Source organism: Desulfobulbus rhabdoformis, assembly GCF_016919065.1.
Classification (GTDB): Bacteria; Desulfobacterota; Desulfobulbia; order Desulfobulbales; family Desulfobulbaceae; genus Desulfobulbus; species Desulfobulbus rhabdoformis.
Genome location: NZ_JAFFQA010000001.1, coordinates 1 through 57,296, shown reverse-complemented (window position 1 = coordinate 57,296; position 57,296 = coordinate 1). Strand labels below are relative to the sequence as shown.

At 50.2% G+C, this 57,296-nt stretch carries 55 protein-coding genes, 2 rRNA genes and 2 pseudogenes; 35 read left to right on the top strand and 24 right to left on the bottom strand.

The annotated features are described in order from the left end of the window. The first annotated feature begins 31 nt into the window (after positions 1-31). From JWJ90_RS00285 to JWJ90_RS00270, 4 genes are all read left to right on the top strand, one after another. The gene (locus tag JWJ90_RS00285) at positions 32-475 is read left to right on the top strand and encodes an OadG family protein (protein WP_205225179.1); all 444 of its coding nucleotides are present in this window, start codon (positions 32-34) and stop codon (positions 473-475) included. A gap of 145 nt (positions 476-620) precedes the next feature. Continuing rightward, positions 621-968 (top strand): biotin/lipoyl-containing protein, encoded by a 348-nt coding sequence (locus JWJ90_RS00280; protein WP_205225178.1) that lies wholly within the window; start codon positions 621-623, stop codon positions 966-968. Between the two features lie 147 nt (positions 969-1,115). After that, complete coding sequence (locus tag JWJ90_RS00275) at positions 1,116-2,288, top strand: sodium ion-translocating decarboxylase subunit beta (RefSeq protein WP_205225345.1); 1,173 nt, start codon at positions 1,116-1,118, stop codon at positions 2,286-2,288. A gap of 198 nt (positions 2,289-2,486) precedes the next feature. Then, complete coding sequence (locus JWJ90_RS00270) at positions 2,487-2,795, top strand: antibiotic biosynthesis monooxygenase family protein (RefSeq protein ID WP_205225177.1); 309 nt, start codon at positions 2,487-2,489, stop codon at positions 2,793-2,795. Positions 2,796-2,971: 176 nt separating this feature from the next. Here JWJ90_RS00270 and JWJ90_RS00265 read toward each other — a convergent pair whose 3' ends face one another. Together JWJ90_RS00265 and JWJ90_RS00260 are read right to left on the bottom strand one after the other, a co-directional pair. Beyond that, positions 2,972-3,337, bottom strand: a complete 366-nt coding sequence (locus JWJ90_RS00265; RefSeq protein WP_205225176.1) for a nucleotidyltransferase domain-containing protein — start codon at positions 3,335-3,337, stop codon at positions 2,972-2,974. Continuing rightward, positions 3,334-3,744 carry a nucleotidyltransferase substrate binding protein gene (locus JWJ90_RS00260; RefSeq protein ID WP_205225175.1) on the bottom strand — a complete coding sequence of 137 codons (411 nt, stop codon included), beginning with the start codon at positions 3,742-3,744 and terminating at the stop codon, positions 3,334-3,336. The genes JWJ90_RS00265 and JWJ90_RS00260 overlap by 4 nt, the downstream gene beginning before the upstream one ends. A 401-nt stretch (positions 3,745-4,145) precedes the next feature. On the opposite strand from JWJ90_RS00260, the gene vapB reads away from it, so the two are divergent. From vapB to JWJ90_RS00145, 25 genes and pseudogenes are all read left to right on the top strand, one after another. Next, on the top strand, positions 4,146-4,385 hold the full coding sequence (vapB, locus tag JWJ90_RS00255; RefSeq protein WP_205225174.1) for a type II toxin-antitoxin system VapB family antitoxin: 240 nt from the start codon (positions 4,146-4,148) through the stop codon (positions 4,383-4,385). Then, positions 4,379-4,786, top strand: a complete 408-nt coding sequence (gene vapC, locus JWJ90_RS00250; RefSeq protein ID WP_205225173.1) for a type II toxin-antitoxin system tRNA(fMet)-specific endonuclease VapC — start codon at positions 4,379-4,381, stop codon at positions 4,784-4,786. The genes vapB and vapC overlap by 7 nt, the downstream gene beginning before the upstream one ends. Positions 4,787-5,095: 309 nt before the next feature. Next, positions 5,096-6,217: a S1C family serine protease gene (locus JWJ90_RS00245; protein WP_205225172.1), complete on the top strand. Its 1,122-nt coding sequence runs from the start codon at positions 5,096-5,098 to the stop codon at positions 6,215-6,217. Beyond that, positions 6,214-6,537 (top strand): DUF6922 domain-containing protein, encoded by a 324-nt coding sequence (locus JWJ90_RS23850; protein ID WP_420828892.1) that lies wholly within the window; start codon positions 6,214-6,216, stop codon positions 6,535-6,537. The genes JWJ90_RS00245 and JWJ90_RS23850 overlap by 4 nt, the downstream gene beginning before the upstream one ends. Continuing rightward, positions 6,525-7,148: a nucleotidyl transferase AbiEii/AbiGii toxin family protein gene (locus tag JWJ90_RS00240; RefSeq protein WP_205225171.1), complete on the top strand. Its 624-nt coding sequence runs from the start codon at positions 6,525-6,527 to the stop codon at positions 7,146-7,148. Before JWJ90_RS23850 ends, JWJ90_RS00240 begins: the two co-directional genes overlap by 13 nt. A 387-nt stretch (positions 7,149-7,535) precedes the next feature. After that, positions 7,536-7,861 (top strand): annotated as a pseudogene (locus JWJ90_RS23845) (MarR family EPS-associated transcriptional regulator). Positions 7,862-8,376: 515 nt separating this feature from the next. Then, a complete protein-coding gene (locus tag JWJ90_RS00235) occupies positions 8,377-9,180 on the top strand; it encodes an ATP-binding protein (protein ID WP_205225170.1) in 804 nt (267 codons plus the stop codon). A gap of 21 nt (positions 9,181-9,201) precedes the next feature. After that, on the top strand, positions 9,202-9,447 hold the full coding sequence (locus JWJ90_RS23840) for a DUF6922 domain-containing protein (protein WP_420828893.1): 246 nt from the start codon (positions 9,202-9,204) through the stop codon (positions 9,445-9,447). Beyond that, positions 9,366-9,680, top strand: a complete 315-nt coding sequence (locus JWJ90_RS00230; protein WP_205225169.1) for a helix-turn-helix domain-containing protein — start codon at positions 9,366-9,368, stop codon at positions 9,678-9,680. The genes JWJ90_RS23840 and JWJ90_RS00230 overlap by 82 nt, the downstream gene beginning before the upstream one ends. A 3-nt stretch (positions 9,681-9,683) precedes the next feature. Continuing rightward, positions 9,684-9,974: a nucleotidyltransferase family protein gene (locus JWJ90_RS00225; protein WP_205225168.1), complete on the top strand. Its 291-nt coding sequence runs from the start codon at positions 9,684-9,686 to the stop codon at positions 9,972-9,974. 13 nt (positions 9,975-9,987) lie between these two features. Next, positions 9,988-10,155, top strand: coding sequence for a HepT-like ribonuclease domain-containing protein (locus JWJ90_RS23835; protein ID WP_205225344.1), 168 nt, complete (start codon positions 9,988-9,990; stop codon positions 10,153-10,155). A 56-nt stretch (positions 10,156-10,211) separates the two neighbouring features. Next, positions 10,212-10,397 carry a helix-turn-helix domain-containing protein gene (locus JWJ90_RS00215; RefSeq protein ID WP_205225167.1) on the top strand — a complete coding sequence of 62 codons (186 nt, stop codon included), beginning with the start codon at positions 10,212-10,214 and terminating at the stop codon, positions 10,395-10,397. A gap of 421 nt (positions 10,398-10,818) precedes the next feature. Further along, complete coding sequence (locus JWJ90_RS00210; protein WP_205225166.1) at positions 10,819-12,309, top strand: lipopolysaccharide biosynthesis protein; 1,491 nt, start codon at positions 10,819-10,821, stop codon at positions 12,307-12,309. A 136-nt stretch (positions 12,310-12,445) separates the two neighbouring features. After that, positions 12,446-13,243, top strand: a complete 798-nt coding sequence (locus JWJ90_RS00205; RefSeq protein WP_205225165.1) for a class I SAM-dependent methyltransferase — start codon at positions 12,446-12,448, stop codon at positions 13,241-13,243. Between the two features lie 4 nt (positions 13,244-13,247). Then, complete coding sequence (locus tag JWJ90_RS00200; protein ID WP_205225164.1) at positions 13,248-14,186, top strand: hypothetical protein; 939 nt, start codon at positions 13,248-13,250, stop codon at positions 14,184-14,186. After that, positions 14,164-14,853: a class I SAM-dependent methyltransferase gene (locus JWJ90_RS00195; RefSeq protein ID WP_205225163.1), complete on the top strand. Its 690-nt coding sequence runs from the start codon at positions 14,164-14,166 to the stop codon at positions 14,851-14,853. The genes JWJ90_RS00200 and JWJ90_RS00195 overlap by 23 nt, the downstream gene beginning before the upstream one ends. A gap of 123 nt (positions 14,854-14,976) precedes the next feature. Beyond that, positions 14,977-16,194 carry a glycosyltransferase family 4 protein gene (locus JWJ90_RS00190; RefSeq protein WP_205225162.1) on the top strand — a complete coding sequence of 406 codons (1,218 nt, stop codon included), beginning with the start codon at positions 14,977-14,979 and terminating at the stop codon, positions 16,192-16,194. A gap of 491 nt (positions 16,195-16,685) precedes the next feature. Then, a complete protein-coding gene (locus JWJ90_RS00185; RefSeq protein WP_205225161.1) occupies positions 16,686-17,303 on the top strand; it encodes an acyltransferase family protein in 618 nt (205 codons plus the stop codon). Positions 17,304-17,356: 53 nt separating this feature from the next. Further along, positions 17,357-18,271, top strand: coding sequence for a glycosyltransferase family 2 protein (locus JWJ90_RS00180; protein ID WP_205225160.1), 915 nt, complete (start codon positions 17,357-17,359; stop codon positions 18,269-18,271). Positions 18,272-18,568: 297 nt separating this feature from the next. Further along, a complete protein-coding gene (locus tag JWJ90_RS00175) occupies positions 18,569-19,657 on the top strand; it encodes a glycosyltransferase (protein ID WP_205225159.1) in 1,089 nt (362 codons plus the stop codon). A gap of 125 nt (positions 19,658-19,782) precedes the next feature. Then, complete coding sequence (locus JWJ90_RS00170) at positions 19,783-20,925, top strand: O-antigen ligase family protein (protein WP_205225158.1); 1,143 nt, start codon at positions 19,783-19,785, stop codon at positions 20,923-20,925. 25 nt (positions 20,926-20,950) lie between these two features. Continuing rightward, a complete protein-coding gene (locus JWJ90_RS00165) occupies positions 20,951-21,754 on the top strand; it encodes a WecB/TagA/CpsF family glycosyltransferase (protein WP_205225157.1) in 804 nt (267 codons plus the stop codon). Between the two features lie 65 nt (positions 21,755-21,819). Beyond that, positions 21,820-22,788: an NAD-dependent epimerase/dehydratase family protein gene (locus tag JWJ90_RS00160; protein WP_205225156.1), complete on the top strand. Its 969-nt coding sequence runs from the start codon at positions 21,820-21,822 to the stop codon at positions 22,786-22,788. Positions 22,789-23,059: 271 nt separating this feature from the next. Then, positions 23,060-23,880, top strand: a pseudogene (locus tag JWJ90_RS23830) (AAA family ATPase). Continuing rightward, positions 23,877-24,527, top strand: coding sequence for a hypothetical protein (locus tag JWJ90_RS00145; protein ID WP_205225153.1), 651 nt, complete (start codon positions 23,877-23,879; stop codon positions 24,525-24,527). Before JWJ90_RS23830 ends, JWJ90_RS00145 begins: the two are co-directional and overlap by 4 nt. A 136-nt stretch (positions 24,528-24,663) precedes the next feature. On the opposite strand, the gene JWJ90_RS23825 is transcribed toward JWJ90_RS00145, so the two are convergent. From JWJ90_RS23825 to JWJ90_RS00090, 11 genes are all read right to left on the bottom strand, one after another. Further along, positions 24,664-24,768, bottom strand: coding sequence for a BrnA antitoxin family protein (locus JWJ90_RS23825; protein ID WP_205225152.1), 105 nt, complete (start codon positions 24,766-24,768; stop codon positions 24,664-24,666). A 102-nt stretch (positions 24,769-24,870) separates the two neighbouring features. Next, a complete protein-coding gene (locus tag JWJ90_RS00135) occupies positions 24,871-25,443 on the bottom strand; it encodes an ATP-binding protein (RefSeq protein ID WP_205225151.1) in 573 nt (190 codons plus the stop codon). Then, positions 25,355-25,888 carry an ATP-binding protein gene (locus JWJ90_RS00130; protein WP_205225150.1) on the bottom strand — a complete coding sequence of 178 codons (534 nt, stop codon included), beginning with the start codon at positions 25,886-25,888 and terminating at the stop codon, positions 25,355-25,357. The genes JWJ90_RS00135 and JWJ90_RS00130 overlap by 89 nt, the downstream gene beginning before the upstream one ends. A gap of 184 nt (positions 25,889-26,072) precedes the next feature. Then, the gene (locus JWJ90_RS00125; RefSeq protein WP_205225149.1) at positions 26,073-27,653 is read right to left on the bottom strand and encodes a glycosyltransferase family 4 protein; all 1,581 of its coding nucleotides are present in this window, start codon (positions 27,651-27,653) and stop codon (positions 26,073-26,075) included. A 26-nt stretch (positions 27,654-27,679) separates the two neighbouring features. Then, entirely contained in the window at positions 27,680-29,278 is a 1,599-nt protein-coding gene (locus JWJ90_RS00120; RefSeq protein WP_205225148.1) for a J domain-containing protein, read from the bottom strand. Then, positions 29,275-30,516, bottom strand: a complete 1,242-nt coding sequence (locus JWJ90_RS00115; protein WP_205225147.1) for a tetratricopeptide repeat protein — start codon at positions 30,514-30,516, stop codon at positions 29,275-29,277. Before JWJ90_RS00115 ends, JWJ90_RS00120 begins: the two co-directional genes overlap by 4 nt. 7 nt (positions 30,517-30,523) lie before the next feature. After that, entirely contained in the window at positions 30,524-32,767 is a 2,244-nt protein-coding gene (locus JWJ90_RS00110) for a GumC family protein (RefSeq protein WP_205225146.1), read from the bottom strand. Positions 32,768-33,407: 640 nt separating this feature from the next. Continuing rightward, positions 33,408-34,139: a tyrosine-protein phosphatase gene (locus tag JWJ90_RS00105; protein ID WP_205225145.1), complete on the bottom strand. Its 732-nt coding sequence runs from the start codon at positions 34,137-34,139 to the stop codon at positions 33,408-33,410. Next, a complete protein-coding gene (locus JWJ90_RS00100; protein ID WP_205225144.1) occupies positions 34,136-35,461 on the bottom strand; it encodes an O-antigen ligase family protein in 1,326 nt (441 codons plus the stop codon). The genes JWJ90_RS00105 and JWJ90_RS00100 overlap by 4 nt, the downstream gene beginning before the upstream one ends. A gap of 395 nt (positions 35,462-35,856) precedes the next feature. Continuing rightward, positions 35,857-36,708 carry a polysaccharide biosynthesis/export family protein gene (locus JWJ90_RS00095; protein WP_205225143.1) on the bottom strand — a complete coding sequence of 284 codons (852 nt, stop codon included), beginning with the start codon at positions 36,706-36,708 and terminating at the stop codon, positions 35,857-35,859. Positions 36,709-36,993: 285 nt separating this feature from the next. Further along, positions 36,994-37,659: a hypothetical protein gene (locus JWJ90_RS00090; RefSeq protein ID WP_205225142.1), complete on the bottom strand. Its 666-nt coding sequence runs from the start codon at positions 37,657-37,659 to the stop codon at positions 36,994-36,996. A gap of 526 nt (positions 37,660-38,185) precedes the next feature. On the opposite strand from JWJ90_RS00090, the gene JWJ90_RS00085 reads away from it, so the two are divergent. Further along, on the top strand, positions 38,186-38,683 hold the full coding sequence (locus JWJ90_RS00085; RefSeq protein ID WP_205225141.1) for a metal-dependent hydrolase: 498 nt from the start codon (positions 38,186-38,188) through the stop codon (positions 38,681-38,683). Positions 38,684-38,719: 36 nt separating this feature from the next. On the opposite strand, the gene JWJ90_RS00080 is transcribed toward JWJ90_RS00085, so the two are convergent. The 6 genes from JWJ90_RS00080 to JWJ90_RS00055 all read right to left on the bottom strand — a co-directional run bounded on the left by JWJ90_RS00080 (position 38,720) and on the right by JWJ90_RS00055 (position 44,942). Continuing rightward, a complete protein-coding gene (locus JWJ90_RS00080) occupies positions 38,720-39,382 on the bottom strand; it encodes an NAD(P)/FAD-dependent oxidoreductase (protein ID WP_205225140.1) in 663 nt (220 codons plus the stop codon). A 38-nt stretch (positions 39,383-39,420) separates the two neighbouring features. Further along, a complete protein-coding gene (locus tag JWJ90_RS00075) occupies positions 39,421-40,437 on the bottom strand; it encodes a transporter (protein ID WP_205225139.1) in 1,017 nt (338 codons plus the stop codon). 140 nt (positions 40,438-40,577) lie between these two features. After that, the gene (locus JWJ90_RS00070) at positions 40,578-41,144 is read right to left on the bottom strand and encodes a nitroreductase family protein (RefSeq protein WP_205225138.1); all 567 of its coding nucleotides are present in this window, start codon (positions 41,142-41,144) and stop codon (positions 40,578-40,580) included. Positions 41,145-41,418: 274 nt separating this feature from the next. Then, on the bottom strand, positions 41,419-42,183 hold the full coding sequence (locus JWJ90_RS00065; RefSeq protein ID WP_205225137.1) for a succinate dehydrogenase/fumarate reductase iron-sulfur subunit: 765 nt from the start codon (positions 42,181-42,183) through the stop codon (positions 41,419-41,421). A gap of 68 nt (positions 42,184-42,251) precedes the next feature. Then, on the bottom strand, positions 42,252-44,177 hold the full coding sequence (locus tag JWJ90_RS00060) for a fumarate reductase/succinate dehydrogenase flavoprotein subunit (protein WP_205225136.1): 1,926 nt from the start codon (positions 44,175-44,177) through the stop codon (positions 42,252-42,254). A 108-nt stretch (positions 44,178-44,285) separates the two neighbouring features. Continuing rightward, the gene (locus JWJ90_RS00055; protein WP_205225135.1) at positions 44,286-44,942 is read right to left on the bottom strand and encodes a succinate dehydrogenase cytochrome b subunit; all 657 of its coding nucleotides are present in this window, start codon (positions 44,940-44,942) and stop codon (positions 44,286-44,288) included. Between the two features lie 771 nt (positions 44,943-45,713). Here JWJ90_RS00055 and JWJ90_RS00050 point away from each other — a divergent pair. The 4 genes from JWJ90_RS00050 (at position 45,714) to JWJ90_RS00035 (ending at position 51,279) form a co-directional block, all read left to right on the top strand. Then, positions 45,714-47,309: a hypothetical protein gene (locus tag JWJ90_RS00050; protein WP_205225134.1), complete on the top strand. Its 1,596-nt coding sequence runs from the start codon at positions 45,714-45,716 to the stop codon at positions 47,307-47,309. A gap of 151 nt (positions 47,310-47,460) precedes the next feature. Beyond that, a complete protein-coding gene (gene trpB, locus JWJ90_RS00045) occupies positions 47,461-48,690 on the top strand; it encodes a tryptophan synthase subunit beta (RefSeq protein ID WP_240194681.1) in 1,230 nt (409 codons plus the stop codon). A gap of 40 nt (positions 48,691-48,730) precedes the next feature. Then, positions 48,731-49,501 carry a tryptophan synthase subunit alpha gene (gene trpA, locus JWJ90_RS00040; RefSeq protein ID WP_205225133.1) on the top strand — a complete coding sequence of 257 codons (771 nt, stop codon included), beginning with the start codon at positions 48,731-48,733 and terminating at the stop codon, positions 49,499-49,501. A gap of 2 nt (positions 49,502-49,503) precedes the next feature. Further along, entirely contained in the window at positions 49,504-51,279 is a 1,776-nt protein-coding gene (locus JWJ90_RS00035; RefSeq protein WP_205225132.1) for a M3 family oligoendopeptidase, read from the top strand. A 50-nt stretch (positions 51,280-51,329) separates the two neighbouring features. On the opposite strand, the gene JWJ90_RS00030 is transcribed toward JWJ90_RS00035, so the two are convergent. The 3 genes from JWJ90_RS00030 to rsmI form a co-directional block, all read right to left on the bottom strand. Then, positions 51,330-52,253, bottom strand: a complete 924-nt coding sequence (locus JWJ90_RS00030) for a DMT family transporter (protein WP_205225131.1) — start codon at positions 52,251-52,253, stop codon at positions 51,330-51,332. Next, entirely contained in the window at positions 52,250-53,068 is an 819-nt protein-coding gene (locus tag JWJ90_RS00025) for an inositol monophosphatase family protein (protein WP_205225130.1), read from the bottom strand. Before JWJ90_RS00025 ends, JWJ90_RS00030 begins: the two co-directional genes overlap by 4 nt. 67 nt (positions 53,069-53,135) lie before the next feature. Beyond that, complete coding sequence (gene rsmI, locus JWJ90_RS00020) at positions 53,136-54,005, bottom strand: 16S rRNA (cytidine(1402)-2'-O)-methyltransferase (protein ID WP_240194680.1); 870 nt, start codon at positions 54,003-54,005, stop codon at positions 53,136-53,138. A gap of 296 nt (positions 54,006-54,301) precedes the next feature. Here rsmI and JWJ90_RS00015 point away from each other — a divergent pair, with 296 nt between their 5' ends. Further along, positions 54,302-56,680 (top strand): hybrid sensor histidine kinase/response regulator, encoded by a 2,379-nt coding sequence (locus tag JWJ90_RS00015; protein ID WP_205225129.1) that lies wholly within the window; start codon positions 54,302-54,304, stop codon positions 56,678-56,680. 70 nt (positions 56,681-56,750) lie between these two features. Here the strand turns inward: JWJ90_RS00015 and rrf are convergent. Next, positions 56,751-56,867: ribosomal RNA gene (rrf, locus tag JWJ90_RS00010) — 5S ribosomal RNA — on the bottom strand. Between the two features lie 196 nt (positions 56,868-57,063). Continuing rightward, positions 57,064-57,296: ribosomal RNA gene (locus tag JWJ90_RS00005) — 23S ribosomal RNA — on the bottom strand; the annotation flags it as partial.

Here is a 57,296-nt window from a genome sequence, read left to right as displayed (position 1 = left end):
ACGTCGTTTTACCTAAGAGGCTGAGAAGAAAATGATTGTTGAAGGTATCAAGCTGACCCTGCTGGGGATTGGCTTTGTGTTTGTTTTTTTGAGTTTGCTGGTTGTTGTCATCAAATTGGCATCACGGGTATTGCATTCCTTTACTGTAAAAGAGGAAACTGCATACCTGGCCGTGCCCAAGAAAAAGCTCAATACGCTGCGTGCCGATGAAGAAATCAAACGGGTCATGGCGGTTATTAACGCAGCCATTGCCGCACATCGGGCTCGCAGGGAGGCTGAGACTGCAAGGCCCGTACTTCAGGTACAGCAACCGAGTATGCCCTTAACGCCCCCGACTCTGCGTCCGCATGTTGTTCCCAGGCAGTATGCGCAGATGGAACGGCCTACAGATGCAAATCCACGTTCTGGGTGGCGGGCCAGTAGCCTATTTTTTAGAAATCGTTCAGCCTTAGGCGGATTTTTTCGCAATAGGTAAGAGTCGTTTTCCTCGTTTTTCCCTGTGAAATGAATGGTGTCAGGTCACAGGGAAAAACGTGGGTGGATGTATGAGTTTCTCTTTGAGGGATTTGTGAACTCTAACCGTATTCCGGTCCCTTGTGTTAACTGAAGGATAAAGATTTATGAATGCAATATCCCGCTACAAAGTCACTGTTGACGGCATTACCTATCATGTCCAGGTTGAAGATGAGACCGGCGAGGTTTCGGAGGTCCGGCGAAGCGATCAGCCTGCTGCTGAGGGGGGGGCCTCAGGTAAGACCGTTGAGGTGCGCACCCACCTGCCCGGCAACATTTACGAGGTCCTCTGTGCTGAAGGTGACCGGGTGAAAAAAGGCGAAACCGTGGTCATTCTTGAGGCCATGAAAATGGAATCTCCCATCTATGCCACCGAGGATGGTGTGGTCAAATCCGTTGAGGTCAGTAAAGGCCAAACGGTGACGGCCGGGCAAGTCCTTGTCACTCTTGGCTGAGCCTCTACCGTTTCGGTTTTGATTATGAAAAAATATCTTCTGAGCTTAAGCACCGCACTTGCGGTGTTTTTTGTTTGTAGCCCTTTAGCCTGCGTACTCGCTGGGCAGGCAGGGGAGGGGGCTGGTCTGCAGGCTATGCCGGATATGATGGAGATGTTGCGCCAGTTTATTCAGGCAACAGGCATTACCCAGTTCATTTTTCCTGCCCATGGGCACTGGACAGAAGGGCTTGGGCGGCTACTGATGATCGGTGTAGGTATTTTGCTCCTATACCTGGCCATAGCCCGGGAGTTTGAACCCCTGTTGTTGCTCCCCATCGGTTTTGGTGCCATTCTCTCCAATATTCCCCTGGCAGGGATGAACGAGCATGGTGGTATTCTCTATTATATTTATACCGTTGGTATTAAATCCGGAGCCTTTCCTCTGATCATCTTTATGGGCATAGGTACCCTGACCGATTTCGGGCCCATGCTGGCCAACCCCAAAACAGCGCTTTTGGGAGCAGCCGCCCAGTTTGGTATCTTTACCACCCTCATTGGGGCCTTGGCCCTTTCCAAGTATGTGCCGGGCATTGACTTTGATCTGCTCGATGCCGCTTCCATTGGTATTATCGGTGGAGCGGATGGCCCGACAGCCATCTTTTTATCCAGCCAGCTATCGCCCAGACTCCTGGGGTCCATTGCTGTGGCGGCTTACAGCTATATGGCGCTGGTCCCCATTATTCAGCCACCGATTGTCCGTCTGCTGACCTCCAAAAAGGAACGGCAGATTCGTATGGATCAGATGCGCTATGTGGGCAAGATAGAGAAAATTGTCTTTCCTTTGACTGTTCTTGCGCTGACTATCTTATTGTTACCTTCAGCCTCTCCGTTGATCGGTATGTTCATGCTCGGGAACCTCATGCGGGAGTGTGGTGTGGTTGATCGTCTTTCCAAAACCGCACAAAATTCACTGCTCAATATCGTGACCATCTTTTTGGGGTTGGGTGTTGGTGCCCAGATGACCGCCGAGAAATTTTTAAACGCCTCTACCTTGGGTATTCTTTTTCTGGGGGTGATTGCCTTTTCCATCGGTACCGCCTCCGGTGTGCTCATGGCTAAACTGATGAACCTGCTTCCCGGGACCAAAATCAACCCATTGATTGGTTCTGCCGGTGTTTCGGCTGTGCCCATGGCGGCTCGGGTGAGTCATCGTCTGGGGATGGAAGCTGATCCAGAGAATATGCTGCTGATGCATGCCATGGGGCCAAATGTCTCCGGGGTTATCGGATCTGCGGTTGCAGCCGGTGTACTGCTGACCCTGAAAAATTTTGCGGGATGATGGTTGGGCATAACTCATAGTCTCGTTTCAAGCTGGAATAGAGGTCGCGGGAAAACCCAAATTGTGAAGCTAGAGTGCCCAGTGGCTATTTCTTGACCGGTTATAGTTGACTTCCTGACTATTTTTGTTTTTATTTCCCACAAATAGAGAAGGTTGTTTGCCAGATTAAATCGCTAAAACCGGTTGTAAGGAGGGCTGATGATCGTTCGGGTTATAATGACACGCAAGGTAGCTCGGCATGGAAAGGGGCTTGATGTTTCACTGTTACCGATCTTGTCCGAATTGCTGATGGAGCTTCGTACTATTGCCAATCAGCAACCTGGCTATATTTCAGGTGAAACACTGCGCAATGTACATGAGCCTGAAGAGTATGTGGTTATCAGTACCTGGCGCTCCATGGAAGATTGGCAGCGTTGGTTTGCCAATGAGAAACGTGCGGAGTTGGAAGGCAAGGTGGACGCCTTGATTGGTTCACCCACGACCTATAAGATCTACAGTTATTATTAAATCTCGGGGCACCAATGGTGGTGGCCCAAGTACAGTGTTAGATTTCTTGAGTTTACAGTCAATTGATTGTACGCGATCAGGGGGGAGATGCCCCCCTGGGTAGGGTGGTGCAAGCGTCCGTTTGCTTGCCCACCGGGTGATACCGGGGCCTCCCCACACCCCACCGCGCTCTTCCGTCATCCCCGTGCAGGCGGGGATCCAGGGTGGGGCACTGATTCCGCCTTCTCCCAAGAGCTCGATCTCTGGTAGAAGGGCTCCCCAACCCGTACAATGTGTTGGATTAAATCGGGATCACTGATCTGCTCGAAATGAACGATATCAAAAAAATACGGCAACAGTGATTCCTCGTTTAACATGCTGGAGAGCCGAGAGACACAGGAATGGCCAATGGATTGGCCTTTGATCGCGATATCGACATCAGATCCAGGCCTGTAATTGCCTTTGGCTCGAGAACCAAACAGAATTGCCTGTTCAACAGCTGGGAACTCTTTGAGAATACCGACTATTTCTTGAATATCGCGCGGGGAGAGACCATGGCTCATTGTCTGTCCTTTTCGTTGAAATCCTTCACAAGTGCGGCCAGCACCGGATAATAGCCATCCCGAATTTTCTCTTCCACAGCCAAGGCAATTTTTTCTTCATAGGTATGAACTGTGAGATTGCGGTCCTGCAAGGCCTCCAACCAGACGCGGCCATCACTGATCAACCCGATCTGAAATGCCTGTTTGATCGTTTCTCTCGGGCTGACAACGCGAAACCCCTCTTCCTGCAGATAATCTTTCAGCACCTTCCAGGCCAATTCAAAGCTCATCTCAAAAAACTGTATTAACCCAGCCCGTTCCGCATCGGAAGGGGATGGGATGGCAATAGTCTGCTCTAGCAGAAGAAATGCCTTTTGAAAATGACTAAAGCGCTGTTTCCAGCGAATATCAGATGATCCATCCGTCATCGATAAGCCTCCACCCTGAGTAAAGGTAACGGGTCATGTTCTTTGCCCTTTTTTCCCCCGCCACAAATGTGAACCAAATATACTGATACATTGAGGCGATCGCAAGAAATCAGGCGTGTCCGTTTTTCCAGATGGACGTGACTTCGTGGATTTTCCTTATTCCATAACGTTGTCGCCTTATTCATCTTTGTCGAGAAAAAAGAATGTAATCCCCCTGGGTAGGGTGGCGCAAGCGTCGGTTTGCTTGTCCACCGGGTGATACGGATTTTTCCGGGGCCCCTGTCCATCTCACGCTCGCAACGATTCAAGTCACAAGACACAAGGCAATATACTCTTGCTCGATACATTTTGTTGCTATATACTCTGCTTATATAGCTCCATAAGAACAGGGAGATTTGATCATGAATGTAGGAACCGTATTTGTAAATAATAGAACCCAAGCGGTGAGATTGCCGTTGAATAGTAGGTTTCCCGAGGGAGTGAGGAAAGTTGTTGTGCGTACCGTCGGCAAAGATAGAGTGCTTTCCCCTGTGGAAAATACATGGGACAGCTTCTTTCTTTCTGAAGATGGTGTAACGGATGATTTCATGCGGGAACGTGCTTCACAGGAACAGTCTGAAAGGGAATCCTTTGAATGCTGAAATATATGCTGGATACTAACATTGTTATCTATGTGATCAAGCGTCGGCCTATTCAGGTTTTAGGCATTTTTAATGATCATGCGGAGCAAATGTGCATAAGTTCCATTACGTTGGCCGAACTTTTACACGGGGCTGAAAAAAGCTCCATGGTCTCCCACAACCTACGCAAAGTCGAAGACTTTGTATCCCGCTTGGAAGTTTTGACCTATGACGATAATGCCGCTGCCCACTATGGACAGATCAGGGCGGATCTGGAAAAGAAGGGGACAACTAGCGGGGTGAATGATTTGCACATTGCAGGTCATGCACGAAGCAAATCTTTAATCTTGGTCACAAATAACATGCGTGAGTTTGAAAGAGTCGAAGGCCTGCGGTTGGAAAATTGGATCGAAGCAAAATAATCGAACAGTAGCCGATCACTGGGAAATTCCCCAAAATACAGCTAAACCTAGAACCTGTAAGCGATTACGGGGTGCCGGAGATGCTAGGCATCGGCCTGTGCCGCGACCTGTACGCAAACAGGCCGATAACACCGCAGATTCGGTGTCCCGTGATCGCTTACATCGAACATGCTCCTTTAATACCCAATTTTTCCTTTTAACCAGGCTAACACATTTCCCTTGTTGATGTTTTTGCCCGATATTGTTACGAACAATCTACAAGTTCATCCTATCGCCTTTCCCTTTTCCATTGATCGAGGTGACATCCTCATGCGCTTTGCGATGCCTTACGGATTTACAATCCTATTTTTCTGCCTGTTGCTGACAGTGTCCGTTTTATTGGTTTCCCCAGCTGCCAGCGGTTCTGTTACTTTGCCTCCCGCAGCCGGTTTTGCCGACATGATAGAACTGGTCAAGCCCGCGGTCGTGCATCTCAGTGTGAAAAAAACATCGGATGAACAGGGGAATAATGACACCACCAACCAGGAGTTTTTTAACGATCAACTCATGCGGGAATTCTTTGGTGAGCAGACAAAACAGGCTCCCAAACGCCCGACCAAACCACAGGCCTCCTATGCGCGCGGTTCCGGCATCGTCATCAGTCGTGATGGCTATATTCTCACTAATGCCCATGTGGTGGCCAAGGCCAAACAGGTCACCGCCATATTTTCCGACCGACGTTCAATGCCAGCCAAGATCGTCGGCGTCGATCCCCTGTCCGACCTGGCCTTGCTGCATGTGCACAGCAACCACCTGGTCGCAGCGGATTTGGGAAATTCAAGCACTCTCCGTGCCGGAGACTGGGCCATTGCCATCGGGGCCCCCTTGGAACATGTACAGACCGTGACTGCAGGCATCATCAGCGCTGTAGGTCGGCACAGTCTCGGCATCACCGACTATGAAAACTTCATCCAGACCGATGCGGCAATCAATCCCGGAAACTCGGGCGGTCCGCTGGTGGATGCTCAAGGCAAGGTTATAGGCGTCAACACCGCCTTTTTGGCCCAGACCGGCGGCTACAGCGGCATCGGCTTTGCCGTGCCGATCAACATGGCCAAGATCGTGGCTGAGCAACTCAAGGAAAACGGCAAGGTAGTCAGAGGCTGGCTGGGAGCGGCGCTCAAGGATGCCGATCCAAAAACAAACGCGAAGCAAGGACATGGCAACGCCCTGGTCCATGCCGTTACGCCCCACTCCCCGGCACAACGCGCAGGCCTGCGGCAAGGCGACCTGATCGTCGCCATTGATGGCGCAGCCATAGTGGGTGCATTCGATGTCCGCAACCGGGTCGCCCTGACCCGGCCAAGCACCACCATGCATATCCGCCTGCTCCGCGACGGCAAGGCGCGGTCGATTACAGTGCGGGTGGGCGAATATCCACGAAAACAATGATAGCTGCTATGGTCAGAGATAATAATGATGTTGAGGTTCATCCCTCACACTTGTCCCATCCTACATGTTTCGAATTTAACCCAGCCCTTTTTTGGGACATACAATGCAGTTCCCTGGATATCGAAGGCCATAGTCGATTTATTATAGAGCGAGTTGTTTCTCGAGGAGTTCTGGCCGATTGGCATCTGCTCAAAAAATTGTACGGCAAAGAAAAAATCAGAGAGGAGGTAGTGCGGATGCGGTCTCTGGATCGGAAGACCGTCAGTTTTCTGAGCGTCTATTTCGGGATAGCAAAAAAGGATTTCAGGTGCTGCAGTTAAAAACAATCCATAAGGGAACTTTTTCGTTACTCGAAGAGTTGTCGTCCTGCAAGGAGCTGAATTCCTTTGCCTTGGCCGGAGGCACTGCCCTGGCTTTACATTTGGGACATCGAATATCCATTGATCTTGATTTCATAACCGAACAGCCGTTTGACAGCTTTGCTCTGTTTGAGACTCTTGGAGAGTCTTTCGACATTGAGAATAGTTCAACAGCGACCAATTCCTTGGCTCTGTTCATTAAATGGCAGAGCTTATCGGTGAAAGTGGACTGCATGCGGCATAACTATCCAAGGTTGAAACCTTGGAAAACCGCAAGTGGAATACGCTTTTTTGCTCTTGAAGATATTGCGGCGATGAAACTCAATGCCATTGCCAACCGGGGAGCCAAAAAAGATTTTTACGATGTTCATGCCCTGCTCTCGCATTTTACCCTGCAGGATATGCTCGGTTTTTTTGAGAAAAAATACCAGAAATTGAACAGTTTTACCGTAACCAAAAGTCTCGCTTATTTCGATGATGCCGACCTGGACCCTGATCCATTGAGTCTTGTGGCAATTACTTGGGAGCAAATAAAAGCCGATTTGGCACAATTACTGCGTGGTACAGTTTGAAATGAGGAGCGAAGCAGATGGGGGGCGACAGTGACGCCATCCATGGTTTGGTGTGTCGAGAAGAAACAGTGTGACCCCCCGGGGTAGGGTGGTGCAAGCGTCTGTTTGCTTGCCCACCGTGTGTTCCGAGTTATTCCGCTGCCCTGCATCCAGGGAGAAGACTGTTGTTTGGGTAACCGTCTACCGCCTCAACAGCCTCGCTCTTCCGTCATCCCCGCGCAGACCGGGATCCATTGAAGAGGGGCGGGTAATGAACTCCAACGTGCGGTCCCATCTGACCATCATTCCTCAATATTTTCCCTTGACACCACCCCTCGTCAAAGTATAAAGACGCATATGTTCACGTAATGAACGACTGCCCTCAACTCATGCCCCACAACAACCCAAGTGAGCGACGAAATCACCTACAAGGTCATCCCGCAGATCGAACAAAATCCCGAGATCACGCAGCGTGCCTTGTCCCGGGAACTTGGGATGTAGTTGGGTAAGGTCAACTATTGCCTGCGGGCCCTGGTCGACAAGGGGTGGGGCAAGGTCAACAATTTCTGGAACAGCTCAAACAAAATGGCCTACCGCTACCTGCTTACCCCGTAAGGCCTTCAGGAAAAGGCGGTGGAGGCAACGCCTTCCTTTATCGAAAGCTGGCCAAATACGAAACCCTGCGGCAGGAAATTGAGCAACTGCGTCGCGAGGTTGATGGGGATGGAAGGTGATGTAGTTTCGAATGAGAAAGGTGTATCCCTCAATTCAGCGAACGCCTCAACATACCACAGTAATCAATAGAACGATGGATTCCGAACTCAAACGTCAAGGCCTGATTGAATATCGTGGAAGAAAAAAAACAGGCGTGTATTATGGAGTGAAGTAGGTGAGGCACGAACCCGAGAAAATACATTCTGTATTAATCTTGATAGCTTCGTAAAAAGTCAGCTCTCCAGGAGCTGCGCATCGTGAATTCAGTAGGTTACGAAGCTCGAATCGTCGTTCTCGGGGCTTTTTACGAGAACGACAATCTTGGAAGGATGTAATGCGATATCGGCGTGCAAGGTTTGAGAGGGGGGGCTTCGTCCGAGACGAAGGAGAGTATGCCGGACATGTAGATTACATACATTTAAATCCGGTGAAACAAGGCCATGAGGAAATTGTGGTCTGACCCCATTTAACGCAGGAAGGCGGGCGTTTCAAGGGAGAAGGGGCTTGGCATACAGTTTTGGGAAAACTCGGTTTTTTGCAAGGAAATAAACCCGCACGCGCAGCAATTTTGCTCTTTGGCAAGGATGTGCCACCGTATGCGGTGTATATAGGCCGTTTCAAAACCCCCACGACCATCATTGATGATCGAATGATTCGCGGTACGCTCTTTGAGGTGGTCGAAGAGTCCATGCGCTTCATTCTCTCCCATGTGAAGGTTGCCTTTGAAATCTCCGGTGAGGCCGAACGGCTGGAGATTTTTGAATATCCTCTGCCCGCACTTCGCGAGCTGCTCCTCAATACAATTGTGCACAGGGATTATACCAGCCCCGTCGACACCCAGATTAAGATATTTGACAATGCCATATCTTTTTTTAACCCCGGCAAGTTGTTCGGTGACCTGACAATCGAGAAGTTGCAACGCGACGATTATCAATCACGCGCCCGCAACAAGCTGATTGCCGAAGCTTTCTACCTCACACGGGACATAGAAAAATATGGGAGTGGTTTTATCCGAGTTCGAGATGAAATCACCAACTACCCAACCATGGAATTTTCTTACCAGGAAAGTGGGGATGGGTTTCTGGTCTGGTTAAAATATCAGCAGCAGAAAATTTCATCCTCCAATACCCGTGAGGGAATAACTGAGGGAATAACTGAGGGTGTAGGATTGTTACTGAAGGAAATTAGGCTGACACCGGGAAGGCGTATCCCTCATCTCACCCAACATCTCAACAGACCACAAAAAACAATAGAACGATGGATTGCCGAACTCAAACGCCAAGGCCTGATTGAATATCGTGGAAGTAAAAAAACGGGCGGGTATTATGGAGTGGAGTAGGCGAGGCACGAACCCAAGAAAATACATGTAAGCGATTACGGGGCACCTCTATGCAGTTCCCTGGATATCGAAGGCCATAGTCGCTTTATTAGAGAGCGAGTTGTTTCTCGAGGAGATCTGGCCGATTGGCATCTGCTCAAAAAGTTGTACGGCAAAGAAAAAATCAGAGAGGAAGGAGTGCGGATGTGGTCTCTGGATCGGAAGACCGTCAGCTTTCTGAACGTCTATTTCGTGAGAGCAAAAAAGGATGTCAGGTGCTGCAGTTAAAAACCTCTATCATGACTTGGTTGGTCGAGAAGAAACAGTGTGATCCCTCGGGTAGGGTGGTCAAGCGTCTGTTTGCTTGCCCACCGTTCGACACCGAACTCCATACCCCTCAAGGTCTCCAGGAAAAGGCGGTGGTGGTGGCGGCCTTCCTCAATCGAAAGCTGGCCGAACACGAAAACCTGCGGCAGGAAATCGAGCAACTGCGCCGCGAGGTTGAAGGGAATGGCAGGTGACCAATGAGCCAACTCCAAGCCATCCAGAGGAACAAACAGGCTATTCTCAATATTGCTCACGCCCATGGTTTGCTCAATGTTCGAATATTTGGCTCGGTGGCCCGTGGTGAGGATACGCCCAACAGTGATATTGACTTTCTTGTTGATCTCGAAACCGGATGCTCGTTGCTTGATATAGGGGGAGCGCTCATTCAACTTGAGCAACTTTTGGAACGCAAAGTTGATATTGTTACGGAACGTGGGCTCCATTGGTATTTGAGGGAGAAAATTTTGAACGAGGCCCAGTCATTATGAAAGATGACCGACTCTGCCTAATGCTCAAATAGCTGGATTAAGGAATGTTTTAGTCCATGATTACCTCGGTATTGATTTGGAGACGGTATGGGCAGTTCTTGTCGACAAGCTATTGGAGTTGAAAATTGTAGCCGGGGGGATGAGAAGTCACGTCGGGCGAGGCACGACCCCTGAGGGGTAATTGCCTCCGACCGTCTGACCGCGACGCTGGTATCCACGAAAACGATAAAAACCGCCATGGCGAAAGAGAATGATGCTGTTGGGGTTCGTTCCTCACCCCAACCTACCTGCTCACCCACTCAAGGCCTCCAGGAAAAGGCGGTGGTGGCAACGGCCTTCCTCAATCGCAAGCTGGCCGAATACGAAACCCTGCGGCAGGAAATCGAGCAGCTGCGCCGTGAGGTTGAAGGGAATGAAAGGTGACGTAGGTTGGGATGAGCACGCCTCCCAACAGACACATGGTGCATAAGCTTGGAAGGATGCAATGCGATACCGGGGTGCAAGGGGTGCGGGAGGCACTTCATCCGAGACGAAGGAGAGTATACCGGGCATGTGGATTACATCCATTTTAATTCGGTGAAATAGGGCTATGAGGGAATTGAGGTCTGACCCCAATTCCCCCTTCTGAAAATACAGACACATTATGGAAGCATGCACTTTTGAGACATAATGAAGGTGAACTAAATCGAATGGCACAGCTAGTCAAGCCATTTCTCTTCAACTAGTCTCTGGTCGTCATGTTCCGCTGGCGAGATGACCTGATGGATTTCTTAAATGAGAAAATTGGGGTCTGACACCTTTTTCCCTCGAAAATTCGATGCCCTAAAAAAGAGGGCTATATATTATGACCAACTCTCGCACTACAGTTCGGAACCACTTCGATACCTCGCATCTGCTCGAAGATCTCAAGGGGAGAACGGTACGGGGCGGAGTGGCTACCTTTGGTGCTCAGGTCGCAAGTTTTATCCTCAACCTTGGATCCACGGTTATTTTAGCGCGGATGCTGACTCCGGCAGACTTTGGCCTGGTTGCCATGGTGACGGCGGTAACTGGGTTCGTTGCCATGTTCAAGGACGCCGGACTGTCGATGGCTACCGTCCAGCAGGATGTCGTTACTCATGAGCAAGTCAGCACGCTCTTTTGGATAAACGTATTATTGAGCGTCCTGGTTATGCTGGTGGTGGCTGCATTGGCCCCGGTTGTCGCCTGGTTTTATCACGAACCACGTCTCGCTCTGATTACTCTGGCTATATCCAGTGTTTTTATATTTGATGGTCTAACTGTACAACACCAGGCACTTCTGTGTCGGCAGATGCGGTTTGGTGCCTTGGCGTTGATCCAGATAATTTCTCGAGCCGGGGCTCTAACTGTGGCAGTTGTCCTAGCCTTTATGGGGGCTGGGTATTGGGCCCTGATCGCACAATTGGCTGCGCAGCAGATTCTTTTTGCCATCTTTTGCTGGCTGAATTGCCGCTGGTTTCCCGGGCGACCTCGGCGTGGGGTTGGGACCCGGTCAATGTTGAAATTTGGCGGCTATCTCACAGGTTTCAGCTTTGTAAATTATTTTGCCCGTAATGCGGATAATACGTTGATTGGCTATGCGTGGGGCGGTAGCGCTCTTGGCCTCTATGCCAAGGCATACAGTCTGCTGCTGCTGCCGCTGTCGCAGATCAATGCCCCCATTGCCGCCACCGCAGCGCCAGCGCTGAGCCGGTTGCAAGATAACCCAGAACAATTTCGCTTGTTTTTCGTAAAAATATTGAGCGTTATTACCTTCGTGACCTTTCCGCTCGTTGCGTGGATGATCGTCTGCCGGCGTGAAATCATTTTGATCTTTCTCGGCCCGCAGTGGGAAGGTGCCATACCTATCTTTACCGCTCTCGCGGTCTCTGCTTTTGTCCAGCCCATTGGAAATATTTCGGGGCTCCTTTACACCACACTCGGTCGAACGAAGCGAATGTTTCAATGGGGGCTCATGGCCTGTCCGTGGCTAGTATTTTCATTTTTTGTCGGATTGCCCTATGGAGCTCTTGGTGTCGCATTGTCCTACTCCATCGCCACGGTATTAATGATCTACCCGTTGGTTCGTTTTTCCACATCTGGGACTTGTATAGAACTCCATCATTTTTTTGATGGTATTAAGTATCCCATGTATTCTACTCTTGCGATGACGGCGATAGGGACACTGGTCCACTACCTCTTTTCCTGGGGAGGGGTATGGTTCACGTTTACATTTTCTTCCCTTTCGATGTTTCTGTCTTATTTTCTCATGTCGTATAGGATTAATACAGATTTGATACACTATGCAAAACAACTTGTTTTAAAAAAAGTTTAATAAAAATTAAATTCCAAAAATTTTAATAAGAGAATGCCGCATGGCGAATAATGATATAACTAAACTTCAAGCGGAAAAACACGAGATTGTCTAGGACAGAGGATTTTCTTCGGCTGAGGAAATTGTACTTTATTTGATGCACAAATCGGATTACGTAAAGGCTCAAAAAATTGTGAAGGGTAAGGATGTCCTTGATCTCGGTTGTAATAGCGGATATGGGACGAACCTCCTGAGTCAATCCTGTAACAGGATTGTAGGTGTAGACGTATCCCCCATGGCTCTTGAGGTCGGCAATGCGAGATATCTGAGAGGAAATTTGTCATTCAAATTAGTTGATGGTGTTTCTCTGCCCTTTGGGGATCAATCTTTTGATGTGGTTACCAGTTTTCAGGTTGTTGAGCACCTGCCAGAGTATTCTGCCTATTTTAACGAAATTCGTCGGGTTCTTAAGCCCGATGGACTATTATTATTAACCACTCCTAATGGGGCTATCCGTGTCAATCCCGGGGAAAAGCCCTGGAATCGGTTTCACGTACATGAGTTCCGTGCTGTTGAATTGGAAGAACTTCTGCATGGTTATTTTCCACACGTTCAAGTTTTCGGTCAATTCGCTTCCGAGAGAGCTTATTCGATTGAGTTTAACCGATGCGTTGCTGCCAGAGATAATATTTATGTTACGAATAGTACAAATTTCAAAAGCCAGATTAAAAAAATTCTTCCAGGTTCAGTGGCGGATTTTTTTCGGACCATCCGAGCTACTTCCCAAAGTAAGAGAGCAGGTCTTGTAAGCGACAAATTTATGGCGCAATTTTCGATCGACGATTTTTCCTATGGAACATCCTCGCTGAATGAGTCGTTGAGCTTGATTGCTTGTTGTGCTCCTTCAACCGAGGTGCTCGCGGATTGCACGAAAATATTCTGTTCGGGGAAATAACTTGGTGAGTCGACAAGAATGGCTTAAAAACTCAATTTTCTATCGACCACTCCTGCGGATATTTCTTCCGCTGCGTCGCCTTTACTGGTATTTAGGGTATCTGACGATCGAATATTCCTACCGTTTTCTGTCTGCTTTTGGTCGTCATGCAGGGGTTACTGACGTAAAGCGAGACCCCGAACTCATTGTAAGTCTGACCACCATCCCTGAACGGATTGGTAAGGTTCACCTGTGCATTGAAAGCCTTTTACGGCAAAATCTTCAGCCAGACCACATCATCTTGTGGCTCAGCGAAAGCGAAAATCCAAATCGTCCCAAGCTAGAGAAGGCGAGCCTTCCCTTGTCCTTGGTTCGTTTGCAGCGCCGTGGTCTCGATATCCGGTGGTGCCGGGATATTCGGTCCTTCAGAAAAATCGTTCCTACTTTGCATGTGTACCCGGATGCTCTTATCGTCACTGCCGATGATGATATTTTCTATCCTCGCGGATGGTTACGCGGCCTGTACGATGCTTATCGATTGGAGCCTCAGTATGTGCATTGCCATCGTGCTCATTTGATCACATACGACTCTTCAGGGAATGTACTACCATATCGCCAGTGGAACTTTCTGGCGCCGGGGTATCAAGGTCCGTCTATGCATCTGTTTCCTACAAGCGGTGGTGGCGTATTGTATGCGCCTGGCCATCTGCATCCTGAAGTGTTGAATGAAAATGTATTTTTAAAACTTTGTCCCAAGGCCGATGATGTGTGGCTCAAGGAGATGTCTCTGCTGGCTGGCGTACAGTGCAAAAAAGTGGCTGAAGCAACGTTCCGGATTTGGGAAATCAAAATTAAGAACAATCGGACGTTGTCTTCTTTTAATTTCATGGAAGAGGGGAATGATCCGCAGATTAAAGCTGTCGCTGAGTGGAGCAAAATGTATGTATCTAAAAGAGGTTATTAAGAATATTCCTGTCGTCGGGCCTGTCGCTCGTAGCATTTACCGTACCTGGATCAACCCGCCAAAGCCTTTTCAAGGTTCAGAAAATTATTGGAAAAACAGGTACGAGGGGGGGGGGGACTCAGGGGATGGTTCCTATAACCAGCTTGCCGAGTTCAAAGCCGAAATATTGAACACATTTGTTTTCGAGAATGGGGTTACATCAGTTATCGAGTATGGGTGTGGGGATGGCAATCAACTTGGTTTGGCGCTTTACCCAAAATATATTGGATTTGATGTAAGCCCAAAAGCAACGTCCATGTGTTCTAGAAGGTTTATAGATGATGAAACAAAAAACTTTAAACTTATGGAAGAGTACAGCGGTGAAACCGCCGAGGTGACTTTATCTTTAGACGTTATTTATCACCTAGTTGAAGATAGCATCTTTGCAGACTACATGAACAGGTTGTTCGATTCTTCCGAAAGGTTTGTAGTCATATACTCCTCAAACAGTGATGAAAATCCAGATGACACGGCAGCGCCGCACGTAAGACATCGTAATTTCACTAAATGGATAACAGATAACACGACAGAGTGGAAACTTTTGAAATATATTCCCAACAAGTACCCATTCAATGGTAATACTAAGAAAGGATCATTTGCCGATTTTTATATCTATTCAAAGGTCTAGGATGCTGTCGCATTATTCAACTCTTTGTACTAAATATGTTGATAACAATAGGAATGACGAACAACTCCGTGCGTTTTTGAAGAAGTATGGTTCATCGCACTTTATCAAAAAGGTATTAAATTGATGGCTATTGGTGAATCGATGAAAAAGGTCGCGATAGGTCATCCCACAATGGGATATGGCGGATCAGAAGCTCGTGCAATGTGGCTGCTTCAAACGTTGAAAGACAAATTCAATGTAACGCTTGTCACAACTCGGAATGTAAATCTGAATGACCTCAACCAGTTTTATGGAACATCAGTAGGTGTCGATGAAGTAAGCATAAGAATTATCCCTGTGCCTTTTTTTATGAAAAACAGTTCAGGGATTGCGGCCCTGCGTGGCGCCTTTTACTCCCGGTTTACCAAGCGGATTGGCCGGGAGTATGACCTTTGCATCTCCAGTTATAACCTGGCGGACTGGGGCGTTCCCGCGCTTCATTTTATTGCCGATTTTGTCTGGGATCGGGAACTTGCAAATCAGTTTGATCCCATGCCGGAAAAGGGAGCCAAGTATATCCATAAAGCAAATCTTCTTCGAAAGATATACCTCGCGGTATGTGGGGGCGTGGGGGGGCCTTTGCGATCACAAAAAACATTCTTTGACGGTTCGGAAACAATCATATCCAACTCATTGTGGTCCGCGGGAATTATCAAAGACAAATATGGGTATGTTTGCGATGGCAATGTCTATCCTGCCGTGCAATCGGAGTTCAGGGGGGTGCCGCGGGGAGAGAAAACGTTCAGTTTTGTCTCTATTGGTCGTGTTGCGCAAGAAAAACGGATCGAGCAGCAGATTGAGATTTTGGAAAAAGTGCGTGAATTGGGTCACGTTCTACAGTTTCACTTAATTGGCGGTGTTGGGAATGACCCTTATGGCAGGTTCATCCGTTCCCTTTGCGAGGGGAAAGAGTGGATCACGCTGCACGGACGAAAAAGTGGCGCGGACAAGGATGCCCTGCTGACCGAGTCAAAGTTTGCTATTCATACCCGTCCGCATGAAGCCTTCGGCATCACCGTCGCCGAAATGCTCCAGGCAGGATGCATCCCATTTATTCCTGATTCCGGCGGGCAGACCGAAATCGTCCCTTTGAAAGAACTCCAGTTTGCTTCGGTTGATGACGCCGTACATAAAATTGTTGCGGTCCTGCGGGATGAGAATCTACAACAGAGGATACTTCACGGGCTGGCGCCTCAGAAGAGTAAGTTTTCAACCGAGCAATTTTGTGGACAGATCCGGCAGATCGTGGATGATTGGTTTCGAGCAAGCGGCCAATTGGATGGAGATATTTCAGTGCAATGAATGCTTCAATATAGATTCTGGTTTGTCGTGGCGATTGGACATGGCGCGCGCTGGCTGCTCTAGCTGTTTTGCTGGGGCATGTTCGTAACGATTATTTCGTGGCCTACGGAGATCTGCTTCCCGTGTTTAGGAATGCCCTCAATTTTCTTGGCTTTGTTCTGATGCGATTCGGGCATGAGGCTGTCATGGTTTTCTTCGTGTTGAGTGGATTCCTGGTGGGCGGCAATGTCTTGAAATCCTGAGCAAAGGGGTCGTTTCAGCGAGTATTTCAGCAGACGCATAACAAGTATGTATGTGGCTCTGATTCCAGCATTGTTAGTAGGGGGGGCTTGATCTTTGGCCGTGGGAGCTGACATGCACCCCTCATCCGAATCTCTGACCTGGTAGGCGTTTGCTGGAAACTTACTGTTTTTGTAAACGATTGCTGGTCCACCATTTGGAAGTAATCCTCCACTCTGGAGCTTGGCCAATGAATTTTGGTATTATCTGTTGTGGCCGGTGGTGTTGCTGTTTTTTTCAAAAGGAGTTTTGAAAAAGCTGTTGGTAATATCATTGCTGCTGATTACAACGATCACCGTGCCGAAAATCATGAGCCTTTTTCCTCTTGGATATTTGGGGCAATGTTGCGGGCGGTCCCTGAGTTCAAAGTCCCGAAGTTCTTTTTACCCTTGACGCTTGTTGTATTCGGTGTGGCGGTAATCTACGGGTCTTGGGCGAAGAACATTTACGGTGAATATGCGACCGGGGTTCTCTTCGGTGGAATAATTCTTTGCTGGAGGTCGATGTCGTTGCCAAACTGGCCGACGGCAAGTGCCTTCTGGAAATGCTTGGCGGCTTTTTCCTTTAGTTTGTATGCAATCCATTATCCAGTCATGAAGGTATTGATCGAACTGTTGAACAGACATGCCGGTCTTGGGGCACGCAATGCAACAGCGGGAATAGCTGATTGGTTGAAGTTCGGAACGATTTCCGGAGTATTGTTGTTGATTGGTTTTTTGTTTTATTTTTGTTTTGAGCGCAATACTCAGTTTGTCAGAGGTGCCCTGGAGCGTTATAGGAAGAAATGCTTTTCGCTACAAAAAATAGAGTGTATTGGAAAAATCGAATAAAATTGTAATTATCTTTATACAATCTTTGTTGAGCTTATTTTTGTCCAATAATTATGAAGTTAGCAATTATAACCCCCACCAAAGACCGTCCCCAAGATATCCGTAAAATGCTGCACAGCTTTATGGCGCAGACACGGCGGCCGGATCAGGTCATCGTTGTCGATGCCAGTGGTGAGCCGGTATCGGCTGTGGTGGACGAGTTTCCAGCATTGAAGATCGAGTACAAACGCTGGACGGATAAGCCGTCCGCCGCCGGACAGCGCAACGGGGGGGAGGCGCTGTTGCGTGACGATATCGACCTGGTCTGCTTCTTCGATGACGATCAGGTGTTACATCGGGATGCCGTTGAAAAAATGATGGCCTTTTGGGCGAACCAAAGTACGATGACGCAAGGGGGTGAAAATTTAGATGTGGCCCCTTTGACCTCTACGGCCCCGCCGCTCGGTGCGGCTACATTTTACAACACCGATAATGAGCATGATGACCGTCCATCGGCCTTTAAAAAATCATGGTTGAGTCAAAAACTTGGGCTGTATACGAGTCGTCCGGGTGGGGTGGCTCCATCGGGTTGGCAAAATCTGTATGGCCCTATGACTGAAAATGCAAATGTAGAGTGGATGGGGAGTGGGGCAGCCGTGGTTCGTCGCGACGTTTTGGCGGAATTTCCGTTCGATGATTTTTTTGACGGCTACAGCTATCTGGAGGATCTGGAATTTTCCTATTCCATCAGCCGGAAATATCGGATGACGGTGGTGACGGAGGCGAAATTTGATCATTTTCATTCTTCCGCCGGGCGGGGATCGGCGGTGCATTTTGGCAGGATCGAGGTCCGTAACCGGCTTTATATTGTGAAAAAGCACGGGCTTTCCATGGCGTCTTTCCGCTTGGCCATGTGTATCCGCTTTTGCATGAGCATTGCTTCCGGACAGTTCGAGCGGGCAAAAGGCAATATCGACGCCTTTTTTTGAAATACGAATGCGAACCCTAAAATATTGCCACGCTTTATGAGAGACGGTCTCGTAAAAAAATATGGCCGACAAAAATGGATTTTTGGAAGCAGCACATAGCGTATGGAGAATAGTCGAAAAATGAGAATTCTCGCGATCGCGTATGCCTGTAATCCGTACCGCGGGTCCGAGCACGGAGTTGGCTGGGGTTGGGTCAAGATGATTGCCGAGGTCCATGAGGTTCATGTGATTGTGGCTGAATTTGAGCGGGTGGACATTGAGCGGTGGCTTGCCGATAATCCCTGCTACCGTGAACGAATGACCTTTTATTTTCCCCATAACAGACCATGGCATTATCAGAAAAAATCTTCACTATGGAATTGGATTGAACATTCGCCTTTTAAGCTGATCATGAACTGGGCCTACCGCTTGTGGCAGGGTAACGCCTTTTCTCTGGCAAATAAGCTTCACGGATCCAATAATTATGATTTATGTCATTTAATTACCTATGTGGGATTTCGTTTCCCCGGTCGCTTTTACCAACTGAGTTGCCCCTTTGTTTGGGGGCCTGTCGGTGGCCTGGAGAATACCCCCAAACATTTCTTGCCGCTCTTGGGAATGTATGGTGCTATTTACTATTCGTTCCGCAATTTGATCAACACCTGGGATAAAAAGTACCTGGAACATCCCCAAAAGGCGTTTGCAAAGGCTGCTGCCACTAACTCAATAATCGCAGCGACCACAGGTATCCGACAGGAAATAGAAAAATGGTATGGGGTGGAGAGCAGAGTTGTCTGTGAAATCGGTCCACCACCTTTCGAGCGAATGGTAGCGGTCAATGAGCGTTTGGATCATGACCCCTTGCAACTATGTTGGAGTGGTGAACATCTTCCCGGAAAGGCGTTACCGCTGTTGCTACGGGCTTTGGCCCGTTTGCCGGAGAATATGCGCTGGTTTTTACATGTGCTTGGTGAGGGACCTTGTTCCAGTTTTTGGAAAAAACTGGCAAACTCCCTTGGCCTTCAAGCCCGTTGTGTTTTCCACGGTTTAGTTCCTCGTGAGCAGGCATTGGAGGTGATGGCTTCATCTCATGTTTTTGTGATTACGAGTTTGAAAGATCTGACATCGTCTGTTTTACTTGAAGCGATGACCCTCGGCAAACCTGTGATCGCGCCCGACCATTGTGGGTTTTCAGACGTCATTACCAGAGAATGTGGAGTAAAAATTCCCATTACAGATATTGGTTGTTTTGTTGAAGGGCTGCGCCGGGCAATCGAGCGAATGTGGGATGAACCTCTTCGACAACAATTGGGGGAGGGGGCATCGCGGAGAATTTGTCAATATAGCTGGGAGAATAAAGTCTGTGCTCTCAATGAGATTTACGAAGGATGTTGTTCAGGGGAATGATAATTTCTAACCAATTCATTAAGTTGTTAAAGCCCTATGGACTTCCCATATTTTTATGGACCCTCGCTTGGGCGAATCTCAATTCCGGATACTGGAATCTGCGGGACATATCCACTCCAGTCGAAATGGCGAATGCCTTCCGGGCGTTTATGCCCTACATCCTCCCGCTTATCGGGCTGCTGTTTTGGAGAAGGGCAAGGCCGCTACTACACTACTTCAATCCGGCGGCCTGGCTGAGCGGATACGGTCTGCTGGCCCTGCTGGCCTCAGGATTCTCGCTCGATTTCGAGGCCTCGCTTTATTTTGGGCTGGCCTTTCTGATGAACCTGCTGATCCCCTGCACGTTCTTTTCTCATCGGGGGGCGCGGGTTGCTCGGCCGGAAGTGGTCCTGCTGGTTGCCACCTGGCTGATTTTGGCTCTTTTTGATGTGCTGATTTATGTTTATCTGCGGGATCAGTTGACTGAAGGCTACGGTATTGCCGGTCAAATTCAGAATATGACTCGTTCTTCTGGGCTGGCGCGTTGGTTCGGAGTTGCCGGGCTGCTGTGCTTTACGCTGATCTGGCAGGGGAACGGACAGATCCGCTGGGTGTTTGCGTTACCCCTGGCGTTTTGTGCCTGGATTGTCTGGACGATGCAGTCCCGCGGCGGCATATTTGGTTTTTTTGCGGGCATGGCGCTGCTGCTCATTTTTTCACGTTCCTCGTGGCGGGCGTATGCCCTGGTTTTTCTGGTGTTCCTCGGTCTTGTCGGTGCCGGGAAGTCGGAATTTGTCATGGACAAGGTTAAAGAGCAGGTCCTACGGGGGCAGACGGTAGAGCAGTTCCAGTCCATGACGGGACGCACGCGGGCCTACGCACATGGCTGGGAGCAGATCCTGGAGCATCCGCTTATCGGCCGGGGCAACTGGGCCGACCGCATGACTATCGGTGAGCATGTCCATAATTCGGAGCTGCAGGCGCTGATGAACGCGGGCTTTCTAGGCTTTATTCCCTATATGATATCGTGGTTTGTGGGCTGGTGGCTTTTTTATAAGCTCTATCGGTGGCGCAAATATATGGAGCCTTTGGATGCGCAACTCTTTATGCAGGCGGGGGCGGTCATGTGTTTCTTTACCGTCCGCTCTATCCCTGAAACGACCACTGCCAGTTTTTCGGTGGATTCCATGTTGATGGTGCCGGTCTATATCTATCTCTTCGTCCTTTTTCAGCGGATGAAGGCGCTAATGCGGCAAAAGAGAAATATTGCGCGGCGTGTGCCGGTCTGAATCACCTCTTTAATCGAGCTCTAAAATGAACAACATTGATTTGCATACGGCGCGACAGACGCGTATCGCCAAGATTCTGGGCTCAGAGGTCAACATGGTTGATTTAGAGTACACGGTCGACTGGCTGCAGGCTTGTATTGCTGAGCCAAAGTCGGAAGGGGCGCGCCAGCTGATTGTCACCGGCTTTCACGGGTTAAATCAGGCCTCGCGTGACCCTCGGTATTTCCGGATCGGCGCAGAGTGCGATTTATGGGTGCCAGACAGTATTGCCCCGGTGATCATCGCCCGCTATCGGGGTATGCAAAATGTGGTTCGAACCCCAGGTGCGGAAATTATGTCCGCGTTTTTCAAGCGCGCCGATACAGAGAACCTGCGGAGTTACTTTTATGGTGATACGGAGGCAACTCTGGCCGCTTTGCAGGATAACCTTGAACGTAAATATCCGGGGCACCAAATTGTCGGGACTTTCTCGCCACCGTTTCGCGCATTGAGTGTTGAGGAAGAACAAGCGCATATCGACATGATCAATGCCGCTGCGCCAGATGTGCTTTGGGTCGGGCTTGGATTACCCAAGCAGGATGAATGGATTTACCGCTGCAAGGACCGGCTGCAGGTGCCCGTTGCAGCCGGTGTGGGCGCCGCTTTTGGTTTTTTGGCCGGAACCGTGCAACGTGCGCCAAGCTGGTTGTGCCGGTTGGGGCTCGAGTGGGCCTATATGGTGCTGCGTAAGCCCAAGCGTACAGGGAAACGGGTGGTGGTGGATGGAGGCGAGTTTCTCGCGAACCTCTTTCTCGAAGAGATGCATCGGTTACGCAAGGGGGCTCTGTAATTATTTGTCGTTCATGGGAGCTTTTTTTTAAATTTAATACACAAAGAGTATTGCAAGGAGGATGTATGCCAAGCGCGTTAGTCTGCGGTGCCGGTGGATTTATCGGTACACGCATGGTTGAAAAGTTGAAAGAGCAAGGGTTTTGGGTACGTGGGGTTGATCTCAAGTATCCTGAATTTTCCGATACAGTGGCGGATGATTTCGTTATTGGTGATCTGCGTGAACAGATTATATGTCGGCAGGTCGTAGACCGAAAGTTCGATGAAGTGTATCAGTTTGCTGCAGATATGGGGGGCGCAGGGTTTGTGTTTGTCGGAGACAACGATGCCGACATCATGCATAATTCGGGCAGTATCAACCTGAACGTGTTGGATGCCTGCGCTAAGCGGAATGTGAAACGGATTTTTTATTCATCTTCAGCCTGTATCTATCCTCTGTACAATCAACTCGATCCGGACAATCCCAATTGCGCAGAAGACAGCGCGTATCCGGCGAACCCGGACAGCGATTACGGATGGGAAAAATTGTTCAGTGAACGGCTCTATCTTGCCTACCATCGCAACTATGGCATGGAAGTCCGTATTGCCCGCTATCATAATATTTTTGGTCCGTTTGGCTCCTGGAATGATGGTCGTGAGAAATCTCCGGCAGCCATGTGTCGCAAGATCGCTATGGCTAAAGACGGCGGCGAAATGGAGATTTGGGGCGATGGCAAGCAGACGCGTTCTTTCCTTTATGTGGATGAGTGTGTCGAGGGGACCCAGATATTGACCCGGTCGAATTGGACCGGTCCGGTGAATATCGGTTCCGATGAGATGGTGAGCATTGATCAGTTGGCCGACATCGTCATGGATATTGCCGGGAAAAAACTGACCAAGGTCCATATTGAAGGCCCGCTTGGTGTACGGGGGAGAAATTCCGATAACAGGTTGATCGAAAAAGAACTCGGTTGGCGTCCAAGTAAAAGCTTACGTGAAGGTCTTGAAAAAACCTATGCGTGGATTGAGGAGCAGGTGAGGAAAAGTGCGCTATAAGATGCGCCGGAATAGAGGTTGATCGCTGCTGCCGAACTGAAGCTGGCGATGTTTGCCGTGCCCTATCTCCATCGGTGCGTGATCGTGCGCACCGATGGAGAGTTTTTTTTTGAATGGTTCTTTCCTGATTCCCGACTGTGCAGGAATGACGGGTAATCAAGTTGCCTTGTTCCACGGGGCTTGGTGAAGATGCGGGTTAGGGGGCCTTTGCGGAAGATTGGACAGTGGGTATTTAGGGAAAAGTGAGGTGTAAGGAGCATTTTGAGAGATTATGAAAAATTCGGTAACATCTCTGACCCTCAAAAATTTCACAGTTTTTCAAAACGAGCAATTTGAATTTTCCCCTCACCTCAATGTCGTTATCGGTGAGAACGGAACCGGTAAATCGCATCTGCTCAAGCTTGTCTACACGCTGTTGGCGGTGAGCAACGAGGCTGGCAAGACGGTGGCGGTGCCCGGTAAAGGTACGTGGCAAACAGAGATCGCAGGCAAACTGACGCGGGTGTTTCGACCGGACGCACTGGGGCGGCTGGTGCGGAGGCGACAAGGCCGGGAAAAATGTGAAATTGGCTTTCTTTTGCCAGACCAACGTTAAACCTGGCTATTTCCTTTGCCTCTCGAACATGTCATGGGGGGGAAAGTGGTTCTTGAACAGAACGGTCGTTTTTATTTGACCATGTCCGGGCGGGCACCATGGAGATGCCCCTGGTGGCCGAGGGCTTGCGCAAACTTGCCATGCTCAGTCGGCTGATCGCAACCGGATCGCTCTTGGACTCCGGGTATCTGTTCTGGGACGAGCCCCGATTCCAACCTGAATCCAAAATTGATCAAAAAAGTGGCGGTTTCGATTTTGGAACTGTGCCGCAACGGAATCCAGGTATTCATTGCGACGCACAGCCTGTTTCTGCTTCGGGAGCTGGATATTTTGCTGCAGAACCAGGACAGAAAAAAATCAAAAGCCGGTTTTTCAGTCTCTCGCCGCAGAAGGATGCCACCAGCGTGGAACAGGGGTGCACCTTAGCCGATATCTCCACCATTGTCTCTCTAGACGAGGAGTTGGCTCAGTCCGAACGTTTCCTGGAGCAGACATGACCAATATTCAGGAGGAGGGTGGCCTGGTTTTTCAGTTTCCAGCTGGATGGGAGGTGAGCAAGTATGACCAGTGGACCTATTATAGAAGACATTTTCAAAAAGTTTGTGCTTCCAAAGCGGTAGATATTCTCGGCCTTGCGCCGGGGCATGGTGGGACTCTGTGGATGATTGAAATCAAGGACTACCGGCGGGAGCGCAGAACAAAATCCATCCCCATTGCCGATGAAGTGGTCCAGAAAGTGCGAGATACCTTGGCCGGGATATTTGCTGCAGGAAAAATGGCATCTTTGGACGAAGAGCGGTGTTTTGCCCGGAAGTGTTGCCAGATCCGCCAGGTGCGAGTGGTCCTGCATCTTGAACAACCTGCACAGACAGCGAAGCTCTTTCCCAGAGCATTTGACCCTGCCAATGTGCAGTTAAAGTTGAGAACAGTGCTCAAGGCAATCGATCCGCATTCGCGAGTTGTTGATCATCGGCAGCTGCCGGATAGCCTGGGGGTGGCAGGTGGCGTTAGTGTAACCATTCTCCAACAGCCCATTTTTAGTCCGATCAGGCCTCATCGCATAGCCAGCAGCGACAAAGCCTGCTTGAACGAATCTGGAGCACTGGATGAACGGTTAAGCGCTGATTGCCACCATTGTGTTTGATGAGAGCTATCTGGCATGTCCCCGGATTTTCGCTCTCACGCGGTGGGCAAGCAAACAGACGCTTGCGCCACCCTACCCCCGGGATCACGTATGTGCGCGTATTCCCGCCTGCTCCTCAAACTCCGGAAAAATGGGGTCAGTTTTTCATTGCTTCTCGAAGTGCACTGTTGATCATCGTTTGATAACCGGTTCCTGTGGCTGCTGCTTTTTCCCGGAAGAATTCAAGAATAACTGGCGTCAAGCATGTTGGGGTTCCTTCGTCACCACCAACCAACCCTTCCGGGAAGCGAGGTAGGTTGAGTGAAGTCGGACTGGGAGGCTAGCCGGTCCTCATGTGTGCCCCTCAGATGAAATTGAACGGTATTTGGATGATTTTTTCCGTGAGCAGTTCCACCTTCCTCCCCCTGTTGATCAGAATGCCATAAGGCGCACCGGTGTCGGCCATAAAGCCTGCGAGACCCCGTAAAGAGGCCCGCTTTACCTGAGCGTTGAGCTTGATCTCAACGGGAACTAGCCCGAAGGAGCCTTCTATCACCAGGTCGACCTCTGATTTGTCAATGGTTCTATAATATGCGTAGTCAAGCTGGGTGGCCATGGTTGCCTGGAGTCCCCGGATTATTTCCTCAATGACAAAGCTCTCAAAAGAAAAGCCAGCGACCGGGTGAAGCTGTAGCCTGTCCGAGTCAGTGATTTTGAGAAAGTAATGCAGCAGCCCCTGATCTCGAAAAAAACCTTTTTTTGCCTTTTGTACCTTTTTTAGTGGATTCTTTGTGTACGGAGGCAGGTTCCTCCACAGAAACGTCTGGTGGATAATGTCCAGATAATCCTTAACCGTGGAAACGCTTACTAACCATGCTCTGCTTCGGTGGCAGCACCGGTTGCAACGCAAGAAAGTCTTTCGGACCGGCTGCGCCATCGATGATTATCTCATAGATGGTCGGCAGCGGTTTCTCATGCAGTTCATTTTGTTTGAACGGCCAGAGCTCGACGGTAGCAATTCGACCGGCCAGGCTTTCGGTTATTCCTTTGACGATTTCCGGTGAGCTTGAACCTGTCAGTAGAAACCTGCCTTTTCGTTTTCTGTCGGCATCAACGACTCCCCTGAGCACCTTGAACAGGTCCGGGAACTGTTGGGCCTCATTAATGATTACCTGGTTTGTGGTCAGGCTAAAAAAGGCACCAGGGGCGTCGTTGATAAGCTGATAGTCATCCGGACTTTCAAGGTCATAGTATTTCCAGTCGTCTCGTAATCTGCTTACCAGGGTCGATTTTCCGCACTGTCTCGGTCCGATGATGGTCACAACCGGGAACATATCGAGCAGCTGATTGATTTTTTCTTCAAGAACTCGTTTTTTATCCATGGTATTTACAGCCTACTCATAAAATACATGGGTGTCAATGGCGTCGGGGAGAATGCACTGGCTCCCCGCCTACGCGAGGATGACGGCACCAACAAAGATACTTGCAAAGCTCGCAATCTGGATCCGCACCTGCGTGAGGATAACATCACGGGAGGTCTTCTGGCCCTACATATAATTCCCGTCTTCAGTCGACCTGCCTTGTCGTCTGATTAATTTTTTCCAATGCCTTGAGAATAGACCGCCGCAGGTGTTCGATACGGTTGAGGGTGTAGAGGCTGATCGGTGCCTCGGCCTGATTTTTGAGCATAACCAGGGCGCCGAAATTTCGTCCCTTTTCATTATAGAGATCCATCTCCACCCGAAAGAGGCGACGGTGAAGCTGCTCCATGGTGTGTTGCGGATTGTGCCATACCCAGACCGGCTGGACCTGGCGGTGGGTTACAGAGGCATAGAGCGGTGTTTGCTGTCGTTGGTCCTCCGCACATGCCCCTGATTCCCTTCCCGCTAGACCATCTTCAGAGTACCTTGGTGTAAGATAGAGTGCGCAAACAGAAATATCGAGATAGTTCACGGCAGCTTGCAGATGGTGAAAAAGCCCATCGAGGCTGTCGGCGGTACCTATTTTCAGCTGCAGGTTAAAAAATGTACGACGCGACCGGCTCAAGCCGAGGCCGTCGCCAACCTCCATGATCCAGGGAAGAACCGCCTTGGCGTCGTATCCGCGGAAATACCCGAGTCGGATAAGACCGTAGAGGAAGGTACACCCAAGGAGAAAGAGCAGAAAAAGAGCTCTTTCATCCCTGAATTTGAGCAGAGCCAGCGAACAGATGCTGATAAAGAGGGTAATGCCATAGAGCACGAGTACCGCCCGTCGATGCGAGAGACCAGTACTGAGCAGCATATGATGGAAGTGGCGATTGTCGGCCTTGAAAATGGCCTGCCCACGGATAAATCGACGAATGATGGCCATGGAAACATCGATAACCGGCAGGGCCACGGCCAGCATGGGCACGAGGATGGTCATGGTCGTGGGATTCGGCATGGCCGCGAGAATGCTGGTCGTCCCCAGGACATAGCCAAGGAAGTAACTGCCGCCGTCCCCCATGAAGATGGAAGCTGGATGATAATTATAGCGGAGGAAGCCGAAAAGGCAGCCGGCAATGACAACCATATATTCGATCCCGCGCTCGTAATTATGGAGGAAGCAGACGTAGGCAAGAATGGCGGCCGCGATTAGGCCGACTCCACCAGCCAGGCCGTCGAGTCCGTCGATGAGATTGAAGGCGTTGATGACAAGAACGACCCAGAAAAGCGTGACCAGCGGCGACAACCACCCAAGGTCGACCTGAAACAGGGCGTAAAACCCTATGGATTCTATGCGGATACCGCCGAGGTACGCCAACCCGGCTGAAACAAGCTGCATCACCAGTTTCTGCCAGGGGGTGAGACGGTGCATATCATCGGCAAGACCGACAGCAAAGGCCACGACCGATCCCAGGACGAGCAGAATTCTGCGCAGATTAACCAGCGGAAAGTCCCCTGTATCGGCAAAGAGCATGGCCGCAAGGATCAAGGTCACATAGAAGCTGATAAAGATCGCCACTCCGCCGATGCGTGGTATCGGCTTGGTGTGCACCTTGCGCCCGTTCGGTATGTCGACAATCCCTAGGGAGGCCGCTATGCGGCTAAACAAGGGGACCATGACCAGGGTCAGGCACAAACTGCAACCGAACAAGAAAAGGAAGGACAAAATGGTCGGATGCATACTCAGGAGTTCTCTGAAATCTGGGGTCATTGGTCAAAGGAGTAATGGAGAGACTGCACTCGGGGCGAATTGGTGTCGGTCAGGAGAAAGTCGATAGGGCCCTGTCCCCGGCGTCGGCTGCCGTCGGGGAATTGCATCATCACCAGGAACCGTCCTGCAACGTGCAGTCGGCCGTGAGAATGCTCCCAGCGCAACGGTGAGACAGAGAACTGCAAAGTCTTCACGGCCGCGAACAGGTCTCCGTATGAGGCAAGGACCTCGTCGAGTGCTTTCCCGTTCTCTGTAGCGTTGGCCGCGAAAAAGTGGGAAAAGGCCGGAAGGTTTTTCTTTTGATAGGCGCTGACGTAGTTTCGCAGAAAGGTGTCGATGCGCTGCTGGGGCGGGAGCTTGGTGATTACCGGGCGGGGCTGCTGTGCTCCCTGGCCAATTTGCTTTCTTTTCGCTACCGGTTTGTTGTGCGGGTGTGGTTTGGGCCTGTTTCCCGCCAACTTTGTTTTGATATGGCTCGATCCTGTCTTGATGCGTTTAGGAGAAACAATGGGATTGGGGCGAGGTGGTTCCACAGGATGAAATGGTTCGGGAGGTGCCATCTGCGCGACCTGGGGATGCTGTTCTCTCTCAGCATGAGGGATTTCCTGCGTCGGGGCTTCCGGTTTGGCGGCAGGTACCGGCTCATGCATCGTTAAGGAGGGGGCCTCCTCCTCAACAGAAGATAAACTCGTTTCCGGTGGGGCCGGCACTTCCTCCGGCGATTTAGATACATCGCTGGAGGAAGGAGGTGGAGTTAGGTCAATCTGGACAACAGATATATAGGCCGGCTGCGACGGTGGTTGCAGGACCGTCTCGGGAAGGTCTGTCGGCATGTCATGACTTGCGTTAGGTTGTTCAGGCGAAATTGTGGTGTTCGTGGTCGTAGCGTGTTCAGCATCCTTCGCGCTCTGCTGAACGGGCGGTACAAAAGCCATCCCCTTATTTTGCAGGCGGTACAGCATAACGTGGTTGTTATAGACCCTGGCGATCACAACGCTGACCAGGATGAGCATCAACGAAAAAATAGTTACCCAGGTTATCTGCCGCCGCTTCTGTGACCGCAGGGCATCACCCGAAAGCGAGAAGGGATGTCCACGCCAAACGCGACTTTCCCTCCGCAGCGCTGGAGACTGATTCCGCTTCTTTGTATCGTCTGTATGTACAAGGGTGTGGTAGGCCTGCGTTATACGAATAAAGGCATCAGTATTGCTGTTGCTCGTATCCGAAATGTCGGGATGGAATTTAAGACATAACTGTCGGTAACGCCGTTTGATTTCCTTTTTATCAGCGCCTGGATGTAGCCCCAGCACGGTGAACAATTCCTCCTGCTCCTGTTCCTGCCCGGGCTGAAACACCTCGAGGATTGTCTTGATCTCGGCCAGAAAATATGCCTCGTGCACCTTTGTGGCCTTGCATTGTTTCCGCAGCCAGATAGTCACGCCGGGGTCAGCCGCCGCTGTCTGCTGAAGGAGCAGGTGACAGGCTTCAAGCATGCCGCTGGTCTCGGCGATGAGAATCAGCAATCCTTCGGTGGATACCTTGGCGGCAAACCGCCGCATCAACTGAACAATATGCTCTTTTTCCTGCCGGTTCATCTGGTTGCTTCCACCAATGGGGCGATGGAAATCTTCGACGGCACGATTTCCAGATCAGCCAGCCGGAATTCGCCGCCAAGCAGGTTGTCGATCCTGTGGCTCGGTGTGCGACGAACCCGCACCATTATGGCCTGACAGCTTTCAGGAACAGTGAACGGCAGCGTGAATTCCTGCCATGGCTGGGAAGACGCAATCATTTCTCCGGGTACCGGCTGGGCCTGACACTGGTAGCCGATAATCTCAAGAAAAGGGCGTTGATCAGTGGTCAGTTCCTTGCTCTGCCATTGCCCTTTCAGGAGGTAACGGTGACCGCCTGCAAGGGGAACGATTTGTGCTGCATGGCTGAAAGAGAGGTTTTCTTCATGCAGAAAGCGGATGGAGAGGGAAGGGTGTGGCCGCTCGAGGTTTGCCTTTTCGATACGCCAGCTACTGCCTTTGGCTGTCCTGATCTGCCAACCAAAAGCAGTTTGCAGCGGTTTTTTATTAAACATACCATTATAAAAAAGTGCTTTCGAGTTGAAGCTCTGCCGCCAGATTGTTGCAGCCAGGTCGAGGCGTTTTTCCCGCATCAGCAGCTGAATGAAGGAAAGAATCTCTTTCGAGCTGAGAGCGGCCTCCACCTTTGGGTAATCGTTCCAGAAGGCGATGGCCATATCGGTGTTTTCAGTGCGCAAGGCATAACGAAAGAGCACCGGAAGATTGCCATCTCCCAGGATACGCTCGAGCTCCTTTGGATCCGGCCACAGGGTAAAAGCCATCCGCAGCGCCCTGTTCTTATCCTGACCTTCTCCCTCGGCGATGAGATAGGTTAAATCGCGCTGCAGAATATCCGTGCGTTGCATCTGGTAGGCAACTAATATTTTATCCCAGCGGTACCGCTTTATGTTCTGGGTGTAACGATCGACAAGATTCATCACACCATCAGCGGTCTTCCGCTTGCCGGTATCGTTATAGAGTTCCGCAAGACCGAGCCAGGCAGGGATAAATACGGGGGCGATGTCCAGGGCCTGCCGATATAGTGCTGTAGCACCTGTTAAATCACCGCCGAACAGGTAGCGCTGCCGGGCGTGCCAGGACAGCATCCCTGGGTTCCGAGAGTAAGTCACCTCCGGATGGTTCACCTCCTGGTTGCCGTATGCTCGCTGGAGTTGCAGGGCCATGCGTACATGCGCCCAAGCAAGCAGCATCAATAGCAGCAGGCCAAACAACCTGGGAATGCGCTCTCGGATCGAATGCATACGAGGATTAGCCTTTGCTCTTCTTGCCGTATTCGTAGTTATACGCGTAGTACTGATAGTTGCCGTAGGTGCTCAACCGTTTTTTCCTGCCTGCTTTGTTGATGATGGCACCCAGTATCCGACCACCTATATTATTGAGGGCGTTCCTGAACAGTTTGACCCCCTCTCGTGGCGTGTTCTCCTCCGTGGTCACGAGAATCACGCCGTCAACCATGTTGGCGAGGACCAGAATTTCTGCGAACCCCTGATAGGGGGGGCCATCGAGGATAACCCGATCATAGTCGCGCGACACTTCCTCAATGAGTTGGCGCATACGTTTCGAAGACAGCATTTCGGCTGGGTTTGGCGGCAGCGGGCCAGAACTGATAAAATCCAGGTTCGCAAAGGATGTCTGCTGAATGCCTTCATACAGCGGCACCTGCCCGGAAAGAATACTTGAAACCCCAACGCCTTTGTCGCCATCACTCAACACTCCATGCATACTCGGTTTGCGCAGGTCAACATCGATGAGCAGGCAGCGTTCATCTTCCGCTAGATAGGAAAGCGCTGTGTTGACAGAAAGTGAACTCTTACCGGCCCCCGGAAGAATACTAGTCAAAAGCAGGGTTTTCGGAGGGTGGTCTGCGACCGACAGCCGCACCGAGGTCATGGTGGTCCGAAAGGCCTCAGCGACAGGAGATCGAGGATCCTCATAAAATTTCAGCGCCATGGTTTTGGGGTTATCCAGCCCTTCCTTATCGTAGGGAATGACTCCGAGCACCGGGATACGATACCGGTCTGTCAGTTCATCCGCGTCCTTGATGGTATTGTCGAAATGTTCAAAGAGGAAGGCCACCGCTATACCGCCTACCAGACCGAGCATAATGCCGAGTAACAGGTTTTTGCTCATCTTCGGTTTAAAGGGACGCATCGGGGGGCGGGCCCTATCGATGATCTGGATATTGGTCTGCTCCGCTCCGACCGTGGCCTCAATCTCCTTGGCGCGTTGCAACAGGCTCTGGTAAATGGATTTGTTGGTTTCTACCTGACGCGCGTAGATCTTGTACTGGATGGACTGTTTTTCCAGCTCAAGGGTTTTCTCTTTCTGTTCCGAGGTTTTGTTCTCAAGAAACTGTTCAATTTTCAGGGCGGCGAGATAGTCGTTTTTTATCGACTCAAAGACATTTTTTGTTTCTTTTTTGATGCGGGTCTCAATGTCGTCCATCCTCGCTTTCAGCTGGCGCATCTGCGGATACTCTGGCTTGAAGGTAACAGCCAGGTTTTCATATTCGGATTCGAGCGTGGCCTGCTGGGATTTAAGCTCCTGGATCATCTCATTGCTCATGATTTCGCTCAATTCATCGACATTTGTCTCCTTGTACTGAACGTAACGAGCCTCTTTAGTGATCCGTTCGGCACGGGCCTTGGCTAGGGCATCGTTGAGTTCCTCCATCTGACGGTAGGTTACGTTGGTTTTTGGATCCAGAGAGATCACGCCGATTTTACGGGCGAAATCCTGCAGTGCTATCTCCGAATTTTCCAGTTTGATTTGGGCGGCGTGGATCTGCATCTCAAGAAATCTCGTCGCAGCTTGAGATGCTTTCAAAGTGCCGTCTGTATGCAAATTGATAAATGCATCCATGGCGGCGTTGGTTGCGGAGGCGGCAAAGTTCGGGTCCGGACTGGTGAAGTGGACCTCAATGAGTTCACTTCGCTCAACCGGTATGACCTTTAATCCGCCTTTGATCCGAGCAAGCATCCTGTTTTCCAGAATTTGTTGTTTGGCTTCTTCTGTCAGCACGTTGGTTACTGTTGGAGTATCATCGGGGCGGATAAAACTTTTGAGGGTGCCAAGGAGCGAGCTTGCCTGAGCTTCTCCGGATTTGGCCTTGAACGCAGGATTGAATGTCGGATTGTTGTTCAGGTTCAGTTGTTTGATCACTCTGGAGGCTACTTGATCGCTCTCAAGTATTTTAACCTGGGTTTGCTGGAATCCCAGGCTTCTCATGGCATTATTTTCCAAGGAGTCGAACTTGGTGAGGTTCGTGGATGCGGCAGATACTTTGAGAGATCCGGTAGCCTTGAACAAGGGTGTCGTACTGAAGGTGATAAGTACAGCGGAGAAGAAGCAGATCAGCAACACCGTCATCACAGCCCATTTGTGCCGGAGAAGAACGTCGAACAATTCCCGTAAATTTATTTCGTCCTCGAACTCAGGAACGAGCTCTCGAACCTCGACGCTGGGAAGATGCCGGGCGTTCTTCTGCAGCATAACTTGTTTGTCTCTGTTGGGGCTCTGTTCACTATTATTCATAAAAAGTAGGTAACAAAAGGGGATGAATGAGTTGTGACAATTGTCCTATGAGCAGTAAGGGATTACGGGGCACCGAATCTGCGGTGTTATCGGCGTGCTTACGTACATATGTACGTAAGCACGCCGATGCCGGGCATCTCCGGTATCCCGCAATCCCTTACTGGTCCGATAATTTGGGAACTTTCAGTGCTTCCCAACTGATCGATTACTCTGAGCTTTGTGCAAAATGTATTTGTAAGGGAGGGGCGTCATTCCCGCGCAGGCGTGAATCCAGAACCCTTTGATTTTCCACGGGTTTAATTTCGGAGTATGAATCTTTCCCTCAATATCTCTTGCTTTCTCTGTTTGATCTAATCAGTGATTCCGAGGATACTCCGACCTACCAGTGAAGCCCATAAATTCTGCTATTTTTATAATATCTGATTTTTATAACTGATAATGGGTAGGTAACCAATTACTTTTTGTTTTTTTAAGTGAACCCATGGGCCTGATTGTTCTCAGGATCCGTTACAGCGGGTGAAAGCTGATGACCGCGACCTCGTTTGTGGCTGTCATCCCCGCGCAGGCGGAGATCCAGAACATGAATGTAGAAAATTCCTTACTCTCCCGTAAGGAGCTTCGCCGGATTAGTCGCCCAGAGACGGATAAGCGACTCGCGTCCCAACTGCATTTCGAGCCACTCCAGATCTCCCCGGCTGGGGGGAGAGCGATGTTTAAGATCATGAGCGTCCGAGGCCAAATAATGGACACTGTCAGACTCAAGCAGCGACATTGCTGTTTTTTTGCACAAAGTATCAGCGTCTTCCAAAAGACTGGACGCGTTAATTTGAATGTGCAGCCCCTGGTCAACCAGAGGTAGAAGTTGTGCCATGTTCTTTTGAAAGGCAGGACATCGCTCGGCATGGGCCAAAACCACCTTATAGCCTCTTTCGAGCAGGGTTTTGATATTTATCAGTAACTTATGCTGCGATCCCTGAAACGAAGGTTCCAGTAAATAAGCCTTACTGCCTGCCAGGGAAAGAAGCGATCCCTGCCCTACACGATCAAGAAGATGCGGATGGTCCGCGATTTCCATCCCCACATATACCTGAAGTGCAATGTTTTCGCTATCAAGACGGTGTTGCAATTGTTCAACCAGCGCCACAACTGTGTCAGGGGGGGAGGCCCATGCCGTACCCTTGATGAAATGCGGTGTCGCAACTACCTTTCCAAATCCTGCTTCGACATAACGACGCGCCATGGCAACACTCACATCCATGCTCTTTGCCCCGTCATCAATGTTGGGGAGGATGTGGCAATGGAGGTCTATGAAAAATGCGGATTCAATCATTTTGATTCCCTGCTCTTCATTTTACTTCTTTTTCTGGGGCGTAAGACATCTAAAGAGGTGGCAAGGAAAGCTGCCAACGTCACAGCGTAGACAAGATTGGCTGGCAATTGCCAACCGAAATCAACCCAGCCGTGGATAAAAAAACCCAGCAAACCGGAGAATGCAACTCCACCAAGGAGTACTTCAAAATCAAAGTGAGAAACAGTTTTCGATCCCATGGACAGCTTTTTGCCGCTGACAAGCAGAAGTGTACCCAGCCAGCCGAAAAGCAGCAGGGCAGCTGGTACTCCAAGTTCAAGGACGAATTCCAGATATTCATTGTGTGCATGGCTGAAATGAATAGTAGAAGAAAAGCCTTTCAGGTACACAGGTGACAGCAAATCGTAGGATCCCAAACCGATCCCCGTGAGCCAGTGTTCCTTGAGCATGGGCAAACTACTCTGGTAGAGCTCGAGCCGAGTCAATCCGGATTGGTCGATACTGCCGAAGCGGTTGATTATGGTCTCAAGCCCGAGGAGTGTGCTGTATCCCCCTAGAATTACCAGGAGGCCACAGCTGAAGATGAGCTTCGTTGTACGTGAGAGGGGAAGGATAAAGTTGAGGCTGAAGAGTATGAATAGCATGGTCAATATGCCACCACGCGATAAAGAAAAGAGCACGGCGAGTAACATGATCCCCGCGGCAAATAAATACAAAAGCGCCAATCGTGTTTCCCGATTCAGATTGTTTAAAATTCGACGGATGCGTTGTCGCACCGTCCGGGAAGTGCTGGGATTAGGCATCTTGCCGAAAGGGGTGAGAGCAAGAGCGACGGCCACAGGCCAGCACATGTTAAGAAGGGCAGCATACTGGTTTTTATAAATGATGGTTCCCTGAGCGGCTCGGGTATGGTTTTGCAGCCAAAGAATCCCCACCTGTGGGAGGAGAAACTGAAACAGGCCATAAAGTGCCTCAAAGGTTCCCACCAGAACTATGACAACAGCAATAGTGTGGATAAATGAGTGACGGATCCGGAACAAGATCCGCAACGAGATAAAGTAGATAACCAAGCCCAAGTACATGATGACCTGCTGCAAACTCGCTGCGCCCTGGTCGCTCAAAGGAGCAAAGTGGTGTTGCAGCCCAGCCAGCAGGTTGAGCATCTCTACACGCTCGCCCCGTGCCGGTGACAACCATTGGAGCCACGACAAAGGGAGGGGCAGCGACTGCATGGCCATCCAGAAGATGAGCAGTGCTGCTGGCAGCAGCCAGCGCGAAGAGATTAGTCTGGCCGTGAGCTTTGGTTGGCTATATATCAGCCAGCTCCCTAAGCCAACAAGCATGAGGCAGACATACACTGTCTGAATGATGGGATGTATTGCCCCGAACAAGAGAGGGCTTGTACCAAGGATAAATAGAATTGCTAAGCGGGGGGGCAGGGATCGATCAAAAGTCGGCAATTGCATCAGGTGGTGGAAACAGGAATTGGTTTTGGAAAGACTGGCGATAAGCGACGACGGGACACCGCATCGGCTGTGTTATCCCCTAGTTAGCTACAGGTGACGCCTGCACAGACAGTCACCTGGAATCGAATAACCCCGTAACCACTTACAGATTTGGTGTTACAGGTACTTTTTTTGGGGCCTCTCTGATTTGTAATGTTTTGACTTATTACGACGCCATCATTAATGCTAACTTATTGCTTTCTTTGGGCTTTATTGATTCTGCAAAGGGAGCATTATTGTGGATTTTTGAAGTTTACCCCCGTACCCATAAAGCCCAGCGAGAAGCCGGTTCCAGACGAAAAGATACCGGAGGCACTTGATTCTGCAAAGATAATATCCTGATCCTCAAGAATAATCGAATCTCCTCGATCGCTTTGCAAATCATTGTAGCTCAGTTCGATAATCTCCCGTTTCCCTTCTTTCCCCATCGCACGAATCAGTTTGATACCGTCAGTATCGGCAAAGGAGGCCAGTCCACCAGCCATGGCGACACCTTCGGCAATGGTCATTTTAGAGCTGATTGAATAGGTGCCAGGCTTGCGAACAGCGCCATCGATGAAACACTTTCCTGCTTCAGGAATATAGACCACGTCGCCCCCCTGGATGACGAGATTCTGGTCCATGTGGCCATTTTTTATCAGTTGTTCCAGATCGACTAAATAGGTGATCTCCTTATTCATCCTGGAGTCATGCCGGGTAACAAATGCTGATGATCCAGCTTTGTCCTTTAATCCATTCGCAAGAGCGATGACATCGAGCAAGTGTCGCCTGGAAATATACTCATACGTACCAGGTGCTCCCACGGCTCCTATTAAAGTAATTCGTTTGCTGACATGTTCCTTGATGTAGACGCTGACGTGTGGATCTCGCAGGTATTTTTTCGCATACAGCCCCTCAATTTTTTCTTCAGCCTCCGCTGCCGTCAGATTTGCAACTTCAACGTTATCCAAAAGTGGTAAATTAACAAAACCGCGTGAAGATACACGTACTTCTGCGTTCAGGGCGTTTGTTTCAAAAACAGTAATCGTGATCAGGTCTCCCGCGCCAAGAAGGTAGTCACCAGGAGAATCAGCACTGGCAGCCATGGCGGGGGTGTACGCTTGCCGCTGATGCTGCTGGTTTTCCGACTGTTTTTCCTGCTGCAGTTTCTGGAATTTTTCCAGATCAGTTGTCGCTTTGAATCGGTCCCTGGCGCATCCAGTGAGCACCAAGGGAATGCAAAACACAAGCAACAGTAAAGGGAGAGTTCGATAGCGCGGAAGGGTGCGAATGATCATTAAATAACGCCCAAAAAAGGTCCATAAAGGGGAGCAGAATTGCCGGGACAGGGCCCGACAATTCTGCTATACATGGCCACAATGTACTGCGTATTAGTGGTTCGTGCTGGCATCCTTGGTAATAGAGTAGAGAACTGTACCGCCGGTGACCAGCGCACCAGCACCGAGTGCGATCTTGTCAGAGTTGGTCAAGGTTCCGACAATGCCCGATCCTTCAGAGCCTGGCGGAAGCTCACTGACCGCTAAAACAATCTTCTGGTTAGCGTCAACCGTTTTCATACCTTCAGCAGTTGCAAACACCAGACGGCCTTCTTCTACGCCGATCTCGGTTGATCCGTCAGCATTGACTTTGGCATAGCCTTTGACAACAGGATTGGAAGCAGCATTGAAAATGACCTCTGCAGAGGTATAAGTTCCCTGCGGGGTATGAAAGGCAATCTGGCGAGCCTTACTGGTAATTGTGTAATTGACGCGGCCTTCACGGAGAAAGAGATTAAAGCATTTTGCTTCATTACGGACAGCCAGTTTGGCTTTGTCGGCGGCGACCAGAGAAATTCCTTCCGATTTGATCATGCATTTACCATCACAGACCAAGAACGCGCCGTCTTCAATCGGGTTCTGTCCAGCAAGTTTATCTGCCAGATGACCCCCTTTATACACATTAAAATTGCCTTCGCCGACACTGCCGGCAAACGAAGCCGCTGCCAAAGGTAGACTTAACATGAGCCCCAGAGCCGCTGTCACTATTATCTTCTTCATGCTCCCTCGCTAAAAAATGGTTTATTAGAAACAACTACACCCACTTGATAAAAAATGTTTTGCTTGCCTCAAATCTCAAGTAGTTCAAAGTTTCTGTTTAACATTCATATATAGATCATGTGAAACAAAGCGTCATGCGATATGATAGAAATAATCAATAAAAATGTCAAACATTCACAGGTTCGTACCTCCTGCCTTGCAACTAATCACTTAATTTAACTAGAAATTATCAGCATTCAACGTGCTATCATTTTATGATGATACTATAATTGCATTGCATAATCAACAGGATACAAACATGAAAAGTACTCCGCCTGAAAAAATACAATCTCATTTCTATCATGGCAAGGTGGCAATTAAAAAGCAGGCTTTTCGATACGGTTCAAGATAGTCTTAACGTGCATCCTGTCTGATCTAAGCTGAGGAGTCTTTGGAAGAAACTTTCCCCAGCAAGGTAAGGCAGGATGCATTTTATGAAAACCCCATAACAGGATATCGGCAATAGCCTGGAGCCCCGACTCTATCAATGCCAGGATATAAAGTACACATGGCTGGCGGCTTGGTAACCTCCGGCCTCCTTCTCCTTACGGGTACCGCTCTGCAAAGTATGAGCGGACTCTATGTCCATTATGCGGCCCAATACGTGCCTACCTTGAATGATCCCCTCATCAATGGCGTAGGCACTGTACTGTTGAGCCTGTTTGGAGCGTTGTTTCCCGACACAGATACAGACTCGAAAGGGCAGAATATTATTTACTCCATTTTTATTCTCATCGATATAGGCTTACTCTACCAAAAATCCTATAAAATGGCCGCCTACCTTGGACTTTTTTCCATGCTGCCAGCGCTTGGGCATCATCGAGGATGGACCCACTCCTGGCTGGCAATGCTCCTGGTGGGAACCCCAATTTTTATCATTCCCATCATGGTGTTTGGAAGTCATCAGGTGATCGACTTTATTCCATTTTACCTGTCCTTTACTCTCGGGTACCTCTCACACCTGGTTCTCGATGGACTTTTTTGAGCTCAACGCACGATCGACAAGCACTGTTTGGGGGAATTAGCCCAAAATATCTGTTTTAACCTTGTCGAAGCCAATACGTTCAATCATGCGGCCAACTCGTTCGCGTTTTGAATTTTCCTTGTAGTAGTCCATGATACGGGCAAACATATCCAGCGCCTCTTTGGTGGGCAGGTCTTCGACGAGAAGATCTGCCAGCCTCGGCCAGGCCGAACCACAGCCGCCGATCATCACAGACCAGCCCTTGGGGGTACCGTAAAGGGAAACGTCTTTGATGCAGTTTTCAGCGCACTGAATTTTGCAGCCGGAGACACCAATTTTCATTTTGCTGGGCAGGGCCATGCCGTTGTAGCGTCGGTCCAGCTCCATCCCCATTTCAAGGCTATCCTGCTGGGCAAGACGACAGTACTGAATACCGGGGCAGGCTTTGACACTGCGCACGCACAGTCCAACAGCATGGCCAGGGTCCATGCCCAGGTCCTTCCAGGCCTGTTCAACCTCTTCCTCGTTCAGCCCGATGAGCGCAATGCGAGCCGCACTGGTTATTTTAAGTTCGGCGATATTGTATTTTTCAGCCACGTCCGCCATGGCCCGAAGCTGATCCGGGGTGATCAGGCCACAGGGGACATGGGGGGCAATGGCATAGCTGATCTTCTCAATTCCCCGTTGGCGAATAACGCCTTGTTCTCCATCTTTGAGCATGAAACTCTCCTTGATTGATACAAAAAATCTCCATGCTCCTAGTCACGTCGTTTGCCAAAAGCCAGGTAAGCAAGGATTACAGTTAAAGCCAGCAATATAATGACAATGCTCCAAAATCCGAGCCTGTCGCTGGCCAGAGGGATGCCGCCAACATTCATGCCAAAAAGGCCTGCAACCATGTTAATAGGGAGGGCGAGCACCGTGACCACGGTAAGAATATAAATAGTGCGGCCGGTTTGTTCGTTGAGCAGTGCAACCAGCTCCTCCTGGATAAGCTTTACGCGCTCCACCAATGCCTGGGTGTCACTGACTGCCGCTGCGATTTCCTCTGCTGATTCGCGCAGGTCCTGCAGATCATCTTTGGTTATCCATTCCGGGGGACGGTTGAGCAGGCGGAAGAAGGCTGAGGGCTCCGGTGCAAGGAGTCGCTGCAACTTTACCAGCACGCGGCGCAGCGAACTCAACTCGCTGCGGCTTGTGGTGATGCGGTTTGCCAGCAGGCGATCTTCAATCTGATCGACCCGGCTTGTAGATTGGCGCAGGATCTCCACCAGCACAGAAGACTGATTCTGCAGGAGTCGGGCAAGCAACTCAACTGGAGAGCTGAATTGTTGGCCGCGGCGAACAAGGCGACGCAGACGGTCTATTGAGCGTAAAGGGCGCAACCGAGTGGTGACCATCAGGTTGGGGGTTATGCAGATGCTGGTGGTCTCAACCGCGGATACATCAAAAGAAAAGGCAAAGAGTACGTCATTGAGTACAGCGATCAGGAAGTCGTCTTCCTGCTCTAAGCGAGTTGATCGGCTTTCTTCGTGCATTGCCTCGAAGAAAGCTTCGGGAAGTTCCAGGTGTTCCATGAGCCAGGTTTCCGTGGCGGTGTTGGAGCGGGAGAAATGAAGCCAGACAAACTCATGGCGAGCGAGCGCCTCGGTAGAGCTCAGCAGTTGAATCGCGGCCTCTGCGCTGATGCTTTCGGCCGCCTGACCTGGGGTGAAACGATACCCCCAGATCAGGCCGTTGCGATCAGAGCCGTACATGGTGTCTTTGCTTAACATTGTTATGATTGTCGCTCTCGTAAAAAGCCTCGAGAACAACGTCCCGAGCTTCGTAACATGCTGAATTTAATAAGGCCAGGTTTTGTTTTTTTGACAATTTACGAGGTCATCATGATTCAGTCGAGTTTGTTCCTGAGGTCTCAGATAAAACGCATGATTTCGTCGATTTCCTTGCGAGGAGTCGGCTTGGCATGCGGTCCGTCCTCATAGCCATAGGCAATCAGTGCTGCAACGGTTTCTTCTTCAGGCAGATGAACGGCTTGAGCAATGGAGGTTTCATTGATAACACCGAAAATACAGGTGCCCACTCCCTTGGCATGGGCGGCCAAGCAAAAGGTCTGACAGGCGATTCCTGCATCAAAGGCTTCCCAGATGGTGGCGTTTGCGTCCGAGAGTTCTTCTTTCATGAGGTCCAGTTTAGCCTGGTCAAGCCTGCCGCTCTTGCCTTTGACAAAACTCAGCACTGCAACGCCGGTGGCATTTTGCAGAGTTTTCATGTTGTAGACAAACCCTTTCACGCCATCATTTGCCAGTTGTCCAAGTGTTGCCTTGTCATCCACCAGGGTATATCTGGCGATCTGGTAATTCGCCCATGAAGGAGCCCAGCGACTCAACTCTATAATCTCCCGCATGGTTTCTCGATCGACTTTTTCTTTTTTGAATTTACGAACGCTTCTGCGATCCTTAATCATTTCAATGGCATCCATTTGGGCATCTCCTTATGTTCTTGAGAAAAGCATCTCTTTTGGTGAATGAGGACGATACGTATGTCAGGAATAATAAATAGAGATGAACTGACTTGCAAGTAAAGACCGTTGGTAGAGTTCTGTTCAATTGCTTGGTTTTGTTGAGCCTTCTTTTGTTACCAGGAGGCGAATGCTCTAACCGACAGCTGAGGTGTGGTGGTCATTAAAAAATAAAAAAGGCTGCCTCCACGCAAGGTGGAAGCAGCCCTGAAGATCAGCGATTTCGCCTGAGCGATCAGTGATCGATGGTAAATGCGGCTTTGAGGTACTCGCGGTTGAGGCGGGCGATGTTGCGAATGGTGATGCCTTTGGGGCAAACATTCTCGCACTCGCGCTCGTTGGAGCAGTTACCAAAACCCTCGGCATCCATCTGCGCAACCATGCAAAGGGCACGTTTCTTCGCTTCCAGTTTACCCTGGGGCAGGAGTGCCAGCTGGGAAACCTTGGCAGAGAGGAAGAGCATGGGGGTGCCGTTGGGGCAGGCAGCGGCGCAGGCGCCACAACCGATACAGGCGGCAGCGTCCATGGCCTGCTCGGCCACATGCTGCGGAATCAAAATGGTGTTACCATCCTGGGGAGATCCGGTGTTGACGGAGACAAAACCACCGGCTGCAATGATGCGATCCAGGGCGCCACGATCAACGATCAGGTCTTTGACGATGGGGAAGCCCTGTGAGCGGAACGGCTCGATAACGATGGTGTCGCCATCTTTGAACCGGCGCATATGCAGCTGGCACAGGGTGGTCTCTTTATCCGGACCGTGTGCGGTACCGTTAACAACAGCGCCACACATACCGCAGATACCCTCACGGCAGTCATGGTCAAAAGCAATCGGCTCCAGACCTTTAACAGTTAACCACTCATTCAGTACGTCGATCATTTCCAGAAAGGAACTGTCGGTGCTGATATCTTTGAGTGCATGCTCCTCAAACGCGCCTTTGTCGAGAGGACCATTCTGTCGCCAAATTTTCACTATTATATTAATCGATTTCGATGACATAACCTTTCTTCTGCGTTGTGTTTTAAACTTCAGTGATGAATCTGTTTAAACTTGGGGACAGAGTTGCATTACTTGTAGCTACGCTGTGAAGGAGTAACGTACTCAAAGGTCAGCGGCTCTTTATGTAATTCCGGAGCAGTTCCTGGTCCTTTGTACTCCCAAACGGCTACATAGCTGAAGTTTGCATCGTCACGTTTGGCTTCATTTTCCTCTGTTTGGCTCTCTTCGCGGAAGTGACCACCACAGGACTCTTCGCGATGAAGGGCGTCGCGTACCATGAGCTCACCGAACTCAAGGAAGTCGGCAACACGACCGGCGCGCTCAAGAGACTGGTTGAGTTCCTGGCCGGAGCCGGGCACAACAACGTTCTCCCAGAACTCGGCACGGATCTCGGGGATTTTCTTGAGGGCATATTCCAGACCTTCCTTGTTCCGGCCCATGCCGCAGTAATCCCACATGACCTTACCAAGCTCTTTGTGGTAATGATCAACCGTCTGACCGGATTTGCCTTCCTTGGTATTCTTGAGCAGTTTTGCAACATTCTCGCGAACGCCGTTGGCTGCTTCTTCAAAGGCAGGATCATCGGTAGTGGTGGGTACCGGCGGTACAGAGGCCAGGTAGTTACCGATGGTGTAGGGCAGAACGAAGTAACCGTCAGCCAGACCCTGCATCAGGGCGGAAGCACCCAAACGGTTGGCGCCGTGGTCGGAGAAGTTTGCCTCACCGCAGGCGTAGAGGCCAGGTACGGTGGTCATCAGGTGATAGTCAACCCAGAGACCGCCCATGGTGTAATGGATGGCCGGGTAGATCTGCATCGGCTCTTTGGTCGGATCGGTATCGGCAATCTTCTGGTACATGTGGAAGAGGTTACCGTATTTCCGCAGGACCACGTCCAGACCATCGCGTTTGATGGCCTGAGCAAAGTCGAGGTAGACACCGAGTCCGGACTCGCCGATACCGTGTCCTTCGTCGCAGGCCAGCTTGGCGTTACGGGAGGCAACGTCGCGAGGAACGAGGTTACCAAATGACGGGTATTTACGCTCAAGGTAGTAATCGCGCTCATCCTCAGGGATATCGTTGGGATGACGTTTGTCGCCTTTCTTCTTGGGTACCCAGACGCGACCATCGTTACGTAGTGACTCGGACATCAGGGTCAGCTTGGACTGGAAGTCGCCGTGAACCGGAATACAGGTCGGATGGATCTGGACGTAACAGGGGTTACCGAAACCAGCGCCTTTCTTGTATGCACGCCAAGCGGCGGTAACGTTGGAGGCCATGGCGTTAGTGGAGAGGAAGTAGACGTTACCATAGCCACCAGTACAGAGAACAACTGCGTGTGCAGAATATTTCTCAATCTCACCGGTGATCAGGTTACGAACCACGATACCTTTAGCTACACCATCAACGGTAACGACATCCATCATCTCGCGACGGGTGTACATCTGTACCTTGCCGGTGTTTACCTGGCGCATCATGGCAGAATAGGCACCGAGCAGCAGCTGCTGTCCCGTCTGGCCACGCGCATAAAATGTACGGGAAACCTGAGCACCACCAAAGGAGCGGTTTGCCATGGTTCCGCCGTATTCACGGGCAAAAGGAACGCCCTGGGCGACACACTGATCGATGATGTTGTTGGACACCTGAGCCAGACGATAAACGTTGGCCTCACGTGCACGGAAGTCGCCACCTTTTACGGTGTCGTAGAAGAGGCGGAAGATGGAGTCGCCGTCACCCTGATAGTTTTTGGCGGCATTGATACCACCCTGAGCGGCGATGGAGTGAGCGCGGCGCGGGCTGTCCTGGATGCAGAAGGATTTTACATTGTATCCCAATTCACCAAGAGTTGCGGCTGCGGACGCACCGGCAAGACCGGTGCCAACGATGATTACTTCGTATTTACGTTTGTTTGCGGGGTTGACGAGTTTATTGGAAAAACGGCATTTGTCCCATTTTTCTGCTATCGGTCCTTCAGGTATCTTTGCGTCAAGCTGCATAGTCGTTTCTTTTTGCTGTAGTTAATAAGAGTGAAGCTTGTGGGAGAAGTCAGCTGCAGGAGGTATCCAGCAGAGCGTTCTCTATCGTCTCTGTCAATTAAAACTTAATTAAAGCAATTGATTACGGGAGATGACCATCAAGATGGTGATCAACAAAAAGACGGCGCCCATGATGCCCGCAAGTGCCCAGGTAACCACACGTAACGGATAATCATATTTGGGGTGGCTGATGCCGAAAGTCTGAAGCAGTGACCAAAAACCATGGCTGATGTGCAGAAACAACAGGCACATAGCCGCTCCGTAAATTAGAGTAAAGAACGGGTTGTTCAGTACTTCGGTGACGAAGTCGGAAATGGTTTTCACTTCAGTTTTTTCAACAAAGTGGAAGTTTGCCAGATGGATCAAAATGAATACAAAAATGGCAATTCCGGTGTAAGGCATGGTTTTGGAGCCGATGGTCCGGCCTCCGGCCGAGGTCTCAACTTCGTACTTCCCACCGCGAGCCTTACGATTCTGCAGGAACAGGATGATGCCTGTAATGACATGCAGAAAGAAAATGGTATACAACCCAATTTCAAAAATCGGCACAAAGATGCCTAAGGAGTGCAAATGATGCGCATAGGCATTAAATGCGTTTCTCCCCCAGAAAATTGTACTGTTGCCTATGGTGTGCACGAGAAGAAACGAGCCCAACATAAACCCAGTAAAAGCCATGATGTACTTTTTGCCCAACGATGAACGACAAGTTTGAATGAACCACGACATAATTACCTTTCCTGAATGAGAGTTAAAAGAATGAAACGGTTGATACGTCAGCGAAACTCAGCTCAGAAATGAATAAATATTCAGACTGAACGGTCATTCATTAACTACGGATCATGGGGGCTGTCAAGAAAAAAAGGCCCTTGATATTTCAGCAAATTTTGCTCGATTACCTCTTATGAGCACCTTAAAAAATAAGCAAAATGTGCAAATTGTATATGGGTCAAAAAGTCTAAATGATAGACTGAGTTGGGTATTTCTGTCACGGCAAGGGTTCGCGACGTTTTTGTCGAATTGGCCTATTGGGATTGTTTATAGGGCGTAGGGGCGTATTTGCACAAAAAGCCTAAAAATATTGTGCAGTGAAAAAATGAAGGATTTTCCTTTGCGGGGGGAGGTGGGGCTGCAGTGAGAGTGTCGATCAAAGGGTATGAATTTACGGTAGACTTGAAACGTTACTACGATATTTGTTGCAGGTAAAGCTTTGGTTGTTTTATTTCGATTTTTTTCTGCGCGGCATAACCAGCAGGAGGTATAGGGGGGCAGTGATGAAGGGTCGCTGGGGATTCTTACAATCTTACTGAAAACTGTAGTAAATATAGGGGCAAGGTGAGCATTTTGTCAAATGTATGCGAGACTTCCCTGATATGAATGATACTGCATGCATCTGACTCAAATTTTGGAGCCGCTAATTGGCAAAATTGACTACACGTGATAGTACATCCTTGGCAATGAAGATTTATCAAGACGCCCCTAACCCATAAGAGAGACCCCATGTTTCAATCATCTGTAACCCCGGAAGGGATGTTCCGTGTAGGCAAGCACAGCCCCAGTTATCAGGTGAAAAACCTGAGAGAAAATGACTGCCTCTGTTTCCTGGGAACGACTCATCTGGGGCAGGAGCTTATCAATATGCGTAATTTTCCCAAGGGGGATGTGCAGGTCGACAAGGCACGTGCAATTTACGAGATCCGCAACCCCTTGCCTTTTCGAGGTTGTACTTTTATTGATTCCGGTTGGGCAGATAATCGGGTGGGGAAACTTGAAGCCTTTGCTATCAAAAAAGCACCCCAGGTGAGCCTTCGCCGTCTTCTCGGAGAGCACTGCGAAAAAGAGGAGGTGCAAACAATTATTGGCCAGCTCCCCATGCCTCTGCGTTATGAACTTGCCGCAACCTCGACTGATGCCCAGGAACTTGTCTTACTGGCCCAATCCTGCTGTCGGCTGATCTTCGATGAGGCGGGGGAACCGCAGGGGCTTTGTTATCTGCAGGAAGGCGAGCGGATACGCGCTGATATTGATGACTTTGAGCTATTTGAAACCATAGCCAATAATCCCTACCTGCCCAATATCTATAAAGAAGTGATGGTCCTCCGCCCAGGTGTGCAGGGAAGCAGCGAGATTGTTGGCGAGTACACTCAGGATGCGACCCAGATTTTTGAATATCTGCGCACCAACTCCTATATTCCCTGGGGGCACTATGCCGCCAACTTTGCCCATACAGCCATTCGTTATGCAATAGATGATCTTTCTGAAACAGATATGCATGGTCTGCGGCATCTCTATTACCAGCGCATGTTTGTTGTCCTGGCGAGTAAGCTCGGACTTGTTGTGCCGGAACAGCGGAAAACCCTGTCCGTTGCTGCGCTTGAAACGCTGCGCATCGCCATCCAGCAAAATTTGGAACAGCTAGGTGACAAGACTGAACAACTGGCCACCCTCTGGGGCTGGAATTTTGGCTATGATTTTTCCGGATCCGGATATCGACTCCATGCCTCCCACCAGATGATTCACCAGCAGTACGCCATGGTGCCGCAATGGGTCGAGGCAACCCAGGGCGACTCTCATGCGGCCTACTGTTGCGGTGATCTGGTCGCGGATGTGGTCGAGCAGTATCAGGCAGCCCATCAGTCAGATTTTTTCAACGACTACCTTAAAGCCATTCGCTCCAACACCCGCACGGACCAGCAACCCGGAGAGGACTCACTCATCGTCTGGCAGGATGCACAGGTGCTGCTCTTTGTACCCAAGGCGCAGGTCTCACAGTGGGAGCTGCAGCTGATGGTTATCGCTGATGAGAGCGATGGGCCTGTGGGCAATGTGTTTGAGGCCAATAGCGCGGTGCGTCACTCTTTGGACTGCGGTATTTTAAAAGCCCAGCAGGTACTTGCCGGGCTCGGGGCTGAGATGGTGACCTCCATCGAGTATTCCAAACGCATTGGTGTGCAGAATGGGCAACGTTTGCTCTATAGTTTTCTTCCTAAGTTACCCTGGTCCATGGGCGCATTTTCTGAAGCCCAGGGACGTTATATTTTGGGGCATTACCCGGAAGATTTTGCCAGTGCCTGTCGGGCGCAGCTGATTGGCTGAAGATTTTTCCAGAGCTTGAACAAGAAAATAACTGATGAATCGCCCGTAACGTGCTACACATTGCGGATTGCTTTTTAGGTTTCCTTGAATTTAGAGAACAACGATGCCAATTGCGGCTTTGTTCTGAACATGCTGAAACGGATAGACGATAATGAAGAAAGGATATTTTGGACAGTGGGGCGGTGCCTTCATACCGGAGGTGCTGTACGCAACCTTTGCCGACTTGAATAAAGCCTATGAGGCGGCCCGTGCCGACAGTTCCTTTTGGCAGGAATACGTCGATCTCATGGGAAATTACTCCTGTCGTCCCACCCCTCTGACCTTTGCAGAAAACCTGACCCGCCACCTCGGTGGGGCAAAGATCTATGTCAAGCGGGAAGACCTGAACCATACCGGTGCTCATAAGGCCAACAACGTCATGGGCCAGGGGCTTTTGGTGAAACGTATGGGCAAGAAACGGGTCATCGCAGAGACCGGAGCCGGTCAGCACGGTGTGGCCACAGCCACCATGGCGGCCCGATTTGGCTTTGACTGTACCATCTACATGGGCGAAGAGGATGTTGCCCGCCAACGGCCCAATGTCTTCTGGATGGAAAAACTCGGGGCAACCGTTGTCCCGGTGACCGATGGTTCCCGTACGCTCAAAGATGCCATGAACGAGGCCTTCCGTGACTGGGTGGCCTCCATGGATGATACCCATTACGTCATCGGCACAGTCTGCGGTCCACATCCCTTTCCGGAAATGGTGGCCTGGTTTCAATCGATCATCGGTATTGAGGCCAAAAAGCAGATCATGGCCCAGCACGGGCGGATGCCGGATCGGGTTTACGCCTGTGTGGGCGGCGGATCCAATGCCATGGGCATCTTTCAAGGTTTTCTTGACGAGCCCAGTGTGGAGTTGATCGGTGTTGAAGCGGGGGGCAAAGGTATTGCTACAGGCCAGCATGCCTCACGCATGGTCGATGGCTGTGGGGCGACCCCCGGCGTTGCCCAGGGGTATAAAACCCGTTTTCTCCAGAGCGAGGAAGGGCAAATGCTTGACACCCATTCCATCGCAGCCGGGCTTGATTACGTTGGTGTCTCTCCCATTTTAGCGGACTTGGGCGAGAAGGGACGGGTGCGTTTTGAATCGGCCACAGACCAAGAGGTCCTGGAAGCGCTCAGCCTGAGTATGCGCATCGAGGGTATCACACCTGCCATGGAATCTTCTCACGCCTTTGTTCAGGCCTTTAAAGAGGCGCCCAAGATGGATAAGGACCAGGCCATCATCATCAATATGTCCGGTCGTGGTGATAAGGATATCTTTACCATTGCCCACGCCTTTGACGATCCGAGCTGGAAGGAGTTCATCGTCAAGCGTGCAGATGAGTACAGAAAATAATTACGAAGACCCCAGCTACACTGTGTAAGGACTATAGATCATGGATTTGGCAACTGAACTCACTACCCGCTTAGAGACAAAACCCATTTTATTGATGACCCATCTAGTGGTCGGCTATCCTTCCCTGGATGCCAACCGTGATGTGATCGCTCAGATGGCGGCCAACGGCGTGGACTGCATTGAACTGCAGATTCCTTTTTCTGAACCCACGGCCGATGGACCGGTTATCCTCAAGGCAAACCAGCAGAGTCTCAATAACGGGACCAGTGTTGAAGACTGTTTTCGCTTGGGGCAGGAGATGGCGGCTGCGTTTCCTTTGGTCCGTTTTCTCTTCATGACCTACTACAACATCGTGTTTAAATACGGTGAAGAAGCCTTTTTACAGCGGACCAAAGATATTGGTTTCTGCGGGACCATCGTCGCCGACCTGCCCCCGGAAGAGGGGGAGACTTATCTGGCAACCAGCGAACAACTTGGCCTGGCTCCCATCCAGTTTTTTACCCCCACTTCCACCGATGAGCGCATGCATGAGGTGGCCGCACTGGCCAAGGGCTTTATCTACTGCGTGGCCCGTCGTGGTGTGACCGGCAAGCAGACCACCTTTGATGATACCCTCGGCAGTTACCTGGCACGCTGTAAAGAAGCTTCGACAGTGCCTCTGGCTGTGGGCTTTGGTATCAGCAACAGGGACGATGTTGCCATGCTGCAAGGGAAGGCCGATATGGCTGTCATCGGTACAGCCACTATTAAGTTGGTGGACGCCGAAGGCCCGGAGGCGGTTGGGCCGTTTATTGCCGGGCTGTTGAGATAATTATGAGCACAGAAACGAAAAATACAGCACTGGAAACCACAGAGGTACTTTGGGCCCTTGGGGATCTCTACCCCGCTCCTGAGAGTGCAGCCTTTCAAACCGACATCCAAAGTTGTCGAGAGCGCGCCCAAAAAATATCCACCGATATGACCGGGCGGGTGCATGAGCTGTCAGCTGTGGAAATCTGCCAGGTTGTCGAAGAACTGGAGGAGATTGATACGCTGCTTGGCCGCCTGGGGACCTATGCCTTTCTTAACTTCATCACCCAGACAGCCGATGCTCCGGCCTCGGCCCTGTTACAACAGATTGAAGAGCTGGAATCGCAGATTGGTAAGCAGACCCTGTTTTTTCGTCTGGAATGGAATACACTGGACGCGGAGCAGGCCCAATCCCTGCTGCAACAACCGGCCCTGGTGAAGTACCACCATTTTCTGGCCTCCATGCGCCGTTTTGCTCCCCATCAACTGAGTGCCAAAGAAGAAGAACTCCTCCAGGATCTCAAGCCGGTGGGACGCAGTGCCTGGAACCTGCTCTTTGAAAAGGTGCTGGGCCAGCTTCGTTTTGGTGAACTTGAGCGCAGTGAAGAGGAGGTGCTCAGCGATCTCTATAACCCAGATCGCACAGTGCGTGTGCAGGCAGCAGAGGAACTGACTGCAGGCTTGCGCAGTCAGCAGCATATCCTTACCCATATTTTCAATACCCTGGCCGCTGAGAAGATGATTGATGATCGGTTGCGCAGCTACCCTGCCTGGGACAGCGCCATGCATCTCTCCAACGAGCTTTCTCCTGAGACGGTCGATAGCCTGGTGGATGAGGTCACTGCCCGCTACGATATCGTCCATCGCTATTATCAGGTGAAAAAAGGGTTACTCGGTGTGGATAGCCTGTATGATTACGATCGCTATGCGCCGGTACCCGGAGGGCAGGAGGCGGATATTCCCTGGTCTGAGTGCAAAGAGATTGTCCTTGAGGCCTTTGCAGGCTTTTCACCTGAGATGGCAAATATAGCCCAGGATTTTTTTGAGAAGAACTGGATTCATGCCCCTCTTCTTGGCGGCAAGCGTGGTGGTGCCTTTGCCCACCCTTGCGTCCCTGAAGTACATCCCTACGTGATGGTCAATTACACCGGCAATATACGTGATGTCTCCACCGTTGCTCATGAGCTGGGCCACGGTGTGCATCAGGTGCTGGCTGCCCGCCAGGGATATTATAACAGTGATACGCCACTGGTCCTGGCGGAGACGGCATCGGTTTTTGCCGAACTGCTGGTGTTCAAGGCCCAGGTGGCCCGCATCACGGATACGCAGGCACGAAGGGCCTTTGTTTGTCAGAAACTGGAATCGATTTTTGCCACCGTCTTCCGACAGGTCTCTATGAATCGTTTTGAGCATGCCCTGCATACTGCACGACGAGGGCAGGGAGAGCTTTCTGCCGAACAGATCTCAGCGCTGTGGATGGAAACTCAGCGCCCCATGTTTGGAGAGACCGTCACCCTGCGTGAGGATTATTCCATCTGGTGGACCTATATCTCCCATTTCCTGGCAACACCTGGGTATGTCTATTCCTATGCCTTTGGGGAGTTGCTTGTGCTGGTCCTGTATGCCCGTTATCTGGAGAAAGGGGAGTCTTTCGTGGTGAAATACATGCAGTTGCTCGGTGCAGGGGGCAACGGATCTCCTGCCGAATTGGTGCAACCCTTTGGCATTGATTTAAGTGATGCTGCATTTTGGCGTGGTGGACTCTCCATCATCGAATCTATGCTTGCCGAGATCGAGTAGCATGTAGGTGGCTTGCGGGTATACGTTCGTCAGCCACCTGCAAAGCAAGCTCAGCTTTTCTTTGTCCCGGTCCTGCTCTGCTGGACAATGAACATGGCCGGCAGGATGATGCAGATGCCGGTTAGGGTAGAGGCTGGCGGGAATCGCCGATGCAGCACCCATTCCAAGACAGCAAGCAGTGGCGGGTAGAGGTAAGAATAGGCCATAACCCGAGTCGGACCGAGATGCAGGGTTGCCCACTGGGAAATAAAAAAAGTGATGATGGTGGTGAACAGGGCGAGATAGGCGATGCCTGTCCAGGTCATAAGGGGAATAGCTGACCAGGTGATACTGGCAAATCGTGGCAGGGAAAACAGGAGTAGCCAGATGGTTCCGGTGACCATAATCCAGAGACTCATTTGGGCCATGGGCTCACCCCGGTGAAAGAGTTTGACCATGGGCATGTAGAGGGCCATCAGCAGGCATCCAGCAAAGAAGAGGAGATCCCCCTGATTAAGCTGCAGCGCTAGAAGTCGGTCCAAATTCCCTTCAAAAATAACATAGAGTGCTCCGGTCATGGCCAGGATCAGGGCGAGTAACCGGTGCGTGCCTAAGCGTTCCCGTACAAGAAACCAACTGAAAATGCCTGAAATACCAGGGACTGTGGTGAAAATGACGCCTGTGTTCATGGGCTCGGTGATGCGTAGGGAGAGAAACATGAGCCAGAAGAAGCCCACCAAGGCACCGCTGATCAGGCTATAGCGACCAAGAGCCCGCCAGCCTGGAAAGTGCAGATCAAAGCGATACTGTACATAGGGTGCAAAAAGCAGCGAGGCCAGGATAAAGCGCAGCAGGGTCAGGATCACGGGATCAAGGGTGGGAGTAATCGCCTTGCCCACCGTAAATGATGTGGAGACCAGAAAGGTGGAGAAGAGCATGGCGCTGTGCAACAGCAGACGAGAAGGCACACCACCAGAGGCTGAAGGTTGAGTCATCGCACAAGATCCTGCAGAGCAGCGTGGAGTTTTCCGTTACTTGCCAGAATCTGGTCCATAAAGGGAGAATACTCGTTTCCGGAAAAATCACTGAGTTGTCCCCCGGCTTCCAGAACCAGCAACCAACCAGCGGCCGTATCCCAAGGCTGCAGATTCATCTCATAAAAACCGTCAAGGCGTCCACAGGCAACAAAGGCCAGGTCCAAGGCAGCCGCACCTGCTCGGCGCACATCCCGTACGGCTGGAAGAACGCATTGCATCTGCTCTATCACCCGATCAATGGTGTGCTCAATATCATAGGGGAAACCAGTGGCAATAAGAGCGTTGATCGGTTTGTCTGTTTGGGTGACCTGAATTTGGCGGTCATTGAGCCAGGCGCCACAACCAGCTGCCCCAAAATAGAGTTCATCAAGCATGGGGTGGTAAATAGCTCCGACAAGGGGTTTGCCTGCCTCGATCAGGGCGATGGAAACGGCAAAATGGGGGACACCATGGGCAAAGTTGGTGGTGCCATCCAGGGGATCGACCACCCAGTAGCGGGCCTGATCGCGCACGTTGAGCGAGTTCTCTGACTCTTCGGCCATAACCGGAATGCCAGGCGTCTCGCGTGCCAGTTGTTCAAGGATCAGGGACTCGGCGGCCAGATCGGTTTCCGTCACTAGGTTGATGGCCCCTTTCATTTGAATATCGTGGGGCTGATCGTAGCGCTCTTTGATCAGCTGTCCTGCTGCCAGGGCTGTACTACAGGCAAGCTTAAGCAGGTTGCGCTGCTCATCAGTGCGACAAGCGTCGAGACTGGTTGTTATGCGTTGCATACGTGGTGTGTTCCTTGGGAATTGAGTCAAAAAACTTTATCTCGTATTTTTGGGTGAGCAAACAGGGTTAGAGAGTTTCTTTCCAAACCTGGAGAGCCAGTTTGTAAACCTGAGATCGCGGAAGGCCAAGGTCACGGGAAATATTGGCCACAGCGTCCTTGAGCGAAGAGTGCATTTCGTCACGGTACCAGAGTAAGAGAGCGTCGAGGTTCTCGGGCTTGGGCGTTGAGAGTTCCGCCCCCTGAACAATGAGGACCAGTTCTCCCTTGACACCGGTAGAGAGCCGCTCCTGCAAACCAGCCAGAGAATCCTTGATACATTCTTCATGTATTTTGGTGAGCTCACGAAAAAGCTGGGTCTGGCGATCACCGAACTGTTCTTGCATATCACGCAGTGAGGACAGGATACGATGGGGAGCTTCATAAAAGATAAGCGGGCAGGGAAGGGCGACAAGCTGCTTGAAAAATTCTTTGCGCTCATTTTTGTTGGCCGGGGGGAAACCCCCAAAATAGAACGAAGATCCTGTCAGGCCTGCGATGGAGAGCGCGGCAGCAAGAGCTGAAGGTCCGGCGATGGCTTCAATGGAGATCCCCGCATCACGAGCTTTCCGCACAAGAACAGCTCCTGGATCCGAAAGACCTGGGGTGCCTGCGTCGGAAACAAGGGCAATATTTTTTCCCTTTTTAAGCTGTTCGACAAGCTGCTCGGATTTACTCTGTTCCTTTTCACGAAAATAGCTGCTAAGAGGTGTAGCAATATCAAGATGCCGGCAGAGTTTTTTGGTATGGCGGGTATCTTCGCAGGCGATGAGATCGACTTCGCGCAGTGTCTTAATGGCCCTATGACTGATATCTCCTAAGTTCCCTATGGGGGTGGCAACCACATAGAGTTGTCCGGGGGTGGCGCCTTCCATGTCGGGGTTTGTGTGTTTTGCCATAGTTATGTATGGTTAGAGGGGAAGAACGTAATTGTTTGGTCGGGAATATGAATGTTCCCTTACATGAGCTTGAATCCGTGGGCATTCACCGGTGTGTCAGTTGCGTTGTATGTGGCATGCCGATCAACGTTGACTTTATCGGCGTGTTACGAACAATGTAGGTGGCGTGGTGATGGATGCCTCCCAAAGGGGGGCGGGGGAAACTGAACAACAAATCTTGTTCAGTGAACGCCCGTCGCCACGGCTTCAGGATTAAGCTACTCCGGTTAGACAAAGTACAAAATGAAAAAAGTTGTATGAATCTACAGCGAACAAATAACGACGAGGAATCAACCGTCCTTTACCGCGAAGCCTTTGTCCAGGCTGGAATTCCTATAATTATCCTCGATATAACCGAGGCGGTGCAAAAATGCACTGCGATGGAGCAAACAAATCTCGAGAATATTGATCAGTATCTGGAACTGGAACTCTCGCTCAAAAATGAACTGTATACGAGCGTACAGCTCTATTCAGTTAACCAGGCGGCTTTTGAACTCCTGGGATTGAACACAGTCTCCAAACAGGCGGGAGTCAGTACCAGAATCTTTCAAGGTGTGTATGAGCGGATTATTCAGCTCCTGCCCAATTACCTCTTGAAAAAGAAGCGGCATTTTATCACGCGGTGTGATGCTGTCAATGCTCTCCAGGAAAAGGTGCACTTCAACATTTATGGTGACTTCGTCTATTCGCGGAAGAAAATATTTTTATATGCCCATATCGTTGATATTACAAAGCAAAAAAAATTCGAAAATATTGCGACCAGTTTTATCGAAAAATATTATCTTCTGCTCAAATCCATAGACGATGCCATTTTGCTTGTTGATGTCAACACCGGAATGATAGTTGAAGCCAATGATGCTGCCATTGGGTTGCTTGACTTGCAGTATTCTGTCTCCTCGTATAACCATGCCCGCTTTTTTAAAGATGCAGATCGGGAGAAGTATCTGCGTTTTTTTCAGCAGCGAGTCGCCAAGAATGACAGTAACGAGATCCTTGAGGGGAGCATATCGATCGAAGGGAAAAATATTCCTGTCAATATCAGCATAAACAGCTCGGTCGTTGAAAATATTCTCGTTGCTCAGGTCGTCCTTACCGATATGAGCAACAAGTTTAAGATGGAAGAAGGCCGTAAACTATTGGCCACCGCTGTTGACCAAGCTGCTGAGTCTGTCATTATTACAGATGTTCATGGCAATATAGAGTATGTCAATCCGGCCTTTGAGGAGGTCAGTGGCTACACCTTTGCCGAGGTCCTGGGAAAGAACCCTTCCATTCTAAAAAGCGGTGAAACCCCTTCTTACTACTATAAACTCATGTGGGAGGATATCTCCCAGGGAAAAGTCTGGAGGGGAACCTTTAAGAATAAAAAGAAGAGCGGAGCTGTCTACTGTGAGGAAGCGACGGTAACTCCAGTCAAGGACCATACGGGCAAAGTGGTTAATTTTGTCGCAGTCAAGCGGGATATTACCCAGCACCTCATTCTGGAAAAACAGATTCGACAATCACAGAAGATGCAAGCAATCGGAATGCTGGCCGGTGGTATAGCCCACGATTTTAATAATATCCTCACCGCGATTCTTGGTTATGCGGAACTCTGTCAACTCCAGTGCGACAAGGAGAGCATCCTGCATAAAAACGTGGAGGAAATTGTTCGTGCGGCAGACAGGGCAGGGCAGCTGGTTGATCAAATTCTTAAATTCAGCCGCAGGAGTTCCAAAGAGCTTTCCAGTCTGAAGTTAAGTACCATTGTCAAGGAGGCAACAAAACTGCTGCGAGCGAGTTTTCCGGCCAATGTTGATCTGGAGTTACGTATTGATGCGGACCTCTATGTGAAGGCCGATCCCACCCAGATACATCAGATCGTTATGAACCTCTGTACCAATGCGTATCAGGCGCTCGAAGGTGAGGTAGGCAAAATATCTATACACCTCTTTCGAAAAATACTCTCACCCACTCAAGGTGTCGAGATTGGTCGACTGCAGCCAGGAAATTATGCCTGTATGCAGGTGGAGGACAGCGGAAAGGGGATACCTAAAGAGTACCTGCAACGCATTTTTGAGCCCTATTTTACCACCAAGAAGATGCAAGAGGGGACTGGGCTCGGATTGTCCGTGGTTCATGGTATTGTCAACGATCATCGTGGAACCGTAACAGTGGAGTCAACCGTAGGGCAGGGGAGTTCGTTCACCGTCTATCTCCCTGAGGCAAAGCAGGATCAGAAGGTAGGCCTGCCCCAGAATGCAAGAACCGATAAGGAATTTTCCGGCTGTATCCTTGTGGTGGATGATGAGCAGCCGATTCTTGATTTTTTTGTGCAAATTTTACAGCACCTTGGTTTTACCGTGAAAGCCTGCCAGTCGGGCCTTGAGGCCTTTGAGATTTTTCAGGAAGAAGATCAGGCTTTTGATCTGGTTATTACGGATATGGGGATGCCGGGGATGACAGGTTTAAACCTGACAAAACAAATAAGGCAGATCAATACGGATGTTCCGGTCATTCTTTGTACAGGCTACAGTGAACAGGTCACTGCAGAAAACTATGTAACGCTCGGGCTTGACGGTTATATTGCAAAACCGTTTACCGCAGAGAGTCTTTTCAAAGAGGTCAGCCGCGTGTTGCAGAATCCCCTTACCTAACTTTCCTTTCCGCTGAAACACAAAAAAAAGCCCGTAATCAGCGAAGCTGATTACGGGCTTTTTGCGATAAAAACGGCGGCGACCTACTCTCCCACATAGTCTCCCATGCAGTACCATCGGCGCTGAAGAGCTTAACTTCCGTGTTCGGAATGGGAACGGGTGGGGCCTCTTCGCTATGGCCACCGAAAAATTCGGTATCTGTAACTGCTCACAGGCAGCCCATCTTTGAACGATCTCATTGTGCAGCAGAGTTGGGCTCTAGCTGCACAATGAGCTAGTCCAAATCTGAACTCCCTGAGATCAGTTCCAGGGTATTCTCTTGTGAGAGTTACTCTAAAACTTAACAATTGAAGTAGCAGGGTAAACTTTGTTTATAAAAGGATATGGTTAAGCCTCACGGCTATTTAGTATCGGTTAGCTCCATGCATTACTGCACTTCCACACCCGACCTATCTACGTTGTAGTCTCCAACGAGCCTTTAGGTATCTTAAGATACGGGATATCTTATCTTGGAGTGGGTTTCCCGCTTAGATGCTTTCAGCGGTTATCCCTTCCGAACATAGCTACCCAGCAATGCCCTTGGCAGAACAACTGGTACACCATTGGTTCGTCCATC

What these genes read in the sequence shown, in the direction of transcription:
- JWJ90_RS00285 (WP_205225179.1), top strand. Translation starts at nt 32, where the DNA reads ATGATTGTTGAAGGTATCAAGCTGACCCTGCTGGGGATTGGCTTTGTG.
- JWJ90_RS00280 (WP_205225178.1), top strand. Translation starts at nt 621, where the DNA reads ATGAATGCAATATCCCGCTACAAAGTCACTGTTGACGGCATTACCTAT.
- JWJ90_RS00275 (WP_205225345.1), top strand. Translation starts at nt 1,116, where the DNA reads ATGGAGATGTTGCGCCAGTTTATTCAGGCAACAGGCATTACCCAGTTC.
- JWJ90_RS00270 (WP_205225177.1), top strand. Translation starts at nt 2,487, where the DNA reads ATGATCGTTCGGGTTATAATGACACGCAAGGTAGCTCGGCATGGAAAG.
- JWJ90_RS00265 (WP_205225176.1), bottom strand. Translation starts at nt 3,337, where the DNA reads ATGAGCCATGGTCTCTCCCCGCGCGATATTCAAGAAATAGTCGGTATT.
- JWJ90_RS00260 (WP_205225175.1), bottom strand. Translation starts at nt 3,744, where the DNA reads ATGACGGATGGATCATCTGATATTCGCTGGAAACAGCGCTTTAGTCAT.
- vapB (WP_205225174.1), top strand. Translation starts at nt 4,146, where the DNA reads ATGAATGTAGGAACCGTATTTGTAAATAATAGAACCCAAGCGGTGAGA.
- vapC (WP_205225173.1), top strand. Translation starts at nt 4,379, where the DNA reads ATGCTGAAATATATGCTGGATACTAACATTGTTATCTATGTGATCAAG.
- JWJ90_RS00245 (WP_205225172.1), top strand. Translation starts at nt 5,096, where the DNA reads ATGCGCTTTGCGATGCCTTACGGATTTACAATCCTATTTTTCTGCCTG.
- JWJ90_RS23850 (WP_420828892.1), top strand. Translation starts at nt 6,214, where the DNA reads ATGATAGCTGCTATGGTCAGAGATAATAATGATGTTGAGGTTCATCCC.
- JWJ90_RS00225 (WP_205225168.1), top strand. Translation starts at nt 9,684, where the DNA reads ATGAGCCAACTCCAAGCCATCCAGAGGAACAAACAGGCTATTCTCAAT.
- JWJ90_RS00215 (WP_205225167.1), top strand. Translation starts at nt 10,212, where the DNA reads ATGGCGAAAGAGAATGATGCTGTTGGGGTTCGTTCCTCACCCCAACCT.
- JWJ90_RS00210 (WP_205225166.1), top strand. Translation starts at nt 10,819, where the DNA reads ATGACCAACTCTCGCACTACAGTTCGGAACCACTTCGATACCTCGCAT.
- JWJ90_RS00205 (WP_205225165.1), top strand. Translation starts at nt 12,446, where the DNA reads ATGCACAAATCGGATTACGTAAAGGCTCAAAAAATTGTGAAGGGTAAG.
- JWJ90_RS00195 (WP_205225163.1), top strand. Translation starts at nt 14,164, where the DNA reads ATGTATCTAAAAGAGGTTATTAAGAATATTCCTGTCGTCGGGCCTGTC.
- JWJ90_RS00190 (WP_205225162.1), top strand. Translation starts at nt 14,977, where the DNA reads ATGGCTATTGGTGAATCGATGAAAAAGGTCGCGATAGGTCATCCCACA.
- JWJ90_RS00180 (WP_205225160.1), top strand. Translation starts at nt 17,357, where the DNA reads ATGAAGTTAGCAATTATAACCCCCACCAAAGACCGTCCCCAAGATATC.
- JWJ90_RS00175 (WP_205225159.1), top strand. Translation starts at nt 18,569, where the DNA reads ATGACCTTTTATTTTCCCCATAACAGACCATGGCATTATCAGAAAAAA.
- JWJ90_RS00170 (WP_205225158.1), top strand. Translation starts at nt 19,783, where the DNA reads ATGGCGAATGCCTTCCGGGCGTTTATGCCCTACATCCTCCCGCTTATC.
- JWJ90_RS00165 (WP_205225157.1), top strand. Translation starts at nt 20,951, where the DNA reads ATGAACAACATTGATTTGCATACGGCGCGACAGACGCGTATCGCCAAG.
- JWJ90_RS00160 (WP_205225156.1), top strand. Translation starts at nt 21,820, where the DNA reads ATGCCAAGCGCGTTAGTCTGCGGTGCCGGTGGATTTATCGGTACACGC.
- JWJ90_RS00145 (WP_205225153.1), top strand. Translation starts at nt 23,877, where the DNA reads ATGACCAATATTCAGGAGGAGGGTGGCCTGGTTTTTCAGTTTCCAGCT.
- JWJ90_RS00135 (WP_205225151.1), bottom strand. Translation starts at nt 25,443, where the DNA reads ATGGCGCAGCCGGTCCGAAAGACTTTCTTGCGTTGCAACCGGTGCTGC.
- JWJ90_RS00130 (WP_205225150.1), bottom strand. Translation starts at nt 25,888, where the DNA reads ATGGATAAAAAACGAGTTCTTGAAGAAAAAATCAATCAGCTGCTCGAT.
- JWJ90_RS00125 (WP_205225149.1), bottom strand. Translation starts at nt 27,653, where the DNA reads ATGCATCCGACCATTTTGTCCTTCCTTTTCTTGTTCGGTTGCAGTTTG.
- JWJ90_RS00120 (WP_205225148.1), bottom strand. Translation starts at nt 29,278, where the DNA reads ATGAACCGGCAGGAAAAAGAGCATATTGTTCAGTTGATGCGGCGGTTT.
- JWJ90_RS00115 (WP_205225147.1), bottom strand. Translation starts at nt 30,516, where the DNA reads ATGCATTCGATCCGAGAGCGCATTCCCAGGTTGTTTGGCCTGCTGCTA.
- JWJ90_RS00110 (WP_205225146.1), bottom strand. Translation starts at nt 32,767, where the DNA reads ATGCTGCAGAAGAACGCCCGGCATCTTCCCAGCGTCGAGGTTCGAGAG.
- JWJ90_RS00105 (WP_205225145.1), bottom strand. Translation starts at nt 34,139, where the DNA reads ATGATTGAATCCGCATTTTTCATAGACCTCCATTGCCACATCCTCCCC.
- JWJ90_RS00100 (WP_205225144.1), bottom strand. Translation starts at nt 35,461, where the DNA reads ATGCTTGTTGGCTTAGGGAGCTGGCTGATATATAGCCAACCAAAGCTC.
- JWJ90_RS00095 (WP_205225143.1), bottom strand. Translation starts at nt 36,708, where the DNA reads ATGGCTGCCAGTGCTGATTCTCCTGGTGACTACCTTCTTGGCGCGGGA.
- JWJ90_RS00090 (WP_205225142.1), bottom strand. Translation starts at nt 37,659, where the DNA reads ATGAAGAAGATAATAGTGACAGCGGCTCTGGGGCTCATGTTAAGTCTA.
- JWJ90_RS00085 (WP_205225141.1), top strand. Translation starts at nt 38,186, where the DNA reads ATGCCAGGATATAAAGTACACATGGCTGGCGGCTTGGTAACCTCCGGC.
- JWJ90_RS00080 (WP_205225140.1), bottom strand. Translation starts at nt 39,382, where the DNA reads ATGCTCAAAGATGGAGAACAAGGCGTTATTCGCCAACGGGGAATTGAG.
- JWJ90_RS00075 (WP_205225139.1), bottom strand. Translation starts at nt 40,437, where the DNA reads ATGTTAAGCAAAGACACCATGTACGGCTCTGATCGCAACGGCCTGATC.
- JWJ90_RS00070 (WP_205225138.1), bottom strand. Translation starts at nt 41,144, where the DNA reads ATGGATGCCATTGAAATGATTAAGGATCGCAGAAGCGTTCGTAAATTC.
- JWJ90_RS00065 (WP_205225137.1), bottom strand. Translation starts at nt 42,183, where the DNA reads ATGTCATCGAAATCGATTAATATAATAGTGAAAATTTGGCGACAGAAT.
- JWJ90_RS00060 (WP_205225136.1), bottom strand. Translation starts at nt 44,177, where the DNA reads ATGCAGCTTGACGCAAAGATACCTGAAGGACCGATAGCAGAAAAATGG.
- JWJ90_RS00055 (WP_205225135.1), bottom strand. Translation starts at nt 44,942, where the DNA reads ATGTCGTGGTTCATTCAAACTTGTCGTTCATCGTTGGGCAAAAAGTAC.
- JWJ90_RS00050 (WP_205225134.1), top strand. Translation starts at nt 45,714, where the DNA reads ATGTTTCAATCATCTGTAACCCCGGAAGGGATGTTCCGTGTAGGCAAG.
- trpB (WP_240194681.1), top strand. Translation starts at nt 47,461, where the DNA reads ATGAAGAAAGGATATTTTGGACAGTGGGGCGGTGCCTTCATACCGGAG.
- trpA (WP_205225133.1), top strand. Translation starts at nt 48,731, where the DNA reads ATGGATTTGGCAACTGAACTCACTACCCGCTTAGAGACAAAACCCATT.
- JWJ90_RS00035 (WP_205225132.1), top strand. Translation starts at nt 49,504, where the DNA reads ATGAGCACAGAAACGAAAAATACAGCACTGGAAACCACAGAGGTACTT.
- JWJ90_RS00030 (WP_205225131.1), bottom strand. Translation starts at nt 52,253, where the DNA reads ATGACTCAACCTTCAGCCTCTGGTGGTGTGCCTTCTCGTCTGCTGTTG.
- JWJ90_RS00025 (WP_205225130.1), bottom strand. Translation starts at nt 53,068, where the DNA reads ATGCAACGCATAACAACCAGTCTCGACGCTTGTCGCACTGATGAGCAG.
- rsmI (WP_240194680.1), bottom strand. Translation starts at nt 54,005, where the DNA reads ATGGCAAAACACACAAACCCCGACATGGAAGGCGCCACCCCCGGACAA.
- JWJ90_RS00015 (WP_205225129.1), top strand. Translation starts at nt 54,302, where the DNA reads ATGAATCTACAGCGAACAAATAACGACGAGGAATCAACCGTCCTTTAC.